The organism is Paenibacillus sp. FSL M7-0896 (assembly GCF_037975415.1).
GTDB lineage: Bacteria > Bacillota > Bacilli > Paenibacillales > Paenibacillaceae > Paenibacillus_AQ > Paenibacillus_AQ silagei.
In genome coordinates this window covers 346,029-403,699 of sequence record NZ_CP150250.1, presented here as the reverse complement: position 1 = coordinate 403,699, position 57,671 = coordinate 346,029, and the positions used below count along the sequence as shown (strand labels likewise).

The window sequence follows — 57,671 nt, the reverse complement described above, 5'->3', positions numbered from 1 at the left end:
CATCCCCGCCCTGCGCACGCCACCCCGCTTGGAAATTCCCGAAATCCCCAGTCAGCAGGTCATATTCCTGGGAACGGAAGCCGGTAATCTCATTCTCCCGGTCCATAATCATTCCCAGGGTAGGGGTCTGCACACGCCCCGCAGAGAGCGGCGCGCCGAACTTGCAGGTTAAGGCCCGCGTCACATTCAGCCCGATCATCCAATCCGCCTCAGCACGGCAGCGGGCAGATTCATACAGCCGGTCGAAATCCCGTCCAGGCCGCAGCGAAGCGAAGCCCTCCTTAATGGCCTTATCCGTCTGCGAAGAGATCCACAGCCGCCGGAACGGTTTTTTCCAGCCTGCCATATTCATAATCCAGCGGGCCAGCAGCTCACCCTCACGCGCCGCATCCGTTGCTACGATCAGCTCCTCAATATCCTGCCGCTTCATTAGCTGCTGCACAGCCTTATACTGCTGGCTAGTCTCGCGCAGCACCTTTAGCTTGGCCTTCTCTGGAAGAATCGGCAGATCCTCCAGCGCCCAGGTTGCATATTTATTGTTATAGTCCTCAGGCTCAGCCAGGCCAACCAGATGCCCCAGCGCCCAGGTCACCACATATTTCGGACCTTCCATATAACTCTTCTGTTTATTCCCACAGCCCAGCACCCGCGCAATCTCACGGGCCACCGACGGCTTCTCTGCCAATACTAATACCTTCATCCTCCAAACCCCTCCCTGTCATCAACAACCTATTATACCATGACATACAAGTCCGCAATTATCATCAGGCCGAATTCCCTTCACTTCAGCTAGACTAGAATCATCCCCCAGCCGAAAGGAGTCACAGCCAATGCCCGCCTCAGAATTGTATAATATTATACCAGTAGGAGTAGTAACGGGAACACAGCAGAACCTGCGACTTGAGATTAGACCCGAATACAGACCTGCCTTAAAGGGGTTAGATGCTTTCAGCCACTGCCAGATCCTGTGGTGGATTCATGAGTTTGCAGATGATAGCTTCCGGGGGACTACTCAGATTGAGCCTCCCTATAATGCGCCGGTAAGCGGTGTTTTTGCGACCCGGTCTCCGGTCCGCCCTAATCCGCTTGGACTCACGGTTGCCCGTATTATATCCGTCGATCTTGATCAGGGAATTGTGGAGGTCAGCGGACTGGATGCTTATCCGGGAACGCCGGTGCTTGATATCAAAGCTTATTTCCCTTCCACCGACCGTGTTCGTCAGGTTAGAGTGCCCGCATGGGCCGCCTCATGGGGAGAGTGGACTGTAGAGTAACCATAAGAGGAGAGGACTTTATGAAGAACAGCCAGCTTATTCTGCAGGCGACCCAATATATCGAAGCGAATCTGAAGCAGCCGCTGTCTGTTCTGACCCTTTCCAGAGAGAGCGGCTATTCCCTGTTCCATTTCATCCGCCTGTTTCAGGGGGTTACCGGACTGACACCAGGCGACTATATAGCAAGACGGAGGATTTCAGAGGCGGCCAGGGATATTCTAGACAGACCCGAGCGGACCTTTCACGAGATCTCACTGGACTATGCTTATAATGATTACGAGACCTTCACCCGGGCTTTCAAAAGACTGCTGCGCACTACTCCCACCCATATCCGCCACAAGTCTAACCCTGACATTCCTATGTTTCTCCATCCCTTACAGCCGGCTGATTTACCGCATTGGTCAGAGCAGAAGGGCGCCTCTCCTGACCTGATTGAGCTTGGTGCAATCAGGCTTCAGGGGCCATTCATTACCGTTACGCAAGATCAGTCGGTCATCGGAGCAGCTTGGGAGCAGCTATTCAGCAGTCTTCCGGCTATGCCGGACCGCAAGCTTCCAGAGCAGTATTACCAGCTAGGCTATTGGCCGGATAACTATGAGGACCAGGGAATCTCCTTTCACATTGCCTGCGAGTTGAATACCCCAGCATCCGTACGTGACGGCACTATCGTTCAGTCGTGCTGCGAACAAACAAGCCACAATCTGCCCATTCACACACTGCCGCCAGCACGTTATCTTAGATTTAAGCATACAGGGCCATCCGCAGAAGTTTCTGCCACCTACAAATATATCTATGGCGTTTTCCTGCCGAGAACCGATTACCGCCTGAACCTCCCTTATGAATTTGAATACTACGGCCAGGACTATCTGGGACCCCACCATCCGAACTCCGTAAGTGAAATCTACATTCCGTTAACACTGCTCTAATCAGCAAAATAACCCCACAAAGTGAGGCTTTCGCTTCGATGATGACTCAGGTATTTTTCAAAAAAGCCCGCATCTGCACAGCAGACGCGGACAAGCTCAGCCTATCTTACCCATTCCCGTTTTCACGGTTCGCGGGTTCATGGAATCACTATAGTGCTCTCAAGGTCCTTATGATAAGTTCTCACCGGTTTCCCATTGTCATCCAACAAGAGCTTCAGATCATTATCCAAAGTCATGGTATACGGTCTGACCGTAATCGTCTTAGGGGTTTGCGGGAAGATATTGTACAGGCTATCCACAATAGGATGCTGAACAGCCTTCATCATGGCATATCCCTGGCCAGAAGTAGCCACATTACCGACATCATCCACAAGCTCATAGAATACCGCCGTTGGACCATATTCCCCTGTCTGCTCCGGCGATGCAGGCACCTCTCCTTCGCTGGTGACGACCAGCCTCATCGCAGCAGGCGTGATGTCCAGACTCTTTACTTTATAATGGAAGGAGTCTTTGCTTGCCCCCTGACCCGGAGTAAGATTGATGATTCCCTCCGCAAGCTTCTTCGCTGTTACCTCGAACTCAAACGGCTCGGCGATCTGGGCAACCGGTACGCGGATATTCACCTTGAATTCGTCTCCGAGAGCCGAAGCATTGTGCAGTTCTCTAAGCTCCAATAAGAGGGTGTTCGGTTGTCCTTTTACGTCACCTGTGATAGAAGAACCGAAGCCGATAGGCTCTCCTGTCGCCAGAGTAACCTCTGGCAGACCCAGCAGTCCTTTAGTTGATTGATCGAATTCATGGGTTTTAAAATCAGTAATCTCCGCAAGCACCCGCTCATCTGCTACTCCGGTTCTTTCGAAGCCGATGGCCAACTGGATTCCGTCATAAAATACCTCCGTAACACTTAAAGTCACTCCATCCTTGGTAACGCTCATATTAGGTGAAGTAGTCAGGCCCTGTTCCGCCGCTAATTTCAGTCCCGGGTTCTCCGTGTGCTTGAATATACTGCTGAAGACAGGAATTTGACTCAAGGTATCGGCCCAAGCAGGAGAGATGAACCCTGCGGTTATCGTACCTAACCCTATTACTACAGCTATGCTTGCGGCTGCCAGCGTCTTTTTAAGCAATTTATTTCCTCCTCTGGTCTCCAAATGTTCGATCCGGTTCATAATCTGCTCATTATAGCTATCTACAGGAAGCTCTACTCTTTCGACGCTGCTGCGAATACGTTCCAGCATTTGCTTCTCAGTTTGATTCTGCCACTTCTCCATGAGCACACCCTCCCTTTTCATCCGCTTTTTGCTGAATCAGTTTTTTACGGAGCCGTTCATATTTTTTGCGCAGCGCCGCCGAACTGCTTCCGGTAATCATTGAGATCTCTTCGAAGCTGTATTGTTCAATGACACGAAGGATTAATAGCCCCCGCTCTTCCGAAGTGAGATTTTCAAAAATCCGGTCTACCGGCGACTCCTCCGGCAACGCTTGTTGATTCGTCATCAGTTGCAGCTTATAAAGGGACAGTAACCGGCTGCGGCGCTTACGCCTGCGAAGCTGGTCCAGGCAATGATGATAAGCCACCTTATATAGCCAGGCCGAAAAAGAAACCCGCCGTTCATAACGCCCAAGCTGCTGATACACCTTAACGAATATATCCTGCACAGCATCCTCCGCTTCTTCACGGCTCCTTAAGAGATAGTAGCAATACGTGTAAATCTTTCTTTCATACTCCTTAATTATGGTTGAGAACGCTTGCCTGTCTCCTGCGTGTACCTGATGAATGGCTTCTTCAATCTTATTTGGATTCATTGGGCCCCCGGGGTTGCCTTGCTCCAAAGGAATCACCTCCACTTTCCTTTTACACCTGTATAACGAATGCCAATTGTGTATTTGTGACATATAAGGAAATAGCAAATATGACAAAAGACAGTTCCCCTGAAATTCGAGCAACTGTCTAGATTTAACGCTATGTAAGTCTCTCTCAGACATCAACCTTTCTTCCAAGCTTCAGGCAAGCTTCAAAAAAGATCCGCTCCCCGCCTTGCCCGCGCACATATAACCCTTCTTCAGTCAGAGAAGATCGCATAACACTAATCTCCTCAGCATATTTGGCTTCCTGGGCATAGGTGATATGAAGCCCCGTAAGCTCTAACTCCTCCCACTCCTCCAGCGCCAGGGCATCACAACATAAATCTGCATATCGCGCGTTGTTAAGATGTTTGTTGTTATCCAGCCCGCTATATCTTACCTGATAACTGTAAGTCTCCTGCAAGAGAAGTTCGGGTGGAAGGATTACTTTATCCGGCAGACTCCCTACGGAATCTTCTAAATACGGCTCGACAACAATAGGTAAAGCCGATGGACGCAGAATTTTCCGCTTCCCGATATCCACAAGGGCCCAGATCGAGCGCGCCGAAGCAAGCTCTACACCTTGGGCGTCATAGATCCGGTAATCCCGCTGCCATAGCGGTCCTTTGTTTCCTTTACTCCAGGTATGTACCTCAAGAAGCTCACCCGGGGATGGCAGACGCTGCAGATTCAGATCCAGGGTGATGACCATCCAGCCCATGCCCGCCTTGAGCATACTCTCCATACTTAGCCCCAGGCTGCTTACAGCCGAATCCGCAGCACGCTGCATGATATCCAGCAGGAAGGAGAGCTTGCCCCTTGAACGTTAATCCGTGTCACTTGCCTGAACCCTGAACTGCTCTGTCCACAAAAAGCTGCTATGCTTATCCATAACTTTTGGCTCCTTCACCTGTCTATCCCCAATTTTCGGTACCTATCCACATTATTGTACCGGATATCCACATCATTTGGGGAGAAGTATCAAAAAAACTAAATCTATCCACATGTGTATAACTATGCGCCACTTATAAGAAGACCTGGAATCTACTCACAACCTGTCCACAAGGCTTCCCCGAAAATACAAAAAGACCACTGTTGATTTCTCAACAGTGGCCTTGTGTGCTTGGCAACGTCCTACTCTCCCAGGACCCTTCGGTCCAAGTACCATCGGCGCTGGAGGGCTTAACGGTCGTGTTCGGGATGGGTACGTGTGGAACCCCTCCGCTATCGCCACCAAACGGGCATTTACAGCGTAAATGCTTCAGGAATTTGATTCCTGAAAACTGAATCCGAAACGAATCTGCGTTTGCCCTTCTTACGGGGCCCCCGGAAAGTATTCGGAATCCGCTTCGTCAGCTTCATCTTCACTTTTTGGGGTAACTTTTGGATAAGCCCTCGACCGATTAGTATTGGTCAGCTCCATGCATTGCTGCACTTCCACCTCCAACCTATCTACCTCGTCGTCTTCAAGGGGTCTTACATACTGGGAAATCTCATCTTGAGGGGGGCTTCACGCTTAGATGCTTTCAGCGCTTATCCCGTCCGTACGTAGCTACTCAGCCATGCTCCTGGCGGAACAACTGATGCACCAGCGGTACGTCCATCCCGGTCCTCTCGTACTAAGGACAGCTCCTCTCAAATTTCCTGCGCCCACGACAGATAGGGACCGAACTGTCTCACGACGTTCTGAACCCAGCTCGCGTACCGCTTTAATGGGCGAACAGCCCAACCCTTGGGACCTACTTCAGCCCCAGGATGCGATGAGCCGACATCGAGGTGCCAAACCTCCCCGTCGATGTGGACTCTTGGGGGAGATAAGCCTGTTATCCCCAGGGTAGCTTTTATCCGTTGAGCGATGGCCCTTCCATGCGGTACCACCGGATCACTAAGTCCGACTTTCGTCCCTGCTCGACTTGTAGGTCTCGCAGTCAAGCTCCCTTATGCCTTTGCACTCTGCGAATGATTTCCAACCATTCTGAGGGAACCTTTGAACGCCTCCGTTACTCTTTAGGAGGCGACCGCCCCAGTCAAACTGCCCGCCTGACACGGTCCCCGTACCCGATGAGGGCACTAGGTTAGAACCTAGATACGATCAGGGTGGTATCCCAACGGCGCCTCCGCAGAAGCTTGCGCTCCTGCCTCCACGGCTCCCACCTATCCTGTACAGATCGTACCCAAATTCAATATCAAGCTGCAGTAAAGCTCCATGGGGTCTTTCCGTCTTGTCGCGGGTAACCTGCATCTTCACAGGTATTAAAATTTCACCGGATCTCTCGTTGAGACAGCGCCCAAGTCGTTACGCCATTCGTGCGGGTCAGAATTTACCTGACAAGGAATTTCGCTACCTTAGGACCGTTATAGTTACGGCCGCCGTTTACTGGGGCTTCGGTTCACAGCTTCGGGTTTAACCCCTAACCGCTCCCCTTAACCTTCCAGCACCGGGCAGGCGTCAGCCCGTATACTTCGCCTTGCGGCTTCGCACAGACCTGTGTTTTTGCTAAACAGTCGCTTGGGCCTTTTCACTGCGGCCCCCTCGGGCTATTCACCCTACCGAGGCACCCCTTCTCCCGAAGTTACGGGGTCATTTTGCCGAGTTCCTTAACGAGAGTTCTTCCGCGCGCCTTAGAATTCTCTTCTCGCCTACCTGTGTCGGTTTGCGGTACGGGCACCTTCTCCTGGCTAGAGGCTTTTCTTGGCAGTGTGAGATCATGACCTTCGCTACTATAATTTTCGCTCCCCATCACAGCCCAGCCTTACGATGTGCGGATTTGCCTGCACACCAGCCTCACTGCTTAGACGGACATCCATCAGTCCGCGTCACTACCCTCCTGCGTCACCCCATCGCTCATAGCGGATTACGGTGGTACAGTAATTTCAAACTGTTGTCCTTCGACTACGCCTGTCGGCCTCGCCTTAGGTCCCGACTTACCCTGAGCGGACGAGCCTTCCTCAGGAAACCTTGGGCTTTCGGCGGATCAGATTCTCACTGATCTTTTCGTTACTCATACCGGCATTCTCACTTGTGTAGTGTCCAGCGCTCCTTACGGTACACCTTCAACCCCTACACAACGCTCCCCTACCCCAGATGCTAGTGCATCTAGCCATAGCTTCGGTGGTGTGTTTAGCCCCGTTACATTTTCGGCGCAGAGTCACTCGACCAGTGAGCTATTACGCACTCTTTCAATGGTGGCTGCTTCTAAGCCAACATCCTGGTTGTCTGTGCAACTCCACATCCTTTCCCACTTAACACACACTTGGGGACCTTAGCTGATGGTCTGGGCTGTTTCCCTTTTGACAATGGATCTTAGCACTCACTGTCTGACTCCCGGCAAGAAGTAAATGGCATTCGGAGTTTGACTGAGCTTGGTAACCCTTGCGGGCCCCGCACCCAATCAGTGCTCTACCTCCACCACTCCATTCACCGAGGCTAGCCCTAAAGCTATTTCGGGGAGAACCAGCTATCTCCGAGTTCGATTGGAATTTCTCCGCTACCCCCACCTCATCCCCGCATTTTTCAACATGCGTGGGTTCGGGCCTCCAGTGCGTGTTACCGCACCTTCACCCTGGACAGGGGTAGATCACACGGTTTCGGGTCTACGTCCACATACTCAATCGCCCTATTCAGACTCGCTTTCGCTGCGGCTCCGGCTTCTCACCTTAACCTTGCATGTTAAACGTAACTCGCCGGTTCATTCTACAAAAGGCACGCCATCACCCATAAAGAGGGCTCTGACTTTTTGTAAGCACACGGTTTCAGGTTCTATTTCACTCCCCTTCCGGGGTGCTTTTCACCTTTCCCTCACGGTACTGTTTCACTATCGGTCGCCAGGTAGTATTTAGCCTTAGCAGATGGTCCTGCTGGATTCATACGGGGTTTCACGTGCCCCGCACTACTCGGGATCCGTCTCGGAGAGAACACAGTTTAGGCTACAGGGCTTTTACCTCTATCGCGGGCCTTTCCAGACCTCTTCACCTACCATATTCCTTTGTAACTCCATGTGAGACGTCCCACAACCCCAAGAGGCAAGCCCCTTGGTTTAGGCTGTTCCGCGTTCGCTCGCCGCTACTGACGGAATCACTATTGTTTTCTCTTCCTCAGGGTACTTAGATGTTTCAGTTCCCCTGGTCTGCCTCTGCGTATCCTATGTATTCAGATACGAGTAACTGCGAATTACCACAGCTGGGTTTCCCCATTCGGACACCCCCGGATCAAAGCTTGCTTACAGCTCCCCGAGGCAGTTTCGTTGTTCGCCACGTCCTTCGTCGGCTCCTGGCGCCTAGGCATCCTCCGTGTGCTCTTAGTAGCTTAACCAATGCGTTTCCCCTAAGGAAAATCGCTAGTATCGCCATTAATATGAAACTTGTTTACACAAGTTCAGCTTAAAGGAATGTTCTAAAACGCAAATTCGTTTCGGTATCCAGTTTTCAAGGATCAAGTTGCTGTTATTACGGGACAATCACGGCTGTGATGTTCGGAATAACAGACAGTGTTACTTGAGAGCTTAAACTCTCAAAACTGACCAACGAGTGAGTATTCGAACCCAAGGGTTCTATTGTGGAAGCGAAGCTTCCGATTTGAATGTCTTCATTGCAGAAGACGATTCTCCATAGAAAGGAGGTGATCCAGCCGCACCTTCCGATACGGCTACCTTGTTACGACTTCACCCCAATCATCTACCCCACCTTCGGCGGCTGGCTCCCTTGCGGGTTACCCCACCGACTTCGGGTGTTGTAAACTCTCGTGGTGTGACGGGCGGTGTGTACAAGACCCGGGAACGTATTCACCGCGGCATGCTGATCCGCGATTACTAGCAATTCCGACTTCATGCAGGCGAGTTGCAGCCTGCAATCCGAACTGAGACCGGCTTTGCTGGGATTGGCTCCACCTCGCGGCTTCGCTTCCCGTTGTACCGGCCATTGTAGTACGTGTGTAGCCCAGGTCATAAGGGGCATGATGATTTGACGTCATCCCCACCTTCCTCCGGTTTGTCACCGGCAGTCACTCTAGAGTGCCCAGCTCAACCTGCTGGCAACTAAAGTCAAGGGTTGCGCTCGTTGCGGGACTTAACCCAACATCTCACGACACGAGCTGACGACAACCATGCACCACCTGTCTCAACTTTCCCCGAAGGGCACCTGATGCATCTCTGCTTCGTTAGTTGGATGTCAAGACCTGGTAAGGTTCTTCGCGTTGCTTCGAATTAAACCACATACTCCACTGCTTGTGCGGGTCCCCGTCAATTCCTTTGAGTTTCAGTCTTGCGACCGTACTCCCCAGGCGGAGTGCTTACTGTGTTAACTTCGGCACCAAGGGTATCGAAACCCCTAACACCTAGCACTCATCGTTTACGGCGTGGACTACCAGGGTATCTAATCCTGTTTGCTCCCCACGCTTTCGCGCCTCAGCGTCAGTTACAGCCCAGAAAGTCGCCTTCGCCACTGGTGTTCCTCCACATATCTACGCATTTCACCGCTACACGTGGAATTCCACTTTCCTCTTCTGTACTCAAGTCACCCAGTTTCCAGTGCGACCTCAGGTTGAGCCCAAGGTTTAAACACCAGACTTAAATAACCGCCTGCGCGCGCTTTACGCCCAATAATTCCGGACAACGCTTGCCCCCTACGTATTACCGCGGCTGCTGGCACGTAGTTAGCCGGGGCTTTCTTCTCAGGTACCGTCACTCCGGTAGCAGTTACTCTACCGGACGTTCTTCCCTGGCAACAGAGCTTTACGATCCGAAAACCTTCATCACTCACGCGGCATTGCTCCGTCAGGCTTGCGCCCATTGCGGAAGATTCCCTACTGCTGCCTCCCGTAGGAGTCTGGGCCGTGTCTCAGTCCCAGTGTGGCCGTTCACCCTCTCAGGTCGGCTACGCATCGTCGCCTTGGTGGGCCGTTACCCCACCAACTAGCTAATGCGCCGCAGGCCCATCCCCAAGCAGCAGATTGCTCCGCCTTTCATTCTTCTCTCAGGAGAAAAAAGAAATTATCCGGTATTAGCTACCGTTTCCGGTAGTTATCCCAGGCTTGAGGGCAGGTTGCCTACGTGTTACTCACCCGTCCGCCGCTAAGTCTGAAAGGAAGCAAGCTTCCTCTCAAACTCCGCTCGACTTGCATGTATTAGGCATGCCGCCAGCGTTCGTCCTGAGCCAGGATCAAACTCTCCAAATTGGTATTTAGAAAGAGCGATTGCTCATTTTGAAACATCTGACGAGAATTTACATTCTCATTTTTGGATCTCACCGAAGTGATCTCCAGATACTCACTCGTTGTTCAGTTTTCAAAGATCAAGCTCGTTGTTAGTGTCAATGTTGTCGTCACCAGCAACTCTTATAATATATCACGTTCATCTGAGCAATGCAAGCTTTATTTTTGAAATCACTTATTTAAGTAATCTCTCATTTCCTTTGCCGCTCCAACAACGCTTATTTATAATAACCTATCCTTCTATTAAAAAGCAACCTTTATATAAATAAAAATAACCCGCTTAATGACTAAGCGGGTTATTCTCAGATAATGCTATAGTTACAGCTATTCTTAGTAGAATTTCGCTGCAGTATATTTGCTTGCTGATTTGATCAGTTCAGTTGATGCTGTTTTCTTACCCAGACCTGCATCCACTGTAGTATCAATCGTCACCCATTTGCCGTTCAGGAACACTTCGTTCCAGGCATGGTATGAAGTTACATAGCTTGTATTCCCCATAACCAACTTGGTTGGAATCCCTTCACTGCGGAGCATAGTAGCGAACAAGGAAGCGTAATCGTAGCAGATACCTTTGTTGGTAGCCAGTGTGTTGTCGTTGTTCGGAATATAATCTGTGCTTACGCTGTTGGCCAGAGAGTAGTCATATTTCACGTTAGCTACGATGTAATTGTAGATAGCCTTAACTTTGTCTGCATCTGTGGTCAGACCCTTTGTAAGCTGGGCTGCCTTTTGAACGGATTTATCGGAAGAACTCCACTTTACATTCTGTACAGAGCTCAAATATACGGCATTCACATTGCTCATTGAAAGAGATACAGTCTCGGAAGATAGTACTTTGTATTTGTTGCCGGTAGTATTCTCAAGAACGGAGACCTTGTAAGAGCCATTACCTTGTTGCAGCGGGAACGTCTCGGTCGGTTTGGAAGTGTATAAGTTGTAAGTATAGCTGTTATTGTCCTTGGTAATCATGAGCTTCATCTTCTTGTCTTTAGGAACATCGTACGATACCCCGATAACCCCTTGATCAAGTTGTCCAACATTTAACCAGCTTGAATCTGCATTTGCTGCTTGAGCAGTGCCTGTCTGCACGGAAGTGACGATCACAAAAAGTGTAATCAGCATTAAATAAAACTTCTTCATGGATAAAACCCCTTTCGGTAGCTGGCTGCCATTCTTACGGGAAGGCCCTTTAGCTTTGCGTCCCTACCTTTCGATAGGTTTGCCGTTATCGTATAAGCTTTATCTGTCCAATCTACTGCCACATAATGACAGATTCAGAATGAAAACAAACAAAAAAAGCCTCTTCATTCGGTAACTGGCTGCCATCCATGACGGGAAGGCCCTGTAGCTTTGCGTCCCTACCTTTCGATAGGTTTGCCGTTATCGTGTATTAGCTTTCATAGTTATAGCTTACCATATCTCAATCTATTAGCAAGACCCAAATCACTAGATTCCCGCAAAAATAGACTAAAATTTTATGTTTTTTGACCTTTCTCAGCATTGTCCTATGACAATCAGGTCAACTTTGCATGAATGATGAGTCTGTGGGTCGGGTTGACAAGCGGATCACAGGTAATGAGGGTCAGAATTTTATCATCATCCTTACCCTTCAGTACTGAAATATCGGTAGGCTCTACAATAGATACATCATATACAACATATTTGTATTCCTGTCCGCTTGTAATAACAGTAATGGCGTCCCCTTTACCGACCTCATCCAGTCTGTTGAACAGCCGCCCTGCCGTTCTTGACCGATGTGCCGCAATCGCTGCATTGCCTACCGCGCCAATCGGAGCTGTCTCCTTCATATGCGCCGCTGCATGCTTCATATTGGTCTTGGTGGCGCCCTCCAGTACAGGCAGCTTCAGATCGATTTTATCGATTTCAATAATAGCGGTGATCTTGCCTCCCACTTCAATCTCGGGCGCTGTAGTGGGCACCGGCTCTTCCGCACCAGACTCTTCCGCCAGCAGCTGGGTGACTTCCGCATAAGGCTTGCTCAGATCCTGGCTGGCAGGAGCCGTAGCCGAAGGAACGATTTCACTATAGGCCTGTTCAGCCTCTTCCAGCAGCTTCTGCTGCTGACGGTCCTCGTACCATTCGCTTCCTTTGGGGTAGAGCATAATCAGGACCCCGGCAAGTATAATCAAATAGGATAACTTCCGCATGACAATCGCCTCCGCAATATAGAATAAGTGCTGCCCCCGCAGGGGACGGGGAAGACATACTGTACCTCTAGAATACCCACTTCCGGCTTCCAAAGAAATTAATGATTACTGTAACAAAGGTAACCAGTACCTTGGCCATCAGCACCTGGACGCCCAGCCGGTCAGTCAGCAGATGAATCAGCAGCACCGAAATGCCCAGCACCATCAGATTCAGGACAATAAATCTCACCAGCTGCATCCGGTCAAAGCCGCTATTCCCGCCTCTGTTCCCGCCCTTGAAGGTCACCTTCTTATTCCAGAAAAAGCTGTTGGCCGTCCCGGCACTGTAGGAAATAATCTGTGCAGGGGTGTTAAGCATGCCCAGGGAATGAAGCAGGGTAAATACCGCAAAATCTATGAACGTGTTAAGCAGGCCCACCGCATTGAATTTCAGAAACTGGATCATGCCTGCGCGCCAAGCCTTATCTTGCATAATCGCTTGCCTTCCGCGTGTCTTCGGCCTCTGCCTCCGGGTAGCCTCGGGTCTCGCGTACGATATAGAGCGGTCTGTCCTTCGATTCGTCATAGATCCGTCCGATGTATTCCCCGATCACGCCCAACAGCATCAGCACAATGCCGTTAAACAGCAGGTTCACCCCGACAATGGATGCCCAGCCCGGCACAGTCCAAGAGGTGAAGACTTTCTGGAATAAGACCAGAAACAGGTAGATGAAGCTGGAGAAGGACAGGAAGAAGCCGACATAAGAGGCGATTTTGAGCGGCTTGTGCGAGAAGGAGGTGATTCCGTCGAGCGCAAAGCGGATCATTTTTTTGAGCGGATATTTCGTCTCCCCGGCGAAGCGTTCCTCCCGCACATATTCCACCATGGTCTGCCGGAAGCCGACCCAGCTTACCAGCCCCCGTACATAACGGTTCTTCTCCTTCAGGCCGCGCAGCACATCGCAGACCTTACGGTCGATCAGCCGGAAGTCCCCGGTATCTGTGGGAATCTCCACACTGGTCATGCTGCTGAGCAGACGGTAAAAGATTTTGGCTGTCACCTTCTTAAAGAAGGTCTCTCCGTGGCGCTTCAGCCGCTTGGCATAGACTACCTCATAGCCTTCCTTCCACTTGGCGATCATCTGCAGGATGACCTCCGGCGGGTCCTGGAGATCTGCGTCAATCACCACAACAGCCTGGCCTTCAGCATAATCCATACCCGCCGTAATCGCCACCTGATGGCCGAAGTTACGGGAGAAGTCAATCAGCTTGACATGCTCATCCCTATTACTGATTTCGCGCATAATCTCAGCCGTACGGTCCCGGCTGCCGTCATTGACGAACACGAGCTCATAGGAATCCCCGCACTCATCCATTACTTTTTTGAGCCGTTCGTAGGTTATCTGAATGACTTCCTCCTCATTATACATGGGCACAATTACACTATATCTGGCCTTCACAAGGGTTCCTCCTCAATTTATTGTAAGCCACAGCTTCCTTGATGCGCTTCATCAACATCAGCTTTGAGCAACTATACGGCTCTTACAGCTCCCCTCCTAGAATACCCAGGAAGGGAACCAGCGAAGTACATGAATGATATAACTGCTGTTCACCTGCATGCCGGACAATACCGGATAGAACATTACAAACAGGATGGCGGCGGCCGCAACATAGGCGTACCGCAGATATTTGGCACCCTGGAACCTGCCGTCAAGCAGCTTCAGGATGTACACAATGGATAGAATCATAAACGGCACCATCGCAAAGTAATGGTACAGGAAGGTCTCACGCGGCACAAGCATCCACGGAACATATTGTGAGAAGAAGCCGATCCAAATCATATACAGGCTCTTGTCCCGGCGCTTCAGGGTGAACCATACAGCGGCCAGCATCGTGAAGATTCCTGTCCACCAGATCAGCGGATTGCCCATCGTTACTATGCTGCTCGCCTTGCCTGCAGGCAAGCCTTCGCCGCCGCTGAAGAACCACACCGGACGCTTCATGAACGGCCACTCCCACCAGGAGGAGGCGAACGGATGTGTAGCTACAAGCTGACTGTGATAGTTGTACATATTCTTCTGGGCATCAATCAGCCCCTTAACGGTGAAGCCCTCTGCCGACGCAGATAGTGAAGGAATGAAGGACAGGCTGTATATGATTCCCGGAATAATGACGAAGAATCCAATGCAGCTGGCCAGCGTGATGATCGTGTTCTTCCAGAAGGACTGATCTGCAGTCCGGCAGGCGGCTTTGAGCTCCTGACCGCTCAGCTTGCCTTCAGCCAGCAGGCGTCCGGCAGCCTTGTATTCTCTGTAGCGTTCAATGAGTACCAGCGCAAGCATAATAGCAAGTCCTGCGCCTCCGTAGATCACGATCCACTTCGAAGCAACCCCGATGCCGAAGAATAGGCCGGACCAGAACAGCGGAGCCAGTGTGGTCCGCAGCGGCACCCGGTAGAAATTCATCGTGAAATACCGCTGCATGAAATAGAACATCAGCATAATGAAGAATACACCGTACACATCGATGGTCGATATCCGCGTCTGGGTGAAATGCATGAAGTCCAGAGCGAATAATCCCGCTGCCAGTGCAGCATAGGTGGTCTTACGGAACAACCGAATCGCCATGATATAGATCAGCGGCAGCATCGCAATCCCGAACAAGGTGCCGATGATCCGCCATCCGAACGGATTGACGCCGAACAGCTCCATCCCTACCCCGATCAACAGCTTGCCAAGCGGCGGATGCGTGTTCTCATAAGGAACAATATTATGATAATGCTCATAAGCCGTACGGGCATGATAGATCTCATCAAAATACGTACTGTTCATGAAATTAGAGTTCCCCGGTATGACGGACTGCTCGTCAAACAGATTGGCCGGCGTTCCTCTTTTAGCTGCTGCTCCCGAATCGGGTGTCACGCTTGCTATCGTCAGAGGAACCTCCGGTGCCCCCTGCTCATAGAAAGCCATCTCATTGAGGGTGAAGCCTGGAGACGTAACCGAGAGCTTGACATATCTTGCGGATACGTTAAGCGGCTGGCTTTTCCAGATGAAGACGTTGCCCACATCCTCGCTTACCTCAAGCGGGCTGCTCCAATTATCAGGGGTCTGGCTGAATTCCAGCTGAAACTTCCCTGTTCCGACACCGCCGAACACATTAACCCGCTCCAGTTGATGAGCCTGCCCCAGATCCACATAGAAGCTCTCGCCGCTGGCTGCTGGCTCCCACAGAGTCTCAGGTGCCTTGTTATCTCCCAGATGATAGAGGGCAAGCGCCCCGTATAGCACGGTGATACCGAGCATCCAGATCCAGTCTCTGCGCTTCAGCTTCAGCGGAGAACGGCGCTCAGCAGGGGCAAGCGGCTTGATGCCTTCTGCAAGCAGCAGATCTGCTGCGTACGCCTCCTTGGGGGTAACCGGCTCAGGCAAAAGCTTCGCAGTTCGGCGGATATATACATCGTATCCAATATAGAGCAGATATATCGCAAGAATGATAGTGGTAATAGCTGTAACCAGAACAATGCCGTCAGCCGGCGGATTTCCGCCGGTATTCAGATACGCCAGTGTATAACCAACATTGATGTACTGGGTCAGGGAGAACCCGAGGAACAGGGTCAGGAACCGCCGGTCCCGGCTCTCCATGAAAGCGAATAAGGACAGAATCAGTACCGGATACAAGTAACGCTCATGCATTTTGGTACCGAATACGAAGACAATCGTGATCAGCACCATAGCGATGAAGTAGGACTTGGAGAGATCCTTGCGGTCCTTGGTATTGAAGGAATAATAAGCAGCAAGTGCTACTGCCACCAGGATGAAAATAAAGCCCCATATACGATACGGTATGCCGAGCCAGGTCACATCCAGCGCCGACCACATCGGGTCAGTCAAGGCATACAGATTGAATGCATTCACTGTGGAATACGGATAGGAGGACAGTGTGCTTTTGTAGAGGTTAATCAAGCCTGCAAAACCGCCGTTGTTCCAGAAGAACGGGGCTGCGAGGACAAGGAAAATCCCCAGTCCGTACAGGGCGCCCAGCGCAAGCTGCTTCCAGGCCCGGTGATGGTAGAAGGCAAGCAGCAGCACAGGTGTGAAAATCAGCGCCTGCGGCTTGATTAATGTAGCGACGGCAAAGAAGATCGCTGCACGTACGAAGCGCTTATCGACAACCCCGATCATACTGAGCAGCAGAAAGATGAGGAAAAAGGAATCCGCCTGCCCCCAGGCTGCCGAATCCATCAGCACAGCCGGATTGAACAGGAACAGCATCATCAGCCCCATAGCCAGCCCGGAGCCGAGCCTGGTTCGCGCGCTCTTATAGATAATCCAGCCAAGCACCAGATCCGAGAGCATCGCGGGCAGCTTGAAGAGAACCGTCTCGGCACCTGAGCCGCCCGCAAAGTTAAATAATCCGCGCAGCAGGCTAAGCAGGTATAGCACATATAAGTACCCCGGCGGGTAATCGGCGAAATAACCTTCCTCATAGAATTTGCCCGGTCCAAGGTCGGTCAGACGCTGGCCCCAGGCCATGAAGGTGTTCATATCATTCTTATAGCCCTGTGCCGTAAGGCCGATCCAGATCCGCAGGATGAATGCCGCTCCAAACAAAACGTACAGCCAGCGGGTGTAGATTACATCCTCCTGTCTCAGCAGACGCTCACTGCGGAAGGCTCTTGTGTACAGAAAAGCAAAGAACAGGCAGAATACTCCAGAAAGCAGCAGCAGCTTGGCCGGAGACACCTTATGCGGCACTTCCTCCGGCTTGCTTCCGCCGTCCGCATCTGCCGGGGGAGCCTGGGCGCCGCTGTCCAGTGAGATGATATTCGATCCCTCCGGTACTGTATCCAGCTTCTCTACGGACAGATCATCGAAATAGGCCTTACCCTGAATCAGATTGGCATAGCCGCCCAGCGCAGCGCCGATTCCGATCTCGGTCTGCTCCTTGCCGGTCTGGCCGATGAACTCCAGACGCTGCCATTCACCGCCGGTATCGCTGGTAGCGGGATAACCGCCCCCAATGCCTACCGGGAAAATATTGGCCCCGATTCCCCCGCCTGCGGTGCTGGCTATTTTGACGTATCCAGAGATTCTGTAATAGCTATCCGGCAAGACGGTAACGGTCTGCACCCACTTCAGGTGATTGGGCTCCAGATTCTCAATAACCGCCGCTTTGCTGCCGGAATGAACCTCTTCCGACTGAACGGATATGGAGCCCGCCGCATCTCCGGCAATCCACATGTCCTTGGTCCAGCCTGCCGGTGCCCCCTCTTCGCCTTCTTCAAAGCCCGGGTTCTGCAACAAATTCCCTTCGGCATAAATGCTTGTTACAGGAAGAATAAATAATAAGAGCATTAGTATAACGGTTGCCGCTGCACGTACCTTCTTGGTCATCGTTCTACCCTCACCTCGTCAATGTTAATCCAGCCATTACCGCCGGTTATATATACTTCTGCCTGTATCCCCTGCTCCAGCGTGACCGCAGGAAGTGTGACCTGTTGATAGGCTTCCGCCGCAGGCAGCTCTGTCTCTGCAAGCAGCTTACCGGCTGCCCGGATGCCGATCTTCCCGCCGCTGCCGCCGCTACTGGACATGACGGTCAGTCTGTACTCACCGGCTGGTGCAGTGAAAGCCTGCGAAACGATGTTCTCCGTTCCGGGATCAAGATATGCCAGCTTACTCCCGGCGAAGGGGTTGTTGACAGCAACTCCCGTTCCCGCAGAGAAGGACCAACCCGCCGTCCCTTCTTCAAATCCGCCATTCACAAATTCAAATGCAGCAGTCTTGGGTGTATCTTGAGGCCCGCCATTCTGTTCACTGGTGAGCATTACGCTGTAGTTGGCAAAACGCTTCACTCTGGACCCGGCGCTTGCCGCAGGCGGCGCAGCAGTATTCGCATAGATATATGCGGCATTCGCAGGCACCCTGTTCAGATCATCAAACCTGTATCTTCCAAAGGAAGAGACGCGCTGAAAGGCCTCTCCCGGATTGGCATACTGAACGGACTTCAGGAAATCATGCGGGCTGATCTGTTCATAGAACAGCACATAAATATAAGGCATATTCACCTGGTTCGTAAGATAGACTTCACCGGAGCTGTGTTCCGAAGCATACTGTACAGCCTCCCCTAAGGATTCATAGAAGACTGGACCGATGCGTTCAGGGAACTCGCGGAAATACGTATTGGAGAATAAAATAAACATCATGGCGAACCCGGCCGCGGCCAGGATGGCTATCCCTTTGACTCTGCCTGCCAGCCAGACGAATCCGGTGCTTACCAGCATAATGAACGGATAAAAAATAATATTAATCCGGTTAATATTCACAGTTGTAATCAGCGCCATTAGCACCGCCACCAGGAACCATAGCAGCACGGCTCCCCTACCAGCGCTCTCCCTCTCCCGCCGGCTTGCCCACCAGGAATGCAGGAGAACGATCAGGCCGAGCAGTGCAAAAGGCAGCGCCAGCGGGTACGCATACCCGTAAGGAGAGATGGAGTTCCAGGCCAAGCCGTCACTTCCGCTCCACATCAGCTTGCTGAACGCAGTGAGGTTATCCGCAGCCGCCTGCCACAGCCTGCCGCCGAATACGGATGAAATCTCCTCCACGCGCGGGGTCGTGAGCTTCGGAATTGTGAACAGCGGAGTGGCTATATCCTGCATAGCGTAACGGTTAATGATAATAAATAGTAATATAGGCAGCGCCAGTACCGCAAACCATACGAAATTCCAGACCAGGGCACGAGGTCTCAGGACCTTGCTATATAATAGAAGAATTGCCGTACCGAGCGCAAATAGCGGGACGAAGAAGTAGGCTGTTCCATAAGCATACAGCGAGAGGGCCAGCATGCCGGTAAAGGCGTACAGCCACCTTGGATTCGCAAAGGCGCGCAGCAGAAAGTATACGGATATCAAAATCATTGTAGGAAACAGATTCGATTCCAATGCCCACCTGGACATCATAATATGCCACGGGTTAATGGCGATAAAGAACATGGCCGCGGTCCCGGCTCCAGACGAGGCCGACAGTCTTTTCATAATGAGATAGAAAAACAGCATGCCCAGTAGTCCCATGATCAGGCTCAGCGCCCTTACAGACAATGGCGTTAGACCGAACAACAGAATGAACGGCATGGACAAGTAGGCATATAGCGCATTCTGTCCGCTCCCCCAGGCGATCAGGTGAATTGGCAGATGAACACCATTCCGGTCCATCCCGTAGTGCAGAATAGAGTAGGCATCATAGCCGATAGAGGCTTCGTCCTGGTTCAGTCCCGGTGGAATAGAAGTTATGTATAGAATACGGACTATTGCCCCAAGCAGGAACAGCAGCACCGGCCAGGGCTGGCTACGGAAGAACTTGTACACTCGATTGAATACACCGGACACCATTTATCACCTCTTCAACAATATAATCTAAATATTGGTTGATGAAAAGGGTAAAACCCAGCTTGTCCCGCGCGGCTCCCCCCTTAAAAGAATAAAAAGAAAACGGCCCCTTCATATAATGAAGAGACCGCAGAATGTAAGTCAGAATCCGTGGAGCTTATTAGCCTTGGCTGCCGATCAGAACATAACGCAGGATGATCAGAATCGCCAGCACCCACATCATCCAGTGGATATCATATTTCTTCTTGCCGGCGATATTCGCTACACAAGCCAGAATCACGTAAGTAACAATCCCGAACGAGATCCCGTTAGCAATGTTATACGTAAACGGCATGATCACGAAGGTCAGGAAGGCCGGAATCGCCAGCACCATGTCCTGGAAGTCGATCTCACGGATCGATTGAGCCATCAGAACACCGACAATAATCAGCGCTGCCGCTGTGGCCGGACCAGGGATCAGAGCGACTACCGGAGCCAGGAACAAGGCAAGCAGGAAGCAGATCCCTGTAGTTACTGCAGTCAGACCCGTACGTCCGCCTTCAGCTACACCGGCTGCACTTTCTACATAAGCGGTAGTGGTGGAAGTACCCAGCATCGCACCGCCCGCAACAGCTACTGCATCTACGAACATGGCATTGCCGACACGCTTCTTGCCTTCTTCAGGGTTCTTCATGATTCCGGCACGTTCAGCAGTACCTACCAGCGTACCGAAGGTATCGAACAGTTCTACGAAGGTAAAAGTGGCAATCGCCGATACGATACCGGTGTGCATAATGCCTTCCCAGTCGAATTCCCAGAAGTTGAGCTGGGTGAAGTCAGGAATCCATGGTGTCTGCGGATTGCTCAATGAACTGAAATCCACAGCCCCCATTAGGATTGCAGCCACGGTAGTCCCGAGAATTCCGAACAGGATGGCGCCGCGAACGCGCAGTACCATTAAGATGGAGATCAGCAGCAGGCCGATAATCACGAGCTGAACATTGGTGTTCTCCAGGCTGCCCATATGAATTACAGTTTCAAAAGAAAGAACATCTGTAAATTTGTTAGCGGCGATATCGCTTCCGGCTTCAACGCCGATGGTCATCAGTCCGCTGTTCTTCAGGCCGATAATGGTGATGAACATCCCGATACCGACGGTGATCGCATGCTTCAGGCTGTCAGGAATAGCAGTGAGGAGAATCTGCCGGACCCTGGTGATCGTGAGCAGGATAAATACGATCCCGGAGATGAAGACGGCGGTCAGCCCCATCTGCCAGGTGAACTGATGCTCCGTGGTGGCGGAGGATAAGACGACGGAAGCGAAATATGCGTTAAGGCCCATACCAGGTGCCAGAGCGACCGGGAAGTTAATGAATACCCCCATGGCAATGGTGAAAATACCGGCTGCCAGCGCCGTCGCAAGGAATACGGAATACCAGCCCATATCAATGCGGCCGAAGGCAGTCAGAGTGCTTGGATTAACCGACAGAATATAAGCCATTGCCATAAACGTGGTTATACCGGCCATGATCTCTGTACGTACTGTGGTGCCGTTCTCTTTCAATTTGAAAAAGCGGTTCAAATCGTTCTCCCCCTAAGGTTGTATGTTGTGCCAATACAGCAACACAAAAGCCGGCATCTGGGAAGACACCGGCCCGAAAAAGAGATGGCTGCCGGGAATTCCGGACAATCGCCGGAAATCCCAGAACAAGTTGCTCTTCTTAATCGTAGCCAGGTCATTACGGTGACCTCGTAGAGACTTCCGGGCCGATCCCCGGAATTATACGAATATATTTGCTGTAGCGCTTTATCATTTTAGGGGGAGATGACAGCTCTTGTCAATGGTAAATACGAACATTGGCCGTCAGGTTTACACAAATGTTCGTAAATTGAACATTTCTATGACAAATACTGCTTGGTTCAGGGAGAATCCGCCAAACATTGCAGCATAAATGCGGATAGTTCCGCACTAAATTAACTATAATCAAACTCTACATGGATTTGCATAACAAATCTATGTTAATCTGAATGTGCTTAGCGATAAGCATTATTTCTAATCAAGTTCCTTATCCGAAAGGGGATGTTTCGATTGGCTACTACTTATATGGTGGTTTCCGTTTAAAACTGCATAGCAGGCATACATCTTAAAAATCAGGCAAACGCCTGGATTATTTGGTATGCCATCCCAAGTAACCTTTCGTGAATATTGCTGTTTGCGGGATACGATGAAGGTCGTATCTTCTTTGCATCTTGATGCCGTAGAACAGCAGCTTCTTATTGAGGCTGCTGTTCCGCGGCATTTTTGCGTCCATCAAACAACAGATAAGGAGCTAAACCCAAAAACATGATTAATCTTACAACCTATGGCTACACCGAAATAGAGGAAATCCCCGCTGGGCTATTACCGGGCAGAATTACGGAGCTGCGGCGGGAGCGCTTCACGGTAATCACAGAGCGGGGCGAGCTGACCGCTGTACTCAAAGGCACGTTCTATCACAGTGCGGAATCGCGCGGGGACTTCCCGTGCGTCGGCGACTTCGTCCTGCTGCGTCCGAACGAAAGCGGGGAATCGCTCATTACAGCGCTTCTCCCCCGCCGCTCCAAGTTCTCGCGTGCGAATTATTCCGGCCATGCCGCAGAATATACCAGAACCGTTCTGGAACAGGTCGTGGCCGCCAATTTCGACTATGTATTTATTTTGTCTTCCCTGAACAAGGATTTCAATGTCACGCGCATGATGCGTTATTTGACCCAGGCCAGGCAGAGCGGCGGCCAGCCGGTCATCATTCTGACGAAGGCGGATCTCACAGAAGACTACAGCCTCCCGCTGGCAGAAGTCCGGCAGAGTATGCCGGATGTTCCCGTGCACGCAGTGTGCAGTCATAACGGTCTCGGGCTTAATGAGCTCGATGTCTACCTTAAGCCAGGTTCAACTATCGTCTTCCTTGGTATGTCCGGGGTCGGCAAATCTTCGCTGCTTAACGCCCTGATGGAACGGGATGTCATGAAGGTCAGTGCCATCCGGGAGGAAGACAGCCGGGGACGGCATACGACGACCCACCGTCAGTTGTTCATGCTCCCCTCGGGAGCAATGGTAATCGATACCCCCGGGATGCGTGAGCTTGGATTATTCGACGCTGACGAAGGCATCTCTGCAGGCTTCAACGATGTGGAGGAATGGTTCACAGGGTGCCGGTTCCATGACTGCCGCCATGAGTCCGAGCCGGGCTGTGCGGTACTCGCCGCCCTTGCGGAGGGCTCTCTGACGCATGAACGCTGGGATCGTTACAACTCACAGCAGCAGGAGAACCGGTTCGTCCAGGACAGAACACACTATCTCAGGGACAAGGATGCCCGCAATCAGTCAGCTGCGATGCAGCGCAAGCAAATGAAGAAAAATGGAGGACGATACAAATGAAGATAAACCAAGATGCTTTATATATTGCTCTATCTCAGCTTTTTAATACAACGATTACCTCTGCAGATTACGAAACGCTACAGTTACACGGCGGAACTGTGGGGGATGTGCAATTGGTCACCGGAACCGCTGCAAGTGCTGCCGGGGAGAGCCTGCCGTTCCGCATCGTGCTGAAAATTCAAAAGAAATGGGAACGTTACAATGACCCGGATTCATGGCGGCGGGAATATGATCTCTACGCTTCTGAGCTGGGAGCGACCTTCAATGATACCTTCCGCTGGCCGGTGTGTTATCACGCGAAGATGAATGATGAAGAGAACGAGTACCAGCTATGGCTGGAATATATCAACGGCATCTCCGGCCTGGAGCTGACCGGTGACATGTATGAACAGGCCGCATTGGAGTTGGGACGGTATCAAGGGAAGTTGTACGCGGAGCAGCCTGAGGTGCTGCAAAGTCTGACCAACCTGAGCCATGCAGACCTCATGAAGAGTACGTATCTGCACTACCGGTCTTGGCCGGTTGTCTACGACTATATCCGTTCAGAGGAATGCGGATTCCCGCAGCATGTGCGGCAAATGCTCATCGACATCGATGAGCATTCGGACGATATTTTTGCCCGGATTGAAAGCCTGCCTCTGGTGTTATGCCACCGGGACTTCTGGGTAACCAACATCATCTATACTGGCGGGACCATCGCGCTGATCGACTGGGATACCAGCGGCTGGGGCTACCTCGGCGAGGACATCGCCAGCCTGATTGCAGATGAGGTGGATCTTGATCATATGATTGAATACTATCAGCGGTGTGTCCCTGCTTATTACCGGGGCTTCACGGAATATGCGGGAGAGATTGCCCCGCTTGCCGGCCACTGCGTCTACGAATTCATTCTGCTCGTCTTCGGATACCGGCTGGTGGAGGGATATCTTCATGCGGAGGATGATGACGACAAGGCGGAGAATCTTCGTACGCTTGAGAAAATTTATGAGTTGAAGAGCTTGTAGCTATCCGCCTATGCGGGAAGAACTCCAAACCATAATATAGGGTTTGGAGTTCTTTTTTGTCATACAGCTGAAGTTCTCCTGCCGGAATATTGTCATATATAATTGACACATCAGTTCAGAGATAGTACGATAAACAAACAGTTAGTCATATATATATGACTTTTCTTCAAGGAGGAATCGATATGAACAGGGTTGCCGAATACAGAAAACGCTCCGGTTTGTCGCAACTTGCCCTGTCGAAGGAGGTCGGAGTTGCCCGGCAGACGGTCAATCTGATTGAGAATGACAAGTATAATCCTTCATTGGATTTGTGCGTTAAGCTGGCCAAGGCCCTGAACTCTGATTTGAATACACTTTTCTGGGAGGTAAACAGTAATGCTGAGTAGTATGGAGAAGAGAATGCTAAAGCCATTTGTTGGCTATATAGAGGAAAGGGATGAGTATCAGCGGGGAGAGATTCATCGTATTCTTGCCGGTGCCTGCATGCATGCCTTGTATCTGACGTCTGGTCTTATGCTTATCAGCTTAATTATGGATACCATACATCACACATTCACATTCGGAACTATGGCTCTCTTCATTGTGCAGCAGTTTGTAGCCTACTACATCCTTATCCGGCTCCGAAAAACCGGAGTTGCTGAAACGGAATATGATATAAATGCAGATTATGAAAAAACAATTAAAGCATTGAAGAAAAGGTTTTTCTTGGCAGGTGCCCAGTGGGGCTTCACTATGTTCGTCCTGATGGAGTTCCTATTCCCGGCGTTAGCTGGTGAGAAGATCGAAATTCACCTGTTCAACATTCTGCTCTGGTGCATCGCGGGCGCTGCCTTTGGGATCATTACATATTTTCTTCAAAAAAGAAACATTAAAAAAATCGTTTAGAAGCATACGTGGAAACAGCTTTGCCGTCCTTTTAAAGGACGGTACCGTTTCAGCGAGAAATAGAAGGATAAGTTATCGTGTGCAACATATAAGTTCTTATATTTCGAAAAAAACTCTCTCCCATCAGCAAAAATCGCCGATAGAAGAGAGTTTTTATTTTATCCTTGATCTATTCCCACTCGATCGTGGCAGGCGGCTTAGAAGTAATATCGTACACGATGCGGTTCACGTTATCCACTTCGTTGACGATGCGGACTGAAATTTTCTCCAGCACATCCCATGGGATACGTGCCCAGTCAGCGGTCATGCCGTCGATGGAGGTTACCGCACGAATGCCTACGGTGTAGGAATAGGTGCGCTCGTCACCCATTACGCCCACACTCTTCATGTTAGGGAGTGCAGTGAAATACTGCCAGATCTCACGGTCGAGACCCGCCTTGGCAATCTCTTCACGCAGGATATAGTCGGAATCGCGGACGATCTGCAGCTTCTCTTCGGTCACTTCACCCAGCACACGAATTGCCAGACCCGGACCCGGGAAAGGCTGACGCCACACGATCGCATGCGGCATGCCCAGCTCTTCGCCCAGCTTACGGACTTCATCCTTGAAGAGGGTGTTCAGCGGCTCAATCAGACTGAATTTCATATCTTCCGGCAGCCCGCCCACATTGTGGTGCGACTTGATCGTCTGCGCCGTTGCTGTTCCGCTCTCTACGATATCGGTATACAGTGTACCTTGAGCCAGGAACGCGAAGTCACCCAGCTTGGCCGATTCTTCGTCGAAGCAATAGATGAACTCGTTGCCGATGATTTTACGTTTCTGTTCGGGATCGGACACACCGGCCAGCTTGCCGAGGAAGCGGTCACGGGCGTCGATTTTGACAACATGGATATCGAACTTGCCGACAAAAGTCTCCATGACGCTCTCCGCTTCACCTTTACGCAGAAGGCCGTGGTCGATGAACATACAGGTCAGCTGATCGCCGATCGCACGGTGAATCAGCATCGCCACAACAGAGGAATCCACGCCGCCGCTGAGTGCGCAGAGCACCTTCCGGTCGCCGACTTTATCACGGATATCCTTAACGGCATCCTCAATGAACGACTCCATCGTCCATTTGCCCTCGCAGCCGCAGACCTCGTACAGGAAGTTCGAGATCATCTCATTCCCCTTCACGGAGTGGCGTACCTCAGGATGGAACTGAACGGCGAAGAATTTGCGTTCATCATTACTCATGGCTGCAATCGGCGCGCTCTCTGTACCGGCATCCAGCTTAAAGCCCTCCGGAAGCTCCACTACATGATCCCCGTGACTCATCCATACAGTCTGTTTGCTCTCAAGGCCCGCTGCAAGCACGGAGCTGGGTGCGAATTCTACATCGGCTTTGCCATATTCGCGCTTGGCGGAGCGTTCCACCTTGCCTCCCTGCTGCTGTGCCATCAGTTGCATCCCATAGCAGATTCCGAAGATCGGCAGCCCGAGCTCGTAAATCGCCGGGTCGACATGTGGTGCATTCTCCGCATAGACACTGCTTGGCCCGCCTGAGAATACAATCCCTTTGGGTGATAAGGCCTTAATCTTCTCCATCGGTGTATTGTACGGCAGAAGCTCGCTGTATACCCCCAGGTCACGAATTCTGCGCGCGATAAGCTGGTTATACTGTCCCCCGAAATCCAGAACAACGATTATTTCATTTGGCTTGTTCATTACTTGCCTCCCTTGATTATTGGATTCATTATACTCATGGTTAATTCTCAGCGTCAAGGAAATGGGGTCCCTCTGTTTCAAGGTTTTGGGATAGCTGTGGTAGGGGTGGAGGGAATACCTGCATGGGGCAAAGATAGCGGAAACAGGCTCGCGGCCATGACAGTAAGGAATACCTGCAGATGAGCAAATGTCTGCTCATTCGCCGCTGCCGGGAGCCGACACCAAGTTATAGGGATAAAGAGAAGAATTGTAGCCGTGGCTGGCGGTGGATAGTGTCTGGCATGGGGAGGTGGATTTAAATGTGGTCGGTTTTTCGATTACATTTGGCCCTCGTGCCCACGCAGCGCCGAATGTAGTCGGTTTTTCGATTACATTTGGTCCTCGTGCCCACGCAGCGCCGAATATAGTCGGTTTTTCGATTACATTTGGGCCACGTGCCCACGCAGCGCTAAATATAGTCGGTTTTTCGATTACATTTGGTCCTCGTGCCCACGCAGCGCCGAATTTCGTTTTTCGATTACATTTGCCCCACTCGCCGCCCCCCAACAAATTGCATTCGGTTTACTGTGAAAATACGCTAAACAGATGAATGGACGATAGCACGCTGCTCTTTTCATGCTGGAGTTGTGCCTTGATTGACATGTATGTTTTCGCCTACATTTGGTCCATTATATGTACCTCTATCCGGGGCAGACGGAAGTCATGATTCCCTATATGAAAAGACGTCCGCTGCAAATGCAGGGACGCCGCTTCTCGATCAAGTTAGATGGAAGGTGATCATCAGGCACCGGGCCATAAATGCCGCTGCGTCTATGGTATCGGCAGCGTTGGAGGGCTCGGGGGGTGACGAGGGCAAGGCGGGCGACATCCGCGCAGAGTGCGACAAAGGTAAGGCGCCTCCGGTGGGGACCGACGCCGCTGAAGGCATGGCGTCTCCAGCGGAGCCCGCCGACGCTAAGGGCACGGCGCCTCCAGCGGAGCGCGCGGCCGCTAAAGGCACGCCGCCTCCGGCGCCGCCATACGCCAGGGTCTCCCACTGGCGTACAAACCCCCGGACGGCGGCGCGCAGCCGCCCGTCCTCGATAGCCAGGGAGTCTGCGTACTCCCTGGCGGTAACCCCGGGCAGCGGCGGCCCATAGCGCGCCGCCAGCCCGTGCCAGGCCAGAGCGGCGGCGCGCAGCTGCCGCTCACGGCCAAGCCTGCCGGCGCGGCGCACCGCCGGCAGCAGGGCCAGGCTGCGCCGCCAGCGGATGGCGGCAGCCAGCACCAGCGCCGCCAGCGCGAGCGGCGCAGTGTCCGGGCCGCCCGCCTGCGGCAGGGCGGCGGTGAGCGCGTCCGCGTGCAGCGCAGCGGAGCGGCGGGTGTCCGGCGGCGCGGAGGCCGCCGCCGGGTCCGTAGCCGCCGCGCCGAGGGCAGCGGCGGCAGCGGCGGAGGGCGTGGGGTCGAAGGGGACCCAGCCCGCGCCGGGGAAATAGACCTCGACCCAGGCGTGGGCATCGCCGCTGGTCACGCTGTAGCGCTGCGGCACAGAGCCAGGCACGGCGGTTCCCGGGCCGTAGCCCTGGACGTACCGCGCCGGAATGCCGCTGCTGCGCAGCAGGACCGTCATCGCAGTGGCAAAATGCACACAATAGCCCTGACGGGTCCCGAACAGGAAATCATCGGTGAAATCGGCACTGGACGGCGGCACGCGGGTCTTCAGCGAATAGGTATAGCCTTTCTGAAGATAACCTGCTACGGCTACGGCGGCATCGTAACGGCTCGCCGCAGCTGCGGTAAGATCGCCGGCCAGGGCACGCACCCTGGACGGCAGAGCAGCGGGGAGCTGCAAATATTGGCTGCGGACCCCGTCGGGATCACTCCCCCTCAGCGTCCGCAGGACTGCCGGATCACTTGGCGGCAGAACAGACTTGACGGTGTACTCCGTAACCCCTGCGGAGCCGTAGACTTCCGGCAGGCGGAAGCTGAGCCTGTCCGGGCTGGCCAGTACGTAACCCAGCTGGCTTCCGTCCGCAAGCCGGATGTTCTGTACGTCTGTTATAGCGCCTGCACTGAACAGAGGCACACCTCCAGTGGAAGGAGCAGCGAGCTGAATCCGCTGGGTGAGGGTCTGACCCCCGGCCGATGAAGCATTCGCCAGAGCGGGCAGCGCCCCGGACAGCCGGGGCAGATTCAGCGCTGAATACGCGGCTCCGCTCCTGATCCAGCGGCGGCCGTCATAATACGCCATGCTTTCCCCCCGCGAGTAGTAGGGACGGGAAGCAGTGACCATGAAGACCGCCTCCCGGCTGGGAGTCAGGGGCATGCCAAGCTCCCTGTCTTCCATACTGTAGCCGGTGCTGCCAGTGCCGGGTACGCCTGGCTCCTCCGGTCTTTGCGCCGCTGCCCAGTGCTCCAGCTTGTCCAGCACCGGCTGCAGTGTAACCGGGGCAGCCGGGCGCGCCCCCAGCCCTTGCCCGGCCATCCAGGCGGCCAGCGTTACCAGTACAGCTGCCGAGAATGCCCTGGCTCCCCAGCGGGCGTATGGAAGAACAGGCCTTTCTGTCCTCTCTTGCAGGTGGAGCAGCCCGCTTAAAGCCCGCAGCCACAGGATCAGCCCCGCAGTGACCAGGACATCCCCGGAAGTATTAACGGCATAGCCCATATCCAGCACCAGCAGATACACCAGCGTTACACCGGTGAACAGCGCAATACTTCCTCTGTACAGTGCGAGCTGCTGGACGGAAGACACCAGCAGCCCCCAGCCCAGTACCAGAATCAGCAGCCTGCTGTCCTCGCTTAATGCGGAGATCCGGCCAGAGAGCAGCAGCAGGGCATCCTGTCCGCTTTTCTCCATGACATAGACCTTCAGCCACCCTCCCCCACCTCCCGCAGCAGCACAGAGACCATACCAGGTCATGAAGATTAGCAGAAGCTGCCCGCTTGTCTGGACAAGACGGGGCAACAGCAGACAGCCCCATACGAGAAGTGCTGCTGCCGAGAGCATCAGGAGCCGCAGGAGCTGTGTATGGTCCGCTGCCGCAGACAATCTGTAGAGCGGCAGCAGCCACAGCCCAAAGACGCCCATAATCGCCAAAGAGAACAGACCGCGATAATACAGAGGACTGTTCTCTCTTTTACCTGCGGAGCTGTTCTCTGCAAGGTCTGATTCCTCCATCCCTGCCGCTGTAAACATGATGCTTCCGTAGCGGCGCTGCCCGCTGTGGGTTGAGCCCTTCGGACTGGCGCCATCCGTACCCGCACTAGCAGGAGGTGGAGTTATCCGGGAATCCATCAGGCTCCGCCCCCTTGTACCTTTGTGCAGGAGTAGCATAGCTCAGACAGTGAATCCTCGCGCCAAGCCGCATCAGACTTCCCGCAATCGTATCCGAGGCAGGCGGTCTTCTGTTCCCGTAAGCTGCGGGATCATGCTGCCCGGCTGTTTCCCACTCCTCCGGCTCCAGCCTGCTGCTGCGGGAGAGCTCCGGCATTATACCGGCTGCTCCGGCCGGGCTCCGCACAGGATTACCGGAAGTCCGGCTCGGAGAAGGCTGGTCCCAGACATAATACAGCTCTACCCTGATTCCCTGAACCAGAAAGCGGGCCAGCGTTCTCGCCGACTCCTCCTCCAGCCGGCCGGTAATGACGGATACCGTCATCCCGGGAATCCAGCTCCGCGATGCATCCTCCAGCAGTCTGCTGAGACTCTGTGAGCCGGAGGGGGCAATCTCTGTAAGCAGATCCCGGACCCTCCCGGGGATCTGGCCCAGTCCCTCATGTCTGGCCATTCCTTCCGGCCAGCCGCCGCTGAAGAGCTGGATGTAGCTGCCGGTACGCTCGGCAGAGAGCAACAGCCCCATCGTAGCCGATACCGCCTGTTCAAAGGCCGGGATCACCGACCTCCGCTGGCTGCGGGGAGGGTGCGCACCGCCGGGAATCTCGTAATCCGCCGGACTGCTCGCAAGCACGATGCAGGTCATCTGCCCCGCTTCACATTCCGGCACTCTGCTCTGCAGATTGCCTTTACGGGCGCTGCTCTTCCAGTGAATCCGGCTGAACGGATCACCCGGCGCATAATCACGGATATCCGCTGCTTGCGGGCTGCTGTGGTTCCCCCGCCCGGACACACGGTCTCCCGGCAGCAAGCCGGTATCCGGCACAACTGTGCCCATATATAACGCCCTTGGCAGCACCTTGAAGTCCGCCTTGCCGCCCGGCTGGCAGCCGCCGGTAAACAGCCCCGGCAGATCCCCCCAAGTTATACTGCACCCATGAAGCTGATGTACACCCCTGGGAACGGACAGCAGCTCATAAGAATATTTGAAGGAACGCCGGAAGCCGGGAAACAGCAGCTCCTGATGGCTGCCCCCGCTCCAGTAATCGGTCACAATCATCCAGGGCAGCGGGATTCTGGCGGCAAAAGAAATTTGAACTTCCACAACGGCGTCATCCCCCGCAGACAGACGCCCAGGAACAATCGTACGCTGGACACTAACTCTCCGGGGACCGCAGAGCTGCATCAGCAGGCCGCCGGACATGACCACTCCGCCCGCTGTCAGCAGCAGCAGGAGCGATTCTCCGCCGCGCCACATATACAGTCCTCCGGTAACCGCCATCAGGAGCAGCATTCGCCCCCACTCCTTCGCTGCGCGGCGGACGCGCTTCCGGGGGAACCCGGCTATCTCTGCATTCCCGTACCTGTTCTGCTGTGAATACACCTGTGATTTTGGATCTGTCAATGATGATGAGGACAAGGAGGACACCCTTCCATGGTCATAGACTAGCCCCCTGACAGCCTGTACTTTCTCTGGCTATACTACCTGCTGAGGCCTGTTGCTATCTATTCTTTCCACGAAAAAGGATGCCCAGACATTCAGCAGCCGCTTTTCCCGCCAGTAGTCGCTTTTCCCGCCAGCCCCCCTGCCGTCCCTGTCGTATCCTGCCGTCCCCTCCGTCCAGCCTTCCTCCAAAAACGGATATCCGCCTTAAGCTGCGGTAACCCTGCGCTCCTCTGCATTAACAAAGGCTTCCGCACCCGGATGACCTGCCGCCTCAAGCAGCATACGCAGGGGTACCCAGAGGGAGGAGCCTTGGAGCTGCACCTGTGCCGCCCTGTACTCTGCTGTACCGTCCGGCCAGTGAATGCCAACCTCCTGCTTCTGTGAGTCCAACGTCATGCTGCGGCCGTTCCAGCTTACAGCTGCGCTACGGGTATCCGCATCCCAGCCGACCCGCCCGCCCAGACGTTCCACGGTGGCGCGTAGCGGAACATAGTACTGCCCGTCCTGGAGACGGTACTCTCCGGGCTTCAGCATGATCTCCATCCGCCCAATCTCAAGCGCAAGCGCCTTGCCTGGTGCAAACAGCTCCGCATTCGGAGCAATATTGGCCGATATCCAATCCTGTGACGGCTTGCTCCGCTGAAGCGAGGCTGCCTTGGAGGACACCCTGAACTGTACGGGATCACTCTGCGTATCCAGAACGCCGAACTCATAACCGGCCGCTCTGTAGCGTTCAATAATGGCAGGCAGCGCCTGGGCACTCTGTTCATGGCCTGATCCGTCATGCAGCAGCAGCACCACACTGGCGGAGTTCAAGTCAGCCACAGATGCCTGCACAATCTCCGCAGCGGGCACTCCCCGGCGGCGGGAATCTCCGCTGTCCACAGTCCAGTCCATCACCCGGTAGCCTGCCTGCTTCAGCAGATTGAAGTATGTACTGTCGAAATGGCCGAACGTGCCGCCCGGCGCACGGACCAGTTGCGGACGGACGCCTGTGATCTCACGTACCGTTTCCTCCGTCATTTTGATTTGACGCCAGAATTCCGTGAAGCCGCTATATAAATCATGATAGTTATGATTATAGGTATGGTTGCCGATAGCATGCCCCTGCTCCCAGATGGCATGGATCAGCTCGGGACGCCCTGCGGCCTGATCCCCCAGCACGAAGAAGGTCGCCTTAACCCCCTGCTCCTGCAATATGCTAAGCACCTTGGGAGTAACTGCGCTTGGCCCGTCGTCAAAAGTCAGATAGACCACCTTCTCCTTACGGTGACCGGCTGCTGGAGCAGCTTTCCCCGCAGCAGCAGCTACTTGTTGTATAGCGGGAGCAGGACGCTCTGCATCTGCCTTAGGGGTTGAACCGCCCGAAATATGCGGCTGCCGTGATTCTGCGGTTGTCATTCTGGCCGCTGCCGGAGGCAAATCTTGCACCGGGACAGCCGGAGCATTATTCTTAGAGAGTAGAGGTAACGCACTGCCTGCTTCAGCCTGCAGGGAGTACGTAATCCGCGAACCGGAAGAATTCCCCTGCCCTCCATAGGCTGACACACCCAGACTCAGCACAACAGCAATAACAAGCAACCCGCAGATCATGATGCGGCGGATAGGATTTTCCAGATTGTCCTTCATCTTCTCTACCTCCAGCATTCTATTGGCGCACCCGCACCATTTGGTAGATTGTATGAAGACAAGCTTCAGAATAGAATAGGCGCGCAGCCTTTGGAGAGTGAAGAATCTATGGATATGCTGAAATGGATACAAGAATTGTTTGCGAGCTATGGTTATAGCGTATTGTTCTTCGGGCTTTTGCTCGAATTTATCGCCCTGCCTTTTCCCGGGGAGACCACGATGGCCTTCGCAGGATTCCTCTCCTACACCGGGAGGCTGGATTTCTTCACCCTGGTGATCGTAGCCTTCTTAGGGACTACAATCGGGATGACCATTACTTATTTCATCGGGCTCAAGGCAGGTCTGCCCTTTATCCAGCGGTACGGTAAATGGTTCATGTTCTCTCCGGCCAAGCTGGAAAAGACGCAGCGCTGGTTCGAGAAATACGGCAGCGTGCTGATCTCCATCGGCTATTTCATCCCCGGCGTCCGCCACTTCACCGGCTATTTTGCCGGGATTATCGCCCTGCCCTTCCGTAAATTCGCTATGTATGCCTACGGGGGCGCAATATTCTGGGTAGTGTTATTCCTCGGAATCGGCAAAATCTTCGGCCCGCAGTGGATGGGCATCTTCCACCTGATCGAATCCTATGCCCTCTGGATCGCGTTAGGCGTGCTGGTTATTGCCGCGCTGATTGTCATTTACCGTTACCGGGCTGCCATTTCTCTCCGGCTGCGCCGGCGCAAGCCAGTGGCTACGCTTGAACCCAAGGTCCAAGTGAAGGTCAAAGAGACCTCCAAGACCCGTTGACTAAAGCCTCACCTAACGTCTGAAAGAAGGTATCCCTGTGAAAATAGACCGTCTGCTCTCCATTGTCATATTGCTGCTCAACCGGCCGCTGATTCAGGCCAAGGAGCTGGCCGATATGTTCGAGGTCTCCGTGCGTACGATTTACCGCGATATAGACAGCATTAACAGCGCAGGCATCCCTGTGGTTACCTATCAGGGCGCAGGGGGCGGCATCGGCCTCATGCAGGGCTACCGGCTGGACCGCAACGTATTATCGCAACGCGAGCTGGCCGATATTTTCAGTGCGCTGCAAAGCGCCTCCTCCATCGGAGGAGAGGGCCATCAGCTATTGATGGAGAAGATCAGCAGTGTTGTCCCTCCCTCCCAGATCTCCGCCTTCCGCAGCAAAACCACCCAAATGATCGTCGATTTCTCCCCCTGGGAGCTGACAGCTCCGCTGGAGGAGCGGCTGGACCTCCTTAAAGAAGCCTTAGAGGAGGAGATCATGGTCACTTTTGAATACATAACTGCCGAAGGCAGGGTAAGCCAGCGTACGGTCGAGCCCTATACGCTGGTCCTCAAGGGACAATTCTGGTACTTATACGGGTTCTGCGAGGAGCGTCAGGATTTCCGCCTCTTCAAGCTGCTGCGGATGAAAGCGCTAGTGAAGAAGAACAGGCACTATATCCGCCAGGATATTCCGCTTACAGAGCTGCCGTGGAGTAGTAGCTGGAAGGAACCGCAGAATCTCACACCGGTCAAGCTGCGTTTCACGCCGGAAGGCAAGCATCTCGCCGAAGAATACTTCGACTGTGAGACGCTCCAGCAGGATGATACCGGCGGATACACCCTAACGCTCCAGTACCCTGAGAATGACTGGCTATACGGCTTCCTGCTAAGCTTCGGAACCGTCCTGGAGGTGCTGGGACCGGAGCACATCCGCCGCAGATTAGGCGAGGTGGCCCGCGGCGTCGCGGCGGTATATTCATCAGACTTGCCGTAGCGGCAATAAAAGCCGACCCTAAGCATTTTCAATTCGCCATCGCATGACCTCCTTTCCACCCCACCCGCATTCAAGCATGTACAATCTTTTTCCATCCGCATCCGAACCTGAATCCATGTTGTCAGGTTTGCCGGTTTATACTCTAAGGGAGAAGCCGGTTTTTGACTGGGAGACTGGGGAGGATGAAGGACAGTGGGGCAATTCCACCCTAGCTCGCAGACGCAAAAAGACGACCCGGCAACCGTTAACGGTTATATCGGATCGTCTTTTTTATACTGTATACAGGATTATGCTCTCTGTGATTTCGTCAGGCTCGGCTGCGTCTGTCCGCCTTCCGCTTCTTCCGTCTTGAGGAAGTCGGGCTGCGGAGAGGTCTTGCGGATGAACAGCGCCAGCACCAGGGCAACAACAGTCACCCAGGTTGCTACAGTGAACGCGTGGGTAATCCCGTTAATCGTTGCGTCCTGAGTAAGCTTCAGCATCGCAGCCTTATCTGTCTTCGACACCGCACCGCTGACCAGTGCATCGGTGATGTTGCTCTTCGTACGGTTGGTCATCAGGCTGACGAACAGGGCCATCCCCAGTGCACCGCCCACGGTACGCAGGGTGTTGGACATGGCTGTACCATGAGAAGCCAGACGCTGCGGCAGCTGGTTCAGACCGGCGGTGACGATAGGCATCATCAGCATCGACATCCCGAACATGCGGGCCGTATACGTTAAGATCAGGTGAGTATAAGTGGTAGTGGTGCTGATCTGGCTGAATTCCCAGGTTGTTACAGTGGTGATGGCAAGGCCGATAACCGCCAGCCATCTGGCTCCGATTTTATCAAATATAATTCCGGTGATCGGTGACATCACGCCCATCAGAACCGCACCCGGGAGCAGCATCAGTCCGGATTCCATCGGTGTAAAGCCGCGGATGGTCTGCAGATAGATCGGCAGCAGGATCATCCCTGCATACATAGCCATAGTGACGATAATGTTGATCACGGTAGTCAGGGAGAACATGTTGTAGCGGAAAATGCGGAACTCAAGCAGCGGCTTATCCGTGGTCAGCTCACGCCATACGAACAGCCCCAGGGACACGATACCCAGGATCAGGCAGAGAATAACGGTCGTGCTACCCCAGCCGTCTGTTCCGGCATCACTGAAGCCGTAGAGTAGCCCGCCGAAGCCCAGTGTAGACAGAATCACACCCGGTTTATCCAGCTTCGGAGAAGTCAGCTTACCGACATTCTGCATAGTCTTCATGCCGAGCAGCATTGAGAAAATGGCCAGCGGAAGCACAATGTAGAACAGCACGCGCCAGGAATAGTTCTGCACGACCCAGCCGGACAAGGTAGGTCCGACAGCCGGAGCAAAAATCATCGCAACCGCCATCAGTCCCATCGCCTTGCCCCGTTCTTCAATCGGGAAGATACGCAGGAACACAATGTTCATCAGCGGCATCAGAATTCCGGCACCTACAGCCTGAATGACTCTGCCGACCATAATCATCTCAAAGCCTGTTCCTATTGCACAGACCAGTGTACCTATCGAAAATAACATCATTGCCGTCGTAAAGAGCTGGCGGGTCGTAAATTTCTCCACCAGATAGGCGCTGATCGGCACGAGCACACCATTAACCAGCATGAACCCTGTCGTCAGCCATTGGGCCGTATTGGCGAGGATATTCAGGTCTTCCATCATTTTGGGCAGCGCCACATTCATCAGCGTCTGATTGAGTAGCGCCACGAAGGCGCCGATCAGGAGCGCTGCGATAATCGGACCTCTGCGGACCGTCTTGGACGGTGCATTACCGGCTGTAATTGTACTCATAGCTTCTTGTTGTCTCTCCCTTGTTCTAGAATTCGGATAATTTCACCATGCAGCCGCAGCAGCTCCTGTACATCCTCCGCAGGAATGTCTGCCAAGGGCTGCAAATGTCTTCGGAGTGACTGCCTGCTGAGCAGACGGATCTCCTTGCCTTTCTCAGTCATCGCCAGCTTAAATATTCGTCTGTCGCTCTGCGAGCGTTCTCTGGTAATCAGTCCGGCCTTCACCATCCGGTCCACTACACCGCTGGCTGCGCTGTTGCCCAGATGCAGAAGATCGGCCAGCTCCGTGATCCCGATATCGGGATGCAAGGATAACTTACGCAATACCATCAGCTGGGTAGATGTGATGTTAAGCTCCTCTGCATCCTTCCACAGAAGCTGCTGGAAATTATGGGTAATGCAGCGGAAAGAGGACAGAATATCATCCAGTTGCTTTTCCTTTTCTTCCAAGCCTTATCCCTCCACAAGCATAATGCACAAATGCACAATAATACTTCGCATGCGAACTATTTTACTATTTACCTATTTATCCGTCAATGATTTTCTTGCAGAAATTTTCTGAAAATTACGGAAAGCGAGGATTAAACATGAATACAGAACAACGAAATCACTGGAACAGGCAGCATAAAATGTTGCCCAGGATCATCACCAAGCCGGAGGCGCATACTGAAGCAGTCGCTATCATTCTGGAGCTGCATACCTCCCTCTACGCCTCTGAAGAAGGAAACGGGGAACAGGCAACCTATGAGGATGCCTTATGGGACCAGCTGCTGGAGTCCACCGCGCGCAGCTACCCGGTGCAGACACCCGGCAGCCGTAATTCTATAGTCTGGCATCTGTGGCACAGTGCACGAATAGAGGATATCACCATGAACATCCTGGGGGCAGACCGTGAGCAGGTGCTATACTCCGGTCAGTATGCCCGGAGGCTGGGGGTTCCTTACGTTCATTCCGGCAATGGAATGAGTGAACAGGATGTTGCTACACTCAGTAGAGAGGTGAATCTCGGAGCGCTATCCGAGTACCGGCGCGATGTCGCCCGCAGAACACGTTCCATTCTATCCGCTCTGGAGCCGGGACAGCTCGGGATGAAGGCAACTCCGGCGCAGTTCGAGAGAGTCCGGGAAGAGAAGGCCGTGTTGGACACCGAGCAGTGGCTGTTGGATTATTGGGGCGGCAAGACCTTTGCCGGTCAGGTACTGATGCCGGCCACCCGGCATAACTTCGTCCATCTGAACAAAGCGATGCGGGTGAAGCAGAAGCTGCAGAAGTGACTCCGGGGTATCCGGAGGATTTGACCCACGTGCTCCGCGCCTGCTCCATGTAGTCGGTTTTCCGACTACATTTGGCCCACGTGCTCCGCGCCTGCTTCATGTAGTCGGTTTTCCGACTACTTTTGGCCCACGTGCTCCGCGCCTGCTTCACGTAGTCGGTTTTCCGACTACATTTGGCCCACATGCTCCATATAGTCGGTTTTTCGACTACATTTGGCCCACGTGCTCCGCGCCTGCTTCATGTAGTCGGTTTTCCGACTACATTCGGCCCACATGCTCCGTGCCTGCTCCATGTAGTCGGTTTTTCGACTACATTTGACCCATGTGCTCCGCGCCTGCTCCATGTAGTCGGTTTTTCGACTACATTTGGCCCACGTGCTCCATGTAGTCGGTTTTTCGACTACATTCTCTCCACTTGCCTCCTGCGGGCCCCATGTGTTCGGTTCTCCGCACACATGGGGGTTGAGCCCTGGAAGGCAAACAAGCGGACCGGAGTTTCCTCCGGTCCGCTCTTCATCTATTCAACCGCTGCTTATCCGCAGTCGGCTTGCTCTACCCCTGACAGCCCACACTACCGGCCATGACTGGCACCAGCTGTGCCAGATCGTCCGCTGACGGCTGGGTACCGGCGGCGAGGCCGCTGGCAATCGACATCATCAGCTTGATCCGGTTGGCCTGATTGACCACGCTGACTCCGGCATCATAATCAATGGCGACGATGTTCGCACCAGGATATAGATCCTTAAGCCCTTTAATCATCCCGCGCCCGGTAATATGGTTCGGCAGGCAGGCAAACGGCTGAATGCAGGCAATATTGTTCACGCCGTTATCCAATAGATCCATCATCTCAGCCGTCAGGAACCAGCCTTCGCCCATCTGGTTGCCGACCGACACGAGGCGGCTTGCCTTCTCGGCCAGACCGTAGATATTCTCCCGGCCTTTGGATAGTCCAGCCTGCTCCAGCGCTACCTTGACCGGCTTGCGGTAGATTTCAAGATAGGAGATCAGCATGGGATTGATATAGCCCAGCCGCTTGCTTTTGCCGAATTGCTCGGCCTTGTAGATCGGATTGTAGACACAATAGAAAATAAAGTCCAGGAAATCAGGCATCACAGCCTCTCCGCCCTCCGCCTCAATCATGTCGATGATATGATTGTTGGCATCCGGATGGAATTTAATTAGAATCTCCCCGACAATGCCCACCTTGGGCTTATCCGCTGAGATAACTGGCAGCCGCGAGAACCCGGCAACAATCTCACGGGTCAGCCGCTTGTATTCGCGGAACGAGAAGTTCGACAAGCTGCCCTTGCAGCGTCCCATTCCTTGGCGGAATAAGGCCTCTGTGCTTCCCGGCACCGCTTCATACGGTCTGAAGCGGTGCAGCAGGCGCATCATTAGATCTCCGTAGCAGGCTGCGGCGATCAGGCGGTTCGCCAGCTTCAGGCTGATGCGGAAGCCCGGCTGGTTCTCCATCCCGGAGGCATTCAGGGAGATCACCGGGATCTGCCCCAGATCGGCATCCTTCAGCGCCTTGCGCAGCAGAGAGATGTAGTTCGTCGCCCGGCAGCCGCCGCCGGTCTGCGACATGATTACAGCCGTCCGGTCCGGGTCATAATCGCCGCTCTTCAGTGCCGACAGCATCTGCCCGATCGTTACAATCGCCGGATAACAGGCATCATTGTTGACGTACCGGAGGCCTTCCTCCGTCTCCTGCGGACCGGTCGATTCCAGAATTTTCAGCCGGTAGCCCGCATCCTGGAAGACCCGTTCGAACAGTTCGAAATGAATCGGCGACATCTGCGGGGCAAGGATGGTATAGGTATCCTTCATTTCTTTGGTGAACGGCACATTGGCTTGCGGCTTGTAGAGCAGCTGCGGCTTAACCTCACCTCTCTCGCGCTCACGCATTGCGGCCTGGAGCGAACGCAGGCGAATCCGCGCGGCTCCGAGATTGCTGATTTCATCGATTTTGATGAGCGTATAGACCTTGTTGTGACGCTCCATAATCTCCTGAACCGCATCGCAGGTAATCGCATCGATCCCGCAGCCGAAGGAGGTGAGCTGGACCAGCTCCAGATCACTTCTCCCCGCTGCCAGCCGGGCCGCACGGTACATCCGCGCATGGTAGGTCCACTGGTTCACTACGCCAACATCCCCTTCGCTGCGGTCCAGATGGCAGATCGAATCCTCGGTCAGCACCGCAAGCCCCATACCGGTAATCATATCGGCAATCCCTTGGTTGATCTCAGGGTCGGCATGATACGGATGTCCGCAGAGCAGAATCCCCTTCGTGCCTGTCTCCGTGAGGAAGACCAGCGTCTCCTCGCCCTTGGTGCGCACATCGTTCTTCGCCTGCTCCGCTTCCGCCAGTCCCGCCTGGACAGCAGCCGCAATCTCCTCCTTAGGCACCTCGGCGAAGGTTCGCGCCAGCACCCGGGTCAGCGCCGGAATATCGTCGAAGGTCAGGAACGGGCTGACCAGCGGAACCCCCTGCTCCTTCAGTCCGTCCATATTATTGCGGATCACCTCGGGGTAGGAGGCAACCACCGGGCAGTTGAAGTGATTCTGCGCCGCATCATCCTCCTTCTTCTCATACACCACCGCCGGGTAAAAGATGAAGTCCACGCCCTGGCCGATCAGCTGCTGTACATGCCCGTGGGCCATTTTGGCCGGATAGCAGATGGATTCCGAAGGAATGGTATCCATTCCGCTCTCATACAGCTTCTTACTAGACTTCGGAGACAGCACGGTCCGGTAGCGCAGCGAGGTGAAAAAGGTATGCCAGAACGGGTAATTCTCGAACATATTCATTGTGCGAGGAAGTCCAACCGTTCCCCGGAGCGCTGCCACTTCAGGCAGGCCCTCATACACGAAGAACCGCTCATATTTATATTGCATCAGGTTCGGCAGCGTGTTCTTCTCTTTCTTGCCGCCTGCGCCGCGTTCACAGCGGTTCCCCGTCACATGGAAGCTCTTGTCCGGGAACCGGCTGATGGTCAGCGCACAGTTGTTGGCACAGCGACTGCAGCGGCCTGGAGCGACTGAATACTGGAAGCCCTCCAGCTCCTCCGGTCCGAGAATCGTGCTGATTCCTTCCGGGGCCGCCTGTTCTCTGGCTATCAGCGCACAGCCGTAAGCGCCCATCACGCCGGCGATATCAGGTCTGACTACCGTTCTTCCGGTCAGCAGCTCAAAAGCCCGCAGGACGGCTTCATTGTAGAAGGTGCCGCCCTGGACGATAATATTCCGGCCCAAATCCTCGGGATTACGGATCTTGATCACCTTTTGCAGCGCATTCTTCACCACGGAATAGGCCAGCCCGGCCGAGAGATCAGCAAGGGAAGCCCCTTCCTTCTGGACCTGCTTCACCTTGGAATTCATGAATACAGTACAGCGCGAGCCGAGATTCACCGGTCCCTTCGATTCGAGTGCCGCAGCGGCGAACTCCTCTATGCCAAGCTCCAGTGCGGAAGCGAAGCTCTCCAGGAAGGAGCCGCAGCCCGCCGAGCAGGCCTCATTAAGCATCAGGCTGTCGATCGCTCCCCCGCGGATCTTGATGCACTTCATGTCCTGTCCGCCGATATCGAGGATGAAGTCGACCTCCGGCATGAACCGGGAGGCTGCCTTGTAATGGGCCACCGTCTCTACTTCTCCGCCATCCATCCGCAGCGCCGCCTTGACCAGACCCTCTCCATAACCGGTTGCGTAAGCTCCCGCAATGTAGCAGCCTGAGGGCAGAATCCGGTAGAGCTCCTTCAGCGCGTCCGTAACCGAGTGCAGAGGATTGCCTCCATTGCTCCCGTAAAAGGTATGCAGAATCTCATCCGCCGCTCCGGTAACCACCAGCTTGGTCGTGGTAGAGCCGGCATCAATGCCCAGATAGACCGGCCCCCGGTAGGCAGCCAGCGCGGAACGCGGTGCTGTAGCCTGACTGTGACGAAGTCTGAACTGTGCCAGATCATCCGGCGCTCTGAACAGCGGCGCCAGCTCTGCATCCTCCGCGCGGTCCTGCGAGAAGTCTACAGCCATGATCCGGGCGATCCAGCTGCTGAGCGGCAGGAATACGGGATCTGACCCGGCAAGCGCCGAACCGATGGCGACGAAGTATTGCGAGTGCTCCGGGAACAGCACCTCCTCCTCCTTCAGTCCAAGCGTCTCAGTGAACCGGTCCCGCAGAGCGGACAGGAAGGTCAACGGTCCCCCGAGAAAAGCAACACGCCCACGGATCGGCCGTCCGCAGGCCAAGCCGCTGATCGTCTGGTTCACGATGCTCTGGAAGATCGATGCCGCCACATCCTCACGCCGCGCCCCTTCATTCAGCAGCGGCTGCACATCGCTCTTGGCAAATACCCCGCAGCGCGAAGCGATGGGATAGATCCGCTCATGCTTCACCGCAAGCGCATTCAGACCCGCAGGGTCCGTCTGCAGCAGAGAGGCCATCTGATCGATGAATGCGCCTGTACCGCCTGCACAGGCTGTGTTCATCCGCTGCTCGATGCCGCCGCTGAGGTAGATGATTTTGGCATCCTCTCCGCCCAGCTCAATCGCGGTATCACATTCCGGAATCCGTCCGCTGATCGCCCTCGTGCAGGCAATGACCTCCTGGACAAACGGAATCTCCCCGAGCTTGGACAGGGACAACCCGGAGGAGCCGCTTACGGTGAGCGCCGCTTCACTGCCGGGGAACCTATGCTGCACCTCTGAGAGTAGAGTAACCGCCGCTTTTTTTATATCACTGAAATGACGCACATAATCCTGATATATAATGATATCCCGTTCCATAACCACCAATTTGGCTGTAGTTGATCCGACGTCAAGCCCAATACGCAGTCTCTTCATGCCATCCCCCATACCTTGCTCCAAATTTGAAGTAATATGAGGCAACTATATCACGAGTGAGCCTGACTATAGCTGTTAGAAAAGTAACAGACAAATACAATTAATTCCCAGCATACTTAATTATTTCACGATTTGTTCTAATGCGGCCTCTACATGGCCCTTCACTCTGACTTTTCGCCACTCCGCTCTCAGAATTCCTTCTTCATCAATCAGAAAAGTAGAGCGCACAATCCCCATGAATTCCTTACCGTAGAGCTTCTTAAGCTGCCACACCCCGAACAATTCGCTCACCGTATGCTCCTCATCGGATAATAACGGAAAGGGCAGGCTATTCTTCGCAATAAATTTGCTGTGTGAGGGCAGCGGATCGGCACTGATTCCAAGAACAACCGCCCCATTCGCGGCAATCGTATCGTGGGCATCACGGAAATCGCAGGCCTCCTGGGTGCAGGCCGGGGTACTGTCCTTAGGATAGAAGTAGAGCAGCACCTTCCTGCCGCGGTAATCGCTCAAGCTGATGTTACCCCCTGTTGAGGCAGGGAGTGTGAAGTCCGGAACCTTGTCACCTACTGTGATACTCATTTATTATTCACTCCTCTTAATGTGGTTGTTGATTTCTGAAATTGCGTGTCTTCCCAAAAGAAATTATAATGTAGAGAATGTGAACTGGAAAGGACGAACGAAATGCCACCAAGAAAGAACCGGCACGCCAAAGCCGGCAAGTCAAAGAAGAAAACGCTGCTCTGGACTCTGGCAATCATACTCCTTTTAATTATCGGAGGTCTGGTTTACTATTTCACTGCAATTTACAATCAGCTCGATAACCTCCACAAGACAGGTGAAGATTCTCCGTTCGCCAATGTTCCTACAGCCTCGGCGGAGGCGATCAAGCCCCCTGTATGGGAAGGCACAGAGCCGGTCAATATCCTGCTCATGGGCGTGGATGCGCGCGGGGTGAAGAAGGGCGAGGTTCCTCGTTCCGACACTATGCTGGTAGCCTCACTTGATCCGGTGAAGAAGAAGTTCTATGTCTTTTCCATTCTTCGCGACACTTATGTTGACATCCCTGACCACGGTACACAGCGGATCAATGCCGCCATTACCTATGGACCCAACACGGCGATGCAGACGGTCAGCGACCTGCTCGGTATCCCGATTCAATATTATGTCTATACCGATTTCCAGGGCTTCATGAAGCTGGTGGATGCTGTAGGCGGTGTAGATTATGAGGTCGAGAAGGATATGCGTTATACCACCAAGGCGGACGGGCCTGAGTTCGATATCGATCTCAAGAAGGGCTTCCAGCACCTGGATGGCAAAATGGCTCTGCAGTATGTGCGCTTCCGTCATGACGCGACCTCCGATTTCACCCGGACAGAGCGCCAGCGCGGCTTCCTTAAGGCTGTAGCAGATAAGGTGATCAGCACCACCTCCATTATCAAGCTGCCGACCATTCTTGGTGAGGTTACGCCTTATATTGACACGAATCTTGATATTAGCGACATGTGGAAGCTCGGCGCTGTAGGCTATGACAGCTCTATGGGCGGCAGTGCGCAGATCCCGCCGATGCACCTGATCCGGGAGAAGACCCTCAAGGACGGCTCCCAGGTGATCGGGTTCAGCGGCGAGAAGGCACTGAAGCAGTTCGTAGAGGATACGCTCACTGCACCCGAACCATCGCCAACTCCTGGAGCAGAGGCTTCACCGGGCAGCAGCCCTTCCGCTTCACCGGGAACAAAGTAACATCCAATATAACCATGCTTGGCACACGGGGCGGGCGGACAGCGGGAATCAGCCGCGGTTCGCCCTTTCCCATGGGCGCAAGCCAAGAAGAAAGGAACATTAGCTATGAACCGCAGCACATCAGAACAGTTATACGAGGAAGCTCTCCAGCATATTGTCGGAGGCGTGAACAGCCCCTCCCGCTCCTTCAAGGCTGTGGGCGGAGGCGCCCCTGTCTTCATGAAACGCGCCGGAGGCTCACGCTTTTGGGATGAGGACGGCAATGAATATATTGATTATCTGGCCGCCTATGGCCCGATCATTACCGGACATGCCCACCCGCATATCACCGCCGCTATTACTGAGGCCGCACAGAACGGACTGCTCTACGGAACGCCAACCCGGCTTGAGATCAAGCTGGCTAAGATGCTGAAGGAAGCTATTCCCTCTATGGACAAGGTACGCTTCGTCAACTCCGGTACAGAAGCCGTCATGACGACCATCCGCGTCGCCCGCGCCTACACGAAGCGCAGCAAAATCATCAAATTCGCCGGCTGTTATCACGGTCACTCTGATCTTGTGCTTGTAGCCGCAGGTTCAGGTCCATCGACGCTGGGTATCCCGGACAGCGCAGGCGTTCCGGCCAGCATCGCCCAGGAGGTCATCACCGTTCCCTTCAATGATCTGGACGCCCTGCGTGAAGCGCTGGAGCAATGGGGCCAGGATGTGGCTGCCGTGATGGTCGAGCCAATTGTCGGCAACTTCGGTATGGTTATGCCGGAGCCCGGCTTCCTGGAAGGCTTATGCAAGCTGACGCACGAGAACGGCTCCCTGGTTATCTATGATGAAGTCATTACGGCCTTCCGTTTCCACTATGGCTCCACACAGACCTATGCCGGTCTTGCTAATCATGAGGAGATCATTCCCGATCTGACTGCCCTTGGCAAAATCATCGGCGGCGGGCTGCCTATTGGCGCTTACGGCGGCCGCAAGCATGTCATGGAGCAGGTCGCTCCGCTCGGTCCTGCTTATCAGGCCGGCACGATGGCCGGTAACCCCGCCTCGATCTCGGCAGGGATCGCCTGCCTGGAGGTGCTTAGCGCGGAAGGCGTCTATGACGAGATGGAGCGGCTGGCCATCCGCCTGACCGAAGGACTTCAGGCGTCCGCTGACCGTCACGGTATTCCCCTAACCATCAACCGCATTCGTGGTGCATTCTCCACACATTTTTGCAGCCATCCCATTACGAATTATGAAGAAGCGCAGGATACCGATGGTGAAATGTTCGCCAGCTTCTTCCGGCATATGCTGAGCCGGGGCATCAACCTGGCCCCGTCCAAATATGAGGCGTGGTTCCTGACCACAGCCCACACGGATGCCGACATCGACCTCACCCTGGAGGCGGCAGAGGCTTCGTTCGCGGCTATGGCGGCGGAGAAGTAATCGATTTTGACCCTATAGGAGAACCCCTGCCTTTAAGCGGCAGGGGTTTGTTTTTAATATATGAATAATAGCCTCAACTCTAGTGCTTCCTTAATCGATTTGAACGCTTTGGTAGCTGACAAGCTGCTCTTCTGACTTTTGGTCGGATTGGAGAAGAATATCGCGGATAAATGTTCCGACTGGTGATAGAAACAACAGTGCTTGGCGGGTCGGCAAATTTATTAGTAGGCCGAGAAACTTTGACACGCTCAATTAAAAAGGTCTCAGGATAGTACCATCTTCCGTGGTCACACTTGCTGATTCCAATTTGGATGTATGTATTGTCTGCAACATGCAAATTATAAATAATAATTTCAGAAGGAATTCGGGTTGAACCTGAAGGAACAAACTTGATTGCTAATGAGCCAACTCGGAGAAGTTCAGGCAAGTAATAAAAAAACAACATCTTGTCTTTCATCGGGTCCAACGAAACTCCATACGCACGTATAATTGCTTTGCTTGACCGCCCTTCACGAATCGCATTCCAACCGGCCATTCCCTTGTATTCATTCTTCACTTCCCGGCTGAGCCTTCGCGCCTGTTCAACAGTTTTTTTAAGGCCAAGTAAATGGCAGAATGCCTCTAAATTGAACTTCAATATTATTATTTCACCGCTTGCTAGACCAAATTCAAAGACATTTGGATATAGATGTTGGTAATATAAATCGCTTAGCGGCAGTAATTCGACATCCGTAAATGATGGTTTCGATTGAAGTGCGATAAGAGCTGCGGCAGTTAGCAATGATGTTCCCCCTAGAACTATTTTCTTAATAACAAAAATGCCCTGATGAGAAAGACATCAGAGCAATACATTATTATTAAAGGTAGCCGATTGGTGGTATTCCAGGATTTTATAAGACCCTCCCGCAGGGTACCGGACGCTACCATGTCCAGCTCGCTTCAAGCGACATACTTATATGATATTCCGTGAAACCAAGAATGATGATTACGTGGTAGCCGATTGGTGATATTCCAGGATTTTGTGAGACCCTCCCGCAGGGTACCGGACGCTACCGTGTCCAGCATGTATCTAAGAATGAGATACAACTTAATATTACTATACCCACTTTACATGATATTAGCACGGATTTCAATGAAATAATTTGTAAAAATACCCCAGATAAAATCACTGCTTATCATTCTCCCGCCATCCATACACAAACAACGCTGCCACCGTAAGCGGGGTCACCAGCCGTACGGCAAGCGGGATGCTCCCGCCCGTGAAGGCGACAACTACATAGCTTAATGTCTACTTGCTCTTCTGCTCATACAGGCTGCGGATCTCCACATCCTGCGGAAGCTTGAACGGGTTCTGCGGATTGATCCGGTCATAGAACATCGTTCCGTCCAGGTGATCCATCTCATGCTGGATGATGATCGCCTGATAGCCTTTGAATTTCTGGGTTACCACCTCGCCGTTCAGATCGAAGCCCCTGACCTTCACAGATTCATAACGCGGTACGAAGCCGTGCACCGGCCGGTCCACAGACAGGCAGCCCTCGCTCTCCGGCAGATAGACCATCGCCAATGAATGGCTGATAATCTTGGGATTCACCCAGGTATATTCCACATTCTTGCCATTATCGTCCTTCAAAAACATGACAAACATCCGCTTCGTTATTCCGATCTGGTTAGCGGATAAGCCTACCCCTGAACGCAGCTTATACTTGGCAGACATTTCGGCATCCTGACTGTTCTTCAGGAACTGCATCATGCTCTGCAGTACACCACGGTCTTCTGCCTGCAGCGGCAGCTGTACGGGTTCCGCTACCGTACGCAGGACAGGGTCGCCTTCCCGTATGATATCCTCCATCGTGATGATGTAATCAGCATTATACTTTGTACTAGACAACTGGGTTCATCCACCTTTTCCACTACGGGACTGATTTGATGATGCTATGGTTAGATTATGCGCGATTAAGGATTAATGAAAGCTGTCCGCAGCTTGCTGCTGTAATTCACATCGAAGCCCAGTCCGGTAGCGAGTGCGGCGAGCGGAAGATAGGTTTTATCCTCTTTGCCAACCTTATGCAGAAAAGCTGGAGTATCAATCGCTACATCCGCACCGTTCACCTTAATGGTCTTCGAGCCGATCGTAATAACCACCGTTCTTCCTCCGTAAATTACAGTCGCACTAGAGGTTTTGTTATCCCATTTGCCCTCCGCACCCACTGCATTCAGAATATCCTTCAGCGCCAGAAAGTTCTGCCCGTTCTTCAAAATGGGCTTATTGGGGGTATTCAGTTCCTTCCCCTTCACCACGATGGACATCGGCGCTGTCTCTGAAGCCATCGCCGTTACTGCCGGCGTACGGTATTCCCCCCATTGCATTTCAGCGAATACAGTGGCAATCCGTTCATATCCAAGCTGCGTAGGATGGAAGTCTGCCGCCCCGGCTCCGATGATATGAGTTAGCGATCCCTCTACCCCGGCGAACTTTGCGGCTACATGAGCTACCTTAAGCGGAGCGCCTGCCTGGTTCAGGTTAGCCGCGATATTCTCAGCCGCGATGGTGAACTGTGCAGCCGCATTCATCAGCTTGTCATACGAAGCCCCCAGGGCGATTTTCGGAGCAGGCTGATACTGGTCGGCCAGCAGAATGGTTGCCTGCGGATTCACTTCCCGGATATTCTTCAGCAGCGCTGTTACATTACTGCTGTATTCGGTCAGACGCTCCGCAAGCTGGGAAGCGAAATCGGCATCGGTCAGCGTCTTGTAATTCAAGAACAGGCTGCTGACATCATTACCGCCGATGGTAATGGTAATCAGATCCGCCGCAGCGAGCTCCGTTCTAATCTGCGGGGCCAGCGCAGCAAATTGCAAGGTACGCGGATCAGACAGCCCCGGCTGAATGGCCTCCGGCGTAATTACCGCGCTGTCCTTAATCGCTCCGGTATATTGAAGGAGTCCCGCTGTCTTAAGGCCCAAAATGCCATAATTCTTAAGCTCACTTCTGCCGCGGTACCAGCCCTGCTCCAGTAATCGCTCAGCGTATCCGTACGGCTTCACGGAGGGATCAGTCATCCCCGGCTCATACCCGGCAGTAATAGAATCTCCAAGTGCCACGATGCGAAAGACATCCTGCTCCGTTCCTTGCGCCACGGCTGCTGCAGCGGCATCCGCCGGACCTGCATGCACATTGATTAATACGGTGAACAACAGCAGTCCGCTAGCAGAAGCTGATATTAACCTTCTCCATGTCTTCAGCATCGTATTCCTCCTAAATTAGTATAATTCTATTCTAACATCCCGCCCAGCTCCTGTGGAAACAGCTTTGCCGTCTTTTTATAGCAGATAACGTTTCAACAGCAGATCTTTGCGCAAAAGAGCGGTCTCCCGATAATTCGGAAAACCGCTCCTGTGGATAACAGCAGCTTATCGCTCTCCGCTGCCGGATTCTGAAGATTTCTTCGGTTCGCCAGTGCTGGGCGGACCGCTTGCCTGGTCTGAGCGCTTCACATATTTATCATACCGGTCATCCAGCTCATAGGCGATTTTGCGGTAACGAAGCGTCTCTTCGACTATGGGGTCAAGTGTAGTCTGTATGCGGATCTCATACTTGGGCGAAATCTGACGGATCTCCTTGGCCTGCCGGTCCGCCTGCTCCATCTCGCCGTCCTCCAGAAGCTCGCTTAGCCTCCGCTCCAGATCTTCATTCTCATTCATAACAGTGTAAGCCCTCCTACTGCTTCTTGAAGCCCGTAGCATCTGCGGCCTGCAGGGACGTAACCAGATAATCATGAATTCGTCCATTGCTTGCGACTACATGGCGTGTGCCGATATCGTAGGGATCACCCAGCGTATTCGTGACCTTGCCGCCGGATTCCAGCACCAGCAGCACCCCCGCTGCGCAGTCCCAAGGGCTCAGTCCAACCTCCCAATACCCGTCCACTCGTCCGGCAGCAACATAAGCCAGATGCAGTGCCGCCGATCCTCCGGCACGAATGCCGCGGACCTGAGGCATAATCTGCTGCAGACCGGCCATATTCGCCGGCTGGGCCACCACGCGGTCCGGCGGGAAGCCCATGGCGATCAGGCTGTTGCCCGGCAGAGTCTCAGCCGATACCTTCGTAGGAATCCCGTGCATGTATGCGCCCTTCCCCTTCTCGGCCACGAACATCTCGTCCCGGATCGGATCATAGATCACGCCTACCGTAAGCTCTCCCTTAACAACCAGAGCAATCGATACACAATAGAACGGGAAGCCGTGCACGAAATTAGTCGTGCCGTCTATCGGATCGACGATCCACAGATACTCATGCTCCCGTGCTTCATCCAGCGCGGCCGTCAGTGCCTCCGCACCAGGCTCAACACCCTCCTCACCAAGGATGGCATGGTCGGGATAATGGGTCAGGATCAGCCGGCGGATCATCTGCTCCACACCCTTATCGACCTCCGTGACCAGATCCTGGGCCGATGTCTTACTGCCCAGCTCCTTCACCTGGCCTTGTCTGCTCTTGATCCATTCCCCCGCTTTGGCCGCAGCATTGATGGCTGCCGCCGTATGTCCCTTGCTTGTAACTACATAGGGCTGCCGTTCATTTCGGTTATCAGGACTTACAGGACTCATCTCTTCACTCCGCTTTCTTTGCGCATGATTGTTCTCCCGGGGACCGCTGTTTCCGCAGGATACCCTTTCTCTGCCTTAGAACATGACTGCTCAACTTTCTTTCAACGTACCTCATTTCGGCCGGTTTATCAAGTCATGACTGGTGCCGCTCACGGGCCTGGCCGGCAAGTTTTTTGCCAGTTATGGTTCTATATTCACACTCGCTCCGTTTAGTACCATAATTCCATTCCCGCCTTCCGACAGTCCCTTCATCTCCTCCATCAGACCGAACAGGGCCCCATCCTTGAGCTTCGCCTCAATCATCACATCTACGGCGGGAGTATCCGCAGCAATCCGCTTCAGAAAAGCAACCAGCGGTGCCGGCTCCACCCCATCGGCATGGCTGCGCGGATCAGACGGGCTGCGCGGGCTGGACACATGGATCTTCGGCGGCAGCTCCCCTCCGGGCGGTACATCCTTCAGTGCCAGAGGGCTTGTCCATGTCTTCAGGATCTCCGGCCACAGCTCCCAGGGAAGCTCACCTTCATTGTTGACCCATTGGTGATGGATATCCAGCACCATCGGCAGCTCCATTCTGCGGCAAACCTCCAGCGTCTCTACCGCGTTGAACGTCTTGTCGTCGTTCTCCAGCGTCATCCGCTCTCTAAGCGCAAGCGGCAACGCGGAGCATTGTACGCAGAAGCGTTCCGCAGACAGAGGCTTGTCTCCGTAAGCGCCGCCGATGTGGATATTGCTCTTAGCCGTCGCCGGCAGCCCCATCGCGTCCAGCATGTCCGTATGATGTTGCAGATCACGGATCGAGCTTGCAAGCACCTCCGGCCGCGGCGTACTCAGCACCGTGAAGTGATCCGGGTGGAAGCTGACGCGCAGCCCGTGCTTCTTCACATAGCTGCCCACCTCAGCGAATTCCTCCGCAAGAGCAGCCAGCGGATTCCAGTCCGCCAGATCAGGGTGGGTGGCCAGCGGAACCAGCTTGGAGGTGAGCCTGTAGACCTTAATATCCGATCCGACATTATGCTTCAGCAGACGGAGCGTATTATGCAGATTCATCCGGGCGATGGATTCCAGCTTACGAAGGCCCGCCTCCCGGTCGCCCAGCTTGTTGAAGCTTGCCATCGTCATCGTTTTGGAGGGAGAACAGTCAGGGATCACCGTAGACATGGCAACATAGCCGAAGCGGACAATCATCCCTCTTCCCCGAAGAACATCTCGTAGGCAAGAGCCGTCTGAACGCGCGACTCTTCCTCATTCAGCTTCCGGACCAGATCCATTTCCACCGCCGTAACCTCATTGCCCTGAAAATTGATTTCAGCAATCGACGCAGAAATTTTGACAATGGCCACCGCTACATTCTCCGGGGTATAGGCGATCACCTTCTGGCCGGTCGGATAGACACGGAAGCCCTGCTTCACCATCTTGGTACGTCCGTACTCCAGCAGCTCGTACAGCTCCTGCTCATTCTTGAACTTGCACACCGAATTGAATTCTGATTGAAACCCCATGCTTCTCTCTCCTTCCCGGCCGGAATGCTCCCGCCGATCAACGTGGTTTATTCATTATCGTACTTCAGGCCCTGTCTGAACCGGTAACGCTCCAGCGCCAGCCCGATCATACGGTCCAGCAGCGCTTTATAGGACACACCAGTCTCACGCCACAGCAGAGGATACATGCTGAACGGGGTGAAGCCTGGCATGGTATTCACTTCATTAATAAGAATCTTGCCGTCAGACTTCCGCAGGAAGAAGTCGGCCCGGGTAATTCCGCTGCCCTCAATAGCCTTGAAGGCCAATATCGCCGACTCGCGCAAGTGGTCCGCTACCTCGGGATCGACAGGTGCCGGGATCAGCATCTGTGATTTGCCGTCCGTGTATTTGGCCGCATAATCATAATATTCACCGGAAGAGACGATTTCACCCGGAACCGAGGCCTCCGGCTCCTCATTGCCGAGTACCGCCACCTCCACTTCCCGCGCATCCACGAACTCCTCAATAATCACCTTCGTGTCATAACGGAAGGCATAATCCACAGCCTTGATCAGACTTTCCTTGTCCGTGGCCTTGGAGATTCCTACGCTGGAGCCCAGGTTGGCAGGCTTGACGAATACCGGATATCCCAGCTTATCCTCCAGACCTACAATCAGCTCATGCTTGCGCTGTCTCCAGTTCGCAGCATTGAAGTAGCAGTAATCACATTGATCCAGCCCCGCCTCGCCGAACAGCTTCTTCATAACTACCTTATCCATACCCGCCGATGAAGCCAGCACCCCTGCACCGATATACGGGATATTCGCCATCTCGAACAGTCCCTGAATGGTGCCATCCTCGCCGTTCGTACCATGCAGCAGCGGGAACATGACATCTATTACCTGCTCGCCTCCGCTGAGCCCGCTGAACAAGGCATTGAGGGCCGTGCCCATGTCACCAGCCACCCCGGAGAGCTTAAGCTGCTCAATCGCGGGGAAGGGAGCCTCCAGCACTGCACCTACCTTCCATACCCCCTGCTTGGAGATATAGAACGGAATAATCTCATATTTATCGTAGTCAAAAGCGTTCATAACCGCATAAGCCGTCTGCAGCGATACCTCATGCTCTCCGGATTTGCCGCCGTACACCAGTCCTACGGTAGTTTTAGCGTTCCCCATGCCCTAACCTCTTTCTGATCTATAAATAGTCATTGATATGAAAAAAACGATATGCCGTCCGGTCCGTCCAGGCGTAGGAATCCTTGTAATCCCAGAAGCGGTGACGGCTGCTAACCGTCCGCGCATTCACCAGCGGCTGCCCGCCCGCATCAAAAGCGGTAACGATCGTGCTATGCTGATAATGCCCGTTGCCGTCCCAGTCATACTGAATAATGTCTCCCAGCTGAATCTGCTCCGGCCGCTCGACAATCTCCGCCCGCAGCCCGCTGCTACGGCTCCCGCTCAGATAACGCTGCAGGCTGTCGGAGACCGCCCAGCTGAAGCTCCACCATTCCTGGGCTCCATTATAGCCCTTGTACCACCAGCCCGTTTCTCTTTTACCAGTATAGTTGATAGGCGCTCCCCCTGCAAAGAGACATTGGGAGACATAATTCGTGCAGTCCACCTCAAAAATCTCGAACTCCGGATTCCCCTCCTTCCACCAGAGGTCGGCATAGGCTGCAGCCTTCTCCCTGCGGTACCGCACCTCCCTTACGCCGCTTGCGCCCTTCAGGACACGGCGGTTCAGCAGCGGTTGGGACGGACGCGGATCGGGCAGAACCTCCCCCCACTCCGAGAGCCGCAGTGCCGGATCTTTCTCCACCACCTTGCGCACTCCATTCCGCTCGGGTACGCGGCGCTCCACGTTCACAATCTCCCAGCCGTCTTTTTCACGTACAAAGGTCAGTCGCTCCGACTCCACCACATCCTCACGGTGTGTCATCCCGCCCTTCTCATAATAGAAGGCGCTGTGCAGCGCCACATCGGCGACCACCTCGGCAGGATTCTGCCGCACGGTCCGCAGCGTCCGCACCCCCGTCTCCCCGCGCAGCGGAGTAATGCCCCGGCGGGTGTACCACTGGGCGATCCGGCGGGAACGCGTGCGCTGTTCGTCCAGGAACCGGGGGTCCCTAATTGTGGTATGGCGCGGTTCGGCGCCAGGTGCAACCCGCCCCTTGTTCAGCTGGTCCACATAGACATAGAGACTTTTCTTCCACTGCTGCTCCATTCATCCTCCGCCCTTTCGTTCACAGATAAGAATGTATATGATGTAAGCTAAGAATATTCCTTCACGGTTTCACCGCCACAATGGCTGCTGTCCTATGTATATGAAGGATTGCTCGCACCTATACGGAAGCGGGAGCGATTTAACTGCAAGGAAGTCAGGGAGCCGGCGGTTCTATGCATCCGTGGAAACCCTGAATATACCTTACATCAAGGAGCAAAAAAAACTTTACTCCCCCCATTGTAAACGTTATACTTAAAGTATAGGAATTATGAAATGTAGTTTCACCAGATGAAACGAGGAGGCGCATATATGCCAAGCAAGGACCATTTTTCATTGGCCAAGAACCTGAAATCAGGTGGCAAAACTTATCGCTACTATCATTTGAATGCTCTGGAGGAGCAAGGTGCAGGCGACATTTCCTCCCTGCCATTCTCCATTAAGGTCTTACTCGAAGCGGCTGTCCGCCAATATGACGGACGGGCAATTACTGAAGAACATGTCAAGCAGCTGGCCAACTGGTCCGGCGGCATTGACCGCAATAAGGAAATCCCGTTCATTCCTGCACGGATTGTCCTGCAGGATTTCACCGGCGTACCTGTAGTTGTGGATCTCGCCGCTATGCGCGATACCGTTAAGAAGGCGGGCGGAGACCCGAAGAAGATCAACCCGCTTGTACCGGTTGACCTTGTTATTGACCATTCGGTTATGGTGGATGCGTTCGGAACGGCCGATGCCCTTGAATATAATATGAACGTAGAATTTGAGCGTAATGAGGAGCGCTACCGCTTCCTGCGCTGGGCACAGACCGCCTTCAATAATTTCCGTGCGGTTCCTCCGGCAACCGGAATTGTGCATCAGGTGAATCTGGAATATCTGGCTTCTGTTGCGGCCACTAAGACCATTGACGGAGAGACGGTTGTCTACCCGGATTCCCTGGTCGGAACGGACTCCCATACTACAATGATTAACGGCCTTGGCGTAGTAGGCTGGGGCGTCGGCGGAATTGAGGCTGAAGCAGGAATGCTTGGACAGCCGCTGTATTTCGTTACCCCGGATGTCGTTGGCTTCAAGCTGACCGGCAGTCTGATGGAAGGCGCTACAGCTACCGATCTGGCCCTTACCGTTACCCAAATGCTGCGCAAGAAAGGCGTGGTCGGCAAGTTCGTCGAATTCTACGGTCCGGGTCTGGCGAACATCAGTCTGGCAGACCGGGCGACAGTAGCCAACATGGCTCCTGAATACGGCGCAACCGTCGGCTTCTTCCCAGTAGATGAGGAGACACTGGCCTATCTGCGCAGCACCGGACGCCCGGATGAGCTGGTAGAGCTGGTAGGGGATTATTATAAGGCGCAGGGCATGTTCCGTACCGCAGAGACACCGGACCCGACATTCAGCGATGTCATTGAGCTGGATCTGGCTTCTGTGGTTCCCAGCCTGGCCGGACCGAAGCGTCCGCAGGACCGGGTAGAGCTTACCCATATGAAGGAGAATTTCGAAGGCATTATCCGTACACCTGTCGACAAGGGCGGCTATGGCCTCAGCGACGAGAAGATTGCCGAAGAAGTTGAGATTCAGCACAAGAACGGAAGCACTAGCAAGCTCTCTACAGGAGCGGTAGTCATTGCAGCCATCACGAGCTGTACGAACACCTCTAACCCGAGCGTAATGCTGGGCGCAGGACTGCTTGCCAAGAAGGCTGTAGAACGCGGGCTGACCAAACCGGGCTATGTCAAAAGCAGCCTGACTCCCGGATCGTTGGTCGTTACGGAATATCTGCAAAAGGCAGATCTGCTGAAGCCGCTGGAAGCGCTCGGCTTCTACCTGGCCGGCTACGGCTGCGCTACCTGTATCGGCAACTCCGGTCCGCTGCCGGATGAAGTCAGCGAAGCCATTACAGAGCATGATATGACGGTTGCCGCCGTAATATCCGGGAACCGTAACTTCGAGGGCCGCGTGCATGCCCAGGTCAAAGCCAACTATCTGGCTTCACCGCCGCTGGTTGTCGCCTACGCACTGGCCGGCACGGTGAATATTGACCTGAAGACCGAGCCGCTGGGCTATGACCCGCAGGGTGAGCCTGTCTTCCTGGCCGATATCTGGCCGACTACAGCCGAGATCCGCGAAGCCGTAGCGCTCTCGCTCAGTCCGGAAATGTTCCGCAGCAAATACGAGAATGTATTCACAGCCAATGAACGCTGGAATAACATTCCGGTACCGGAAGGCGAGCTGTATGAGTGGGATAACAACTCTACCTACATTCAGAATCCGCCATTCTTCGAGCACCTGGCTGACGGTATCTCTGACATTAAGGATATCAAGAGCTCCCGTGTGCTTGCCCTGCTTGGCGATTCGGTCACTACCGACCATATCTCGCCAGCCGGGAATATCTCCACTTCCGGTCCAGCCGGAGAATATCTGCGCGGCCATGGCGTGGAACGCGCTGACTTCAACTCCTACGGCTCGCGCCGCGGGAATCATGAGGTGATGATGCGCGGTACCTTCGCCAACATCCGTATCCGCAACGCAGTGGCTCCTGGAACAGAAGGCGGCGTAACCACCTTCCTGCCGAGCGATGAGGTCATGTCGATCTATGACGCCTCCATGCTGTACCAGTCGGCCGGACAGAACCTGATCGTTATCGCCGGTAAAGAATACGGCACAGGCAGCTCCCGCGACTGGGCTGCTAAGGGAACACTCCTCCTCGGAGTCAAAGCCGTCATCGCTGAGAGCTTCGAGCGGATTCACCGCAGCAATCTCGTCGGCATGGGCGTGCTGCCGCTGCAGTTCCAGGAAGGCCATGGCTGGAGCAGCATGGGGCTGACCGGACGCGAGACCTTCGACATTACCGGTCTTGACAACCATGTCCTTCCCGGACAGGAGCTGACAGTCACTGCTACCCGTGAAGACGGCACCCAGTTCGACTTCCCGGTCATTGCCCGTCTCGATAGTACCGTAGACATCGACTACTACCGCAATGGCGGTATTCTGCAGACAGTCCTCCGCCAGATGCTGGCAGATGCTACAGCTTCGGAAGCGGCTCAGCCGGTAGAATAATTCGGCTTCATAAGGCTAGATCATTATACAAGCTGCGCCGGTATCAGATTTCAGTCTGATACCGGCGCAGCTTTTTGTCTTTTTCAGGAATGCCCTATTTGACTGACAGCAGGCTGGTCGTAATGAAATCCAGCTGTTTCTCCAGAGAGATCGGGTCATTGTACGTATCGGCAGCAGGGTTCAACTGGAATACATTCCCTGCCTTGACCGCCGTAAGCCCCTTCCACAGCGGATTGTCATAGACAATCTTCGGGTCTGTAGTATCCCCTGACCACGGG

General features: G+C 53.8%; 42 protein-coding genes, 3 rRNA genes and 3 riboswitches (2 of these 48 cut by a window edge). Of the genes, 12 read left to right on the top strand and 33 right to left on the bottom strand.

Translation table 11 applies throughout. The features are described 5' to 3' along the window. Positions 1 to 700, bottom strand: the beginning of a protein-coding gene (locus tag MKY12_RS01715; protein WP_339312655.1) for a DNA topoisomerase 3. Its footprint begins 1,439 nt before the window's first position; only the first 700 of its 2,139 coding nucleotides appear in the window; it begins with the start codon at positions 698 to 700; the stop codon falls past the left edge of the window. A 130-nt stretch (positions 701 to 830) separates the two neighbouring features. On the opposite strand from MKY12_RS01715, the gene tsaA reads away from it, so the two are divergent. Together tsaA and MKY12_RS01705 are read left to right on the top strand one after the other, a co-directional pair. Next, a complete protein-coding gene (gene tsaA, locus MKY12_RS01710; protein WP_339253427.1) occupies positions 831 to 1,274 on the top strand; it encodes a tRNA (N6-threonylcarbamoyladenosine(37)-N6)-methyltransferase TrmO in 444 nt (147 codons plus the stop codon). 20 nt (positions 1,275 to 1,294) lie between these two features. Next, positions 1,295 to 2,200, top strand: coding sequence for an AraC family transcriptional regulator (locus MKY12_RS01705; protein ID WP_339312654.1), 906 nt, complete (start codon positions 1,295 to 1,297; stop codon positions 2,198 to 2,200). Between the two features lie 137 nt (positions 2,201 to 2,337). Here the strand turns inward: MKY12_RS01705 and MKY12_RS01700 are convergent, their stop codons facing one another. From MKY12_RS01700 to MKY12_RS01640, 13 genes are all read right to left on the bottom strand, one after another. Beyond that, positions 2,338 to 3,471, bottom strand: a complete 1,134-nt coding sequence (locus MKY12_RS01700; RefSeq protein WP_339253424.1) for a DUF4179 domain-containing protein — start codon at positions 3,469 to 3,471, stop codon at positions 2,338 to 2,340. Continuing rightward, positions 3,446 to 4,006 (bottom strand): RNA polymerase sigma factor, encoded by a 561-nt coding sequence (locus MKY12_RS01695; RefSeq protein WP_036731006.1) that lies wholly within the window; start codon positions 4,004 to 4,006, stop codon positions 3,446 to 3,448. The genes MKY12_RS01700 and MKY12_RS01695 overlap by 26 nt, the downstream gene beginning before the upstream one ends. Positions 4,007 to 4,178: 172 nt before the next feature. Further along, the gene (locus MKY12_RS01690) at positions 4,179 to 4,847 is read right to left on the bottom strand and encodes an acyl-ACP thioesterase domain-containing protein (RefSeq protein ID WP_339314742.1); all 669 of its coding nucleotides are present in this window, start codon (positions 4,845 to 4,847) and stop codon (positions 4,179 to 4,181) included. Positions 4,848 to 5,166: 319 nt separating this feature from the next. After that, positions 5,167 to 5,283 (bottom strand): 5S ribosomal RNA (rrf, locus tag MKY12_RS01685). A 145-nt stretch (positions 5,284 to 5,428) separates the two neighbouring features. Continuing rightward, a 23S ribosomal RNA gene (locus tag MKY12_RS01680) occupies positions 5,429 to 8,357 on the bottom strand. 299 nt (positions 8,358 to 8,656) lie between these two features. Continuing rightward, positions 8,657 to 10,217 (bottom strand): 16S ribosomal RNA (locus MKY12_RS01675). The 16S, 23S and 5S rRNA genes sit together here, the layout of an rRNA operon. Positions 10,218 to 10,583: 366 nt before the next feature. Continuing rightward, positions 10,584 to 11,393: a transglutaminase-like domain-containing protein gene (locus MKY12_RS01670; protein WP_209877807.1), complete on the bottom strand. Its 810-nt coding sequence runs from the start codon at positions 11,391 to 11,393 to the stop codon at positions 10,584 to 10,586. Positions 11,394 to 11,406: 13 nt separating this feature from the next. Further along, positions 11,407 to 11,487, bottom strand: a riboswitch (cyclic di-GMP riboswitch). A 73-nt stretch (positions 11,488 to 11,560) separates the two neighbouring features. Further along, positions 11,561 to 11,642: riboswitch (cyclic di-GMP riboswitch) on the bottom strand. A 125-nt stretch (positions 11,643 to 11,767) separates the two neighbouring features. Next, complete coding sequence (locus MKY12_RS01665; RefSeq protein ID WP_036723825.1) at positions 11,768 to 12,421, bottom strand: class D sortase; 654 nt, start codon at positions 12,419 to 12,421, stop codon at positions 11,768 to 11,770. A 67-nt stretch (positions 12,422 to 12,488) separates the two neighbouring features. Further along, entirely contained in the window at positions 12,489 to 12,893 is a 405-nt protein-coding gene (locus tag MKY12_RS01660; RefSeq protein ID WP_036723824.1) for a GtrA family protein, read from the bottom strand. Further along, positions 12,883 to 13,860 (bottom strand): glycosyltransferase family 2 protein, encoded by a 978-nt coding sequence (locus MKY12_RS01655; RefSeq protein WP_036723823.1) that lies wholly within the window; start codon positions 13,858 to 13,860, stop codon positions 12,883 to 12,885. The genes MKY12_RS01660 and MKY12_RS01655 overlap by 11 nt, the downstream gene beginning before the upstream one ends. Before the next feature lie 96 nt (positions 13,861 to 13,956). Then, the gene (locus MKY12_RS01650; RefSeq protein WP_339312653.1) at positions 13,957 to 17,796 is read right to left on the bottom strand and encodes a glycosyltransferase family 39 protein; all 3,840 of its coding nucleotides are present in this window, start codon (positions 17,794 to 17,796) and stop codon (positions 13,957 to 13,959) included. Continuing rightward, positions 17,793 to 19,793, bottom strand: a complete 2,001-nt coding sequence (locus tag MKY12_RS01645; protein WP_339312652.1) for a hypothetical protein — start codon at positions 19,791 to 19,793, stop codon at positions 17,793 to 17,795. Before MKY12_RS01645 ends, MKY12_RS01650 begins: the two co-directional genes overlap by 4 nt. Positions 19,794 to 19,950: 157 nt before the next feature. Then, positions 19,951 to 21,351 (bottom strand): NCS2 family permease, encoded by a 1,401-nt coding sequence (locus tag MKY12_RS01640; protein ID WP_209877814.1) that lies wholly within the window; start codon positions 21,349 to 21,351, stop codon positions 19,951 to 19,953. A 126-nt stretch (positions 21,352 to 21,477) separates the two neighbouring features. After that, a riboswitch (purine riboswitch) is annotated at positions 21,478 to 21,577 on the bottom strand. Between the two features lie 536 nt (positions 21,578 to 22,113). Here MKY12_RS01640 and rsgA point away from each other — a divergent pair. The 4 genes from rsgA to MKY12_RS01620 all read left to right on the top strand — a co-directional run bounded on the left by rsgA (position 22,114) and on the right by MKY12_RS01620 (position 25,076). Further along, positions 22,114 to 23,187, top strand: a complete 1,074-nt coding sequence (gene rsgA, locus MKY12_RS01635; RefSeq protein WP_339312651.1) for a ribosome small subunit-dependent GTPase A — start codon at positions 22,114 to 22,116, stop codon at positions 23,185 to 23,187. After that, positions 23,184 to 24,191, top strand: coding sequence for a phosphotransferase (locus MKY12_RS01630; RefSeq protein WP_339312650.1), 1,008 nt, complete (start codon positions 23,184 to 23,186; stop codon positions 24,189 to 24,191). The genes rsgA and MKY12_RS01630 overlap by 4 nt, the downstream gene beginning before the upstream one ends. 182 nt (positions 24,192 to 24,373) lie before the next feature. Continuing rightward, positions 24,374 to 24,577, top strand: a complete 204-nt coding sequence (locus tag MKY12_RS01625; protein ID WP_036696905.1) for a helix-turn-helix transcriptional regulator — start codon at positions 24,374 to 24,376, stop codon at positions 24,575 to 24,577. Then, positions 24,567 to 25,076, top strand: coding sequence for a DUF3278 domain-containing protein (locus MKY12_RS01620; RefSeq protein WP_339312649.1), 510 nt, complete (start codon positions 24,567 to 24,569; stop codon positions 25,074 to 25,076). The genes MKY12_RS01625 and MKY12_RS01620 overlap by 11 nt, the downstream gene beginning before the upstream one ends. Positions 25,077 to 25,245: 169 nt before the next feature. Here MKY12_RS01620 and guaA read toward each other — a convergent pair whose 3' ends face one another. From guaA to MKY12_RS01595, 5 genes are all read right to left on the bottom strand, one after another. Then, positions 25,246 to 26,784, bottom strand: coding sequence for a glutamine-hydrolyzing GMP synthase (gene guaA / locus MKY12_RS01615; RefSeq protein WP_036723816.1), 1,539 nt, complete (start codon positions 26,782 to 26,784; stop codon positions 25,246 to 25,248). 195 nt (positions 26,785 to 26,979) lie between these two features. Further along, positions 26,980 to 27,330 carry a hypothetical protein gene (locus tag MKY12_RS01610; protein ID WP_339312648.1) on the bottom strand — a complete coding sequence of 117 codons (351 nt, stop codon included), beginning with the start codon at positions 27,328 to 27,330 and terminating at the stop codon, positions 26,980 to 26,982. A gap of 211 nt (positions 27,331 to 27,541) precedes the next feature. Beyond that, positions 27,542 to 30,058: a transglutaminase domain-containing protein gene (locus MKY12_RS01605; RefSeq protein ID WP_339312647.1), complete on the bottom strand. Its 2,517-nt coding sequence runs from the start codon at positions 30,056 to 30,058 to the stop codon at positions 27,542 to 27,544. Next, on the bottom strand, positions 30,027 to 31,502 hold the full coding sequence (locus tag MKY12_RS01600) for a DUF58 domain-containing protein (RefSeq protein ID WP_339312646.1): 1,476 nt from the start codon (positions 31,500 to 31,502) through the stop codon (positions 30,027 to 30,029). Before MKY12_RS01600 ends, MKY12_RS01605 begins: the two co-directional genes overlap by 32 nt. 246 nt (positions 31,503 to 31,748) lie before the next feature. Further along, on the bottom strand, positions 31,749 to 33,173 hold the full coding sequence (locus tag MKY12_RS01595; RefSeq protein WP_339312645.1) for a polysaccharide deacetylase: 1,425 nt from the start codon (positions 33,171 to 33,173) through the stop codon (positions 31,749 to 31,751). A gap of 108 nt (positions 33,174 to 33,281) precedes the next feature. On the opposite strand from MKY12_RS01595, the gene MKY12_RS01590 reads away from it, so the two are divergent. Together MKY12_RS01590 and MKY12_RS01585 are read left to right on the top strand one after the other, a co-directional pair. Further along, complete coding sequence (locus MKY12_RS01590) at positions 33,282 to 33,962, top strand: DedA family protein (RefSeq protein ID WP_339312644.1); 681 nt, start codon at positions 33,282 to 33,284, stop codon at positions 33,960 to 33,962. Positions 33,963 to 33,999: 37 nt separating this feature from the next. Then, on the top strand, positions 34,000 to 34,944 hold the full coding sequence (locus tag MKY12_RS01585) for a YafY family protein (protein ID WP_339312642.1): 945 nt from the start codon (positions 34,000 to 34,002) through the stop codon (positions 34,942 to 34,944). Positions 34,945 to 35,231: 287 nt separating this feature from the next. Here MKY12_RS01585 and MKY12_RS01580 read toward each other — a convergent pair whose 3' ends face one another. Continuing rightward, on the bottom strand, positions 35,232 to 36,764 hold the full coding sequence (locus MKY12_RS01580) for a DHA2 family efflux MFS transporter permease subunit (RefSeq protein WP_076084736.1): 1,533 nt from the start codon (positions 36,762 to 36,764) through the stop codon (positions 35,232 to 35,234). Then, entirely contained in the window at positions 36,761 to 37,213 is a 453-nt protein-coding gene (locus tag MKY12_RS01575) for a MarR family transcriptional regulator (protein ID WP_036723807.1), read from the bottom strand. The genes MKY12_RS01580 and MKY12_RS01575 overlap by 4 nt, the downstream gene beginning before the upstream one ends. A gap of 179 nt (positions 37,214 to 37,392) precedes the next feature. On the opposite strand from MKY12_RS01575, the gene MKY12_RS01570 reads away from it, so the two are divergent. Continuing rightward, the gene (locus MKY12_RS01570; RefSeq protein ID WP_339312640.1) at positions 37,393 to 38,037 is read left to right on the top strand and encodes a DinB family protein; all 645 of its coding nucleotides are present in this window, start codon (positions 37,393 to 37,395) and stop codon (positions 38,035 to 38,037) included. 552 nt (positions 38,038 to 38,589) lie between these two features. Here the strand turns inward: MKY12_RS01570 and MKY12_RS01565 are convergent. Together MKY12_RS01565 and bcp are read right to left on the bottom strand one after the other, a co-directional pair. Continuing rightward, positions 38,590 to 42,876, bottom strand: coding sequence for an acyl-CoA dehydratase activase-related protein (locus MKY12_RS01565; RefSeq protein WP_339312638.1), 4,287 nt, complete (start codon positions 42,874 to 42,876; stop codon positions 38,590 to 38,592). 120 nt (positions 42,877 to 42,996) lie between these two features. Beyond that, positions 42,997 to 43,458 carry a thioredoxin-dependent thiol peroxidase gene (gene bcp, locus MKY12_RS01560; protein WP_339312636.1) on the bottom strand — a complete coding sequence of 154 codons (462 nt, stop codon included), beginning with the start codon at positions 43,456 to 43,458 and terminating at the stop codon, positions 42,997 to 42,999. 102 nt (positions 43,459 to 43,560) lie between these two features. Here bcp and MKY12_RS01555 point away from each other — a divergent pair, with 102 nt between their 5' ends. Together MKY12_RS01555 and MKY12_RS01550 are read left to right on the top strand one after the other, a co-directional pair. Beyond that, positions 43,561 to 44,619, top strand: a complete 1,059-nt coding sequence (locus MKY12_RS01555) for an LCP family protein (RefSeq protein WP_339312635.1) — start codon at positions 43,561 to 43,563, stop codon at positions 44,617 to 44,619. A gap of 105 nt (positions 44,620 to 44,724) precedes the next feature. Next, the gene (locus MKY12_RS01550) at positions 44,725 to 46,041 is read left to right on the top strand and encodes a glutamate-1-semialdehyde 2,1-aminomutase (protein ID WP_339312634.1); all 1,317 of its coding nucleotides are present in this window, start codon (positions 44,725 to 44,727) and stop codon (positions 46,039 to 46,041) included. 79 nt (positions 46,042 to 46,120) lie between these two features. On the opposite strand, the gene MKY12_RS01545 is transcribed toward MKY12_RS01550, so the two are convergent. The 9 genes from MKY12_RS01545 to MKY12_RS01505 all read right to left on the bottom strand — a co-directional run bounded on the left by MKY12_RS01545 (position 46,121) and on the right by MKY12_RS01505 (position 54,339). Further along, positions 46,121 to 46,822, bottom strand: coding sequence for a PBECR4 domain-containing protein (locus MKY12_RS01545; RefSeq protein ID WP_339312632.1), 702 nt, complete (start codon positions 46,820 to 46,822; stop codon positions 46,121 to 46,123). Positions 46,823 to 47,329: 507 nt separating this feature from the next. After that, positions 47,330 to 47,893: a peptide deformylase gene (gene def / locus MKY12_RS01540; RefSeq protein WP_339314740.1), complete on the bottom strand. Its 564-nt coding sequence runs from the start codon at positions 47,891 to 47,893 to the stop codon at positions 47,330 to 47,332. A gap of 104 nt (positions 47,894 to 47,997) precedes the next feature. Beyond that, the gene (locus MKY12_RS01535; RefSeq protein WP_339312631.1) at positions 47,998 to 49,290 is read right to left on the bottom strand and encodes a stalk domain-containing protein; all 1,293 of its coding nucleotides are present in this window, start codon (positions 49,288 to 49,290) and stop codon (positions 47,998 to 48,000) included. 165 nt (positions 49,291 to 49,455) lie between these two features. Next, the gene (locus MKY12_RS01530) at positions 49,456 to 49,746 is read right to left on the bottom strand and encodes a hypothetical protein (RefSeq protein ID WP_339312629.1); all 291 of its coding nucleotides are present in this window, start codon (positions 49,744 to 49,746) and stop codon (positions 49,456 to 49,458) included. Between the two features lie 16 nt (positions 49,747 to 49,762). Next, positions 49,763 to 50,650 carry an inositol monophosphatase family protein gene (locus MKY12_RS01525; protein ID WP_036723796.1) on the bottom strand — a complete coding sequence of 296 codons (888 nt, stop codon included), beginning with the start codon at positions 50,648 to 50,650 and terminating at the stop codon, positions 49,763 to 49,765. Between the two features lie 180 nt (positions 50,651 to 50,830). Then, positions 50,831 to 51,838: a UV DNA damage repair endonuclease UvsE gene (gene uvsE / locus MKY12_RS01520; RefSeq protein WP_339312627.1), complete on the bottom strand. Its 1,008-nt coding sequence runs from the start codon at positions 51,836 to 51,838 to the stop codon at positions 50,831 to 50,833. After that, complete coding sequence (locus tag MKY12_RS01515; protein ID WP_036723794.1) at positions 51,835 to 52,152, bottom strand: hypothetical protein; 318 nt, start codon at positions 52,150 to 52,152, stop codon at positions 51,835 to 51,837. Before MKY12_RS01515 ends, uvsE begins: the two co-directional genes overlap by 4 nt. A gap of 47 nt (positions 52,153 to 52,199) precedes the next feature. After that, positions 52,200 to 53,291 carry a D-alanine--D-alanine ligase gene (locus tag MKY12_RS01510; protein WP_209877841.1) on the bottom strand — a complete coding sequence of 364 codons (1,092 nt, stop codon included), beginning with the start codon at positions 53,289 to 53,291 and terminating at the stop codon, positions 52,200 to 52,202. Between the two features lie 19 nt (positions 53,292 to 53,310). Then, positions 53,311 to 54,339: an amidase domain-containing protein gene (locus MKY12_RS01505; RefSeq protein WP_339312624.1), complete on the bottom strand. Its 1,029-nt coding sequence runs from the start codon at positions 54,337 to 54,339 to the stop codon at positions 53,311 to 53,313. 309 nt (positions 54,340 to 54,648) lie between these two features. Between MKY12_RS01505 and acnA the strand changes: the two genes are divergently transcribed. Next, the gene (gene acnA, locus MKY12_RS01500; protein ID WP_339312623.1) at positions 54,649 to 57,393 is read left to right on the top strand and encodes an aconitate hydratase AcnA; all 2,745 of its coding nucleotides are present in this window, start codon (positions 54,649 to 54,651) and stop codon (positions 57,391 to 57,393) included. Positions 57,394 to 57,487: 94 nt separating this feature from the next. Here the strand turns inward: acnA and MKY12_RS01495 are convergent, their stop codons facing one another. Continuing rightward, a protein-coding gene (locus tag MKY12_RS01495; protein WP_339312622.1) for an ABC transporter substrate-binding protein crosses the window boundary here: on the bottom strand, positions 57,488 to 57,671 show its final stretch. 836 nt of this gene lie beyond the right edge of the window; only the last 184 of its 1,020 coding nucleotides appear in the window; its start codon lies beyond the right edge, outside the window — the gene reads right to left on this strand; its stop codon occupies positions 57,488 to 57,490.

Bases quoted from the DNA above. Each gene is read 5' to 3' on its own strand.
- acnA (WP_339312623.1), top strand. From the start codon at position 54,649: ATGCCAAGCAAGGACCATTTTTCATTGGCCAAGAACCTGAAATCAGGT.
- MKY12_RS01620 (WP_339312649.1), top strand. From the start codon at position 24,567: ATGCTGAGTAGTATGGAGAAGAGAATGCTAAAGCCATTTGTTGGCTAT.
- bcp (WP_339312636.1), bottom strand. From the start codon at position 43,458: ATGAGTATCACAGTAGGTGACAAGGTTCCGGACTTCACACTCCCTGCC.
- MKY12_RS01665 (WP_036723825.1), bottom strand. From the start codon at position 12,421: ATGCGGAAGTTATCCTATTTGATTATACTTGCCGGGGTCCTGATTATG.
- MKY12_RS01660 (WP_036723824.1), bottom strand. From the start codon at position 12,893: ATGCAAGATAAGGCTTGGCGCGCAGGCATGATCCAGTTTCTGAAATTC.
- MKY12_RS01695 (WP_036731006.1), bottom strand. From the start codon at position 4,006: ATGAATCCAAATAAGATTGAAGAAGCCATTCATCAGGTACACGCAGGA.
- MKY12_RS01580 (WP_076084736.1), bottom strand. From the start codon at position 36,764: ATGAGTACAATTACAGCCGGTAATGCACCGTCCAAGACGGTCCGCAGA.
- MKY12_RS01535 (WP_339312631.1), bottom strand. From the start codon at position 49,290: ATGCTGAAGACATGGAGAAGGTTAATATCAGCTTCTGCTAGCGGACTG.
- MKY12_RS01670 (WP_209877807.1), bottom strand. From the start codon at position 11,393: ATGAAGAAGTTTTATTTAATGCTGATTACACTTTTTGTGATCGTCACT.
- MKY12_RS01555 (WP_339312635.1), top strand. From the start codon at position 43,561: ATGCCACCAAGAAAGAACCGGCACGCCAAAGCCGGCAAGTCAAAGAAG.
- MKY12_RS01700 (WP_339253424.1), bottom strand. From the start codon at position 3,471: ATGGAGAAGTGGCAGAATCAAACTGAGAAGCAAATGCTGGAACGTATT.
- MKY12_RS01645 (WP_339312652.1), bottom strand. From the start codon at position 19,793: ATGGTGTCCGGTGTATTCAATCGAGTGTACAAGTTCTTCCGTAGCCAG.
- uvsE (WP_339312627.1), bottom strand. From the start codon at position 51,838: ATGATTGTCCGCTTCGGCTATGTTGCCATGTCTACGGTGATCCCTGAC.
- MKY12_RS01595 (WP_339312645.1), bottom strand. From the start codon at position 33,173: ATGAAGGACAATCTGGAAAATCCTATCCGCCGCATCATGATCTGCGGG.
- MKY12_RS01570 (WP_339312640.1), top strand. From the start codon at position 37,393: ATGTTGCCCAGGATCATCACCAAGCCGGAGGCGCATACTGAAGCAGTC.
- MKY12_RS01530 (WP_339312629.1), bottom strand. From the start codon at position 49,746: ATGAATGAGAATGAAGATCTGGAGCGGAGGCTAAGCGAGCTTCTGGAG.
- MKY12_RS01525 (WP_036723796.1), bottom strand. From the start codon at position 50,650: ATGAGTCCTGTAAGTCCTGATAACCGAAATGAACGGCAGCCCTATGTA.
- def (WP_339314740.1), bottom strand. From the start codon at position 47,893: ATGGAGGATATCATACGGGAAGGCGACCCTGTCCTGCGTACGGTAGCG.
- MKY12_RS01505 (WP_339312624.1), bottom strand. From the start codon at position 54,339: ATGGAGCAGCAGTGGAAGAAAAGTCTCTATGTCTATGTGGACCAGCTG.
- MKY12_RS01565 (WP_339312638.1), bottom strand. From the start codon at position 42,876: ATGAAGAGACTGCGTATTGGGCTTGACGTCGGATCAACTACAGCCAAA.
- MKY12_RS01510 (WP_209877841.1), bottom strand. From the start codon at position 53,291: ATGGGGAACGCTAAAACTACCGTAGGACTGGTGTACGGCGGCAAATCC.
- rsgA (WP_339312651.1), top strand. From the start codon at position 22,114: ATGATTAATCTTACAACCTATGGCTACACCGAAATAGAGGAAATCCCC.
- MKY12_RS01630 (WP_339312650.1), top strand. From the start codon at position 23,184: ATGAAGATAAACCAAGATGCTTTATATATTGCTCTATCTCAGCTTTTT.
- MKY12_RS01705 (WP_339312654.1), top strand. From the start codon at position 1,295: ATGAAGAACAGCCAGCTTATTCTGCAGGCGACCCAATATATCGAAGCG.
- guaA (WP_036723816.1), bottom strand. From the start codon at position 26,784: ATGAACAAGCCAAATGAAATAATCGTTGTTCTGGATTTCGGGGGACAG.
- MKY12_RS01625 (WP_036696905.1), top strand. From the start codon at position 24,374: ATGAACAGGGTTGCCGAATACAGAAAACGCTCCGGTTTGTCGCAACTT.
- MKY12_RS01650 (WP_339312653.1), bottom strand. From the start codon at position 17,796: ATGACCAAGAAGGTACGTGCAGCGGCAACCGTTATACTAATGCTCTTA.
- MKY12_RS01590 (WP_339312644.1), top strand. From the start codon at position 33,282: ATGGATATGCTGAAATGGATACAAGAATTGTTTGCGAGCTATGGTTAT.
- MKY12_RS01515 (WP_036723794.1), bottom strand. From the start codon at position 52,152: ATGGGGTTTCAATCAGAATTCAATTCGGTGTGCAAGTTCAAGAATGAG.
- MKY12_RS01605 (WP_339312647.1), bottom strand. From the start codon at position 30,058: ATGGATTCCCGGATAACTCCACCTCCTGCTAGTGCGGGTACGGATGGC.
- MKY12_RS01550 (WP_339312634.1), top strand. From the start codon at position 44,725: ATGAACCGCAGCACATCAGAACAGTTATACGAGGAAGCTCTCCAGCAT.
- tsaA (WP_339253427.1), top strand. From the start codon at position 831: ATGCCCGCCTCAGAATTGTATAATATTATACCAGTAGGAGTAGTAACG.